This is a genomic window from Limisphaerales bacterium (assembly GCA_014382585.1).
Taxonomy (GTDB): domain Bacteria; phylum Verrucomicrobiota; class Verrucomicrobiia; order Limisphaerales; family UBA1100; genus JACNJL01.
Map to the genome: position 1 here is coordinate 115344 of JACNJL010000028.1, position 57671 is coordinate 173014.

Annotated in this window: 56 protein-coding genes and 1 tRNA gene (2 of these 57 cut by a window edge); 20 read left to right on the forward strand and 37 right to left on the reverse strand. The window is 55.2% G+C overall.

What is annotated here, in order from left to right; all coding sequences use genetic code 11:
- The 4 genes from aspS to H8E27_05120 form a co-directional block, all read right to left on the reverse strand.
- Nucleotides 1-1564, reverse strand: partial view of an aspartate--tRNA ligase gene (gene aspS, locus H8E27_05105; protein ID MBC8324985.1) — the 5' portion only. The gene continues 239 nt to the left of window position 1, outside the view; the window shows 1564 of its 1803 coding nt (coding positions 1-1564); its start codon is at nucleotides 1562-1564; the stop codon falls past the left edge of the window.
- A gap of 115 nt (nucleotides 1565-1679) precedes the next feature.
- Nucleotides 1680-2834: a VCBS repeat-containing protein gene (locus tag H8E27_05110; GenBank protein MBC8324986.1), complete on the reverse strand. Its 1155-nt coding sequence runs from the start codon at nucleotides 2832-2834 to the stop codon at nucleotides 1680-1682.
- 3 nt (nucleotides 2835-2837) lie between these two features.
- Nucleotides 2838-3065 (reverse strand): hypothetical protein, encoded by a 228-nt coding sequence (locus tag H8E27_05115; protein ID MBC8324987.1) that lies wholly within the window; start codon nucleotides 3063-3065, stop codon nucleotides 2838-2840.
- Between the two features lie 87 nt (nucleotides 3066-3152).
- Nucleotides 3153-5861, reverse strand: a complete 2709-nt coding sequence (locus tag H8E27_05120) for a pyruvate, phosphate dikinase (GenBank protein MBC8324988.1) — start codon at nucleotides 5859-5861, stop codon at nucleotides 3153-3155.
- 232 nt (nucleotides 5862-6093) lie between these two features.
- On the opposite strand from H8E27_05120, the gene H8E27_05125 reads away from it, so the two are divergent.
- Complete coding sequence (locus tag H8E27_05125) at nucleotides 6094-7032, forward strand: hypothetical protein (protein ID MBC8324989.1); 939 nt, start codon at nucleotides 6094-6096, stop codon at nucleotides 7030-7032.
- Nucleotides 7033-7443 carry a hypothetical protein gene (locus H8E27_05130; GenBank protein ID MBC8324990.1) on the forward strand — a complete coding sequence of 137 codons (411 nt, stop codon included), beginning with the start codon at nucleotides 7033-7035 and terminating at the stop codon, nucleotides 7441-7443.
- A gap of 1 nt (nucleotide 7444) precedes the next feature.
- Here H8E27_05130 and H8E27_05135 read toward each other — a convergent pair whose 3' ends face one another.
- Both H8E27_05135 and hemW read right to left on the reverse strand, forming a co-directional pair.
- On the reverse strand, nucleotides 7445-8575 hold the full coding sequence (locus H8E27_05135; protein MBC8324991.1) for an Lrp/AsnC family transcriptional regulator: 1131 nt from the start codon (nucleotides 8573-8575) through the stop codon (nucleotides 7445-7447).
- Between the two features lie 109 nt (nucleotides 8576-8684).
- Entirely contained in the window at nucleotides 8685-9830 is a 1146-nt protein-coding gene (gene hemW, locus H8E27_05140) for a radical SAM family heme chaperone HemW (GenBank protein MBC8324992.1), read from the reverse strand.
- A gap of 68 nt (nucleotides 9831-9898) precedes the next feature.
- Between hemW and uvrB the strand changes: the two genes are divergently transcribed.
- Nucleotides 9899-11866 (forward strand): excinuclease ABC subunit UvrB, encoded by a 1968-nt coding sequence (gene uvrB / locus H8E27_05145; protein MBC8324993.1) that lies wholly within the window; start codon nucleotides 9899-9901, stop codon nucleotides 11864-11866.
- 50 nt (nucleotides 11867-11916) lie between these two features.
- On the opposite strand, the gene H8E27_05150 is transcribed toward uvrB, so the two are convergent.
- The 4 genes from H8E27_05150 to H8E27_05165 form a co-directional block, all read right to left on the reverse strand.
- Nucleotides 11917-12477: a YqgE/AlgH family protein gene (locus tag H8E27_05150; protein MBC8324994.1), complete on the reverse strand. Its 561-nt coding sequence runs from the start codon at nucleotides 12475-12477 to the stop codon at nucleotides 11917-11919.
- Nucleotides 12478-12705: 228 nt separating this feature from the next.
- Entirely contained in the window at nucleotides 12706-14775 is a 2070-nt protein-coding gene (locus tag H8E27_05155; protein MBC8324995.1) for a transketolase, read from the reverse strand.
- 41 nt (nucleotides 14776-14816) lie between these two features.
- A tRNA-Arg gene (locus tag H8E27_05160) sits at nucleotides 14817-14893 on the reverse strand.
- Nucleotides 14894-14936: 43 nt separating this feature from the next.
- Nucleotides 14937-15146, reverse strand: coding sequence for a hypothetical protein (locus H8E27_05165; protein ID MBC8324996.1), 210 nt, complete (start codon nucleotides 15144-15146; stop codon nucleotides 14937-14939).
- Between the two features lie 110 nt (nucleotides 15147-15256).
- Here H8E27_05165 and H8E27_05170 point away from each other — a divergent pair, with 110 nt between their 5' ends.
- A complete protein-coding gene (locus tag H8E27_05170; protein MBC8324997.1) occupies nucleotides 15257-16579 on the forward strand; it encodes a Gfo/Idh/MocA family oxidoreductase in 1323 nt (440 codons plus the stop codon).
- Here the strand turns inward: H8E27_05170 and H8E27_05175 are convergent.
- On the reverse strand, nucleotides 16576-17787 hold the full coding sequence (locus tag H8E27_05175) for an SAM-dependent methyltransferase (GenBank protein MBC8324998.1): 1212 nt from the start codon (nucleotides 17785-17787) through the stop codon (nucleotides 16576-16578). The genes H8E27_05170 and H8E27_05175 overlap by 4 nt on opposite strands.
- Between H8E27_05175 and H8E27_05180 the strand changes: the two genes are divergently transcribed.
- From H8E27_05180 to H8E27_05190, 3 genes are read left to right on the forward strand one after another with little or no spacing between them, the layout of a single operon-like run.
- Nucleotides 17675-18436: a TlyA family RNA methyltransferase gene (locus H8E27_05180; GenBank protein ID MBC8324999.1), complete on the forward strand. Its 762-nt coding sequence runs from the start codon at nucleotides 17675-17677 to the stop codon at nucleotides 18434-18436. The two genes, H8E27_05175 and H8E27_05180, sit on opposite strands and share 113 nt — an antisense overlap.
- Nucleotides 18423-19304: an NAD(+)/NADH kinase gene (locus H8E27_05185; GenBank protein ID MBC8325000.1), complete on the forward strand. Its 882-nt coding sequence runs from the start codon at nucleotides 18423-18425 to the stop codon at nucleotides 19302-19304. The genes H8E27_05180 and H8E27_05185 overlap by 14 nt, the downstream gene beginning before the upstream one ends.
- A complete protein-coding gene (locus H8E27_05190) occupies nucleotides 19304-20311 on the forward strand; it encodes a LacI family DNA-binding transcriptional regulator (GenBank protein MBC8325001.1) in 1008 nt (335 codons plus the stop codon). The genes H8E27_05185 and H8E27_05190 overlap by 1 nt, the downstream gene beginning before the upstream one ends.
- A 221-nt stretch (nucleotides 20312-20532) precedes the next feature.
- Here H8E27_05190 and H8E27_05195 read toward each other — a convergent pair whose 3' ends face one another.
- From H8E27_05195 to moeB, 6 genes are read right to left on the reverse strand one after another with little or no spacing between them, the layout of a single operon-like run.
- A complete protein-coding gene (locus tag H8E27_05195) occupies nucleotides 20533-21132 on the reverse strand; it encodes a riboflavin synthase (GenBank protein ID MBC8325002.1) in 600 nt (199 codons plus the stop codon).
- Between the two features lie 10 nt (nucleotides 21133-21142).
- Complete coding sequence (gene ribD, locus H8E27_05200) at nucleotides 21143-22222, reverse strand: bifunctional diaminohydroxyphosphoribosylaminopyrimidine deaminase/5-amino-6-(5-phosphoribosylamino)uracil reductase RibD (GenBank protein ID MBC8325003.1); 1080 nt, start codon at nucleotides 22220-22222, stop codon at nucleotides 21143-21145.
- 33 nt (nucleotides 22223-22255) lie between these two features.
- Nucleotides 22256-23167 (reverse strand): signal recognition particle-docking protein FtsY, encoded by a 912-nt coding sequence (gene ftsY, locus H8E27_05205; protein MBC8325004.1) that lies wholly within the window; start codon nucleotides 23165-23167, stop codon nucleotides 22256-22258.
- The gene (locus H8E27_05210; GenBank protein ID MBC8325005.1) at nucleotides 23168-23983 is read right to left on the reverse strand and encodes a PHP domain-containing protein; all 816 of its coding nucleotides are present in this window, start codon (nucleotides 23981-23983) and stop codon (nucleotides 23168-23170) included.
- Nucleotides 23983-24492, reverse strand: a complete 510-nt coding sequence (gene nusB, locus H8E27_05215; protein ID MBC8325006.1) for a transcription antitermination factor NusB — start codon at nucleotides 24490-24492, stop codon at nucleotides 23983-23985. Before nusB ends, H8E27_05210 begins: the two co-directional genes overlap by 1 nt.
- 50 nt (nucleotides 24493-24542) lie before the next feature.
- Nucleotides 24543-25691, reverse strand: coding sequence for a molybdopterin-synthase adenylyltransferase MoeB (moeB, locus tag H8E27_05220; protein ID MBC8325007.1), 1149 nt, complete (start codon nucleotides 25689-25691; stop codon nucleotides 24543-24545).
- 57 nt (nucleotides 25692-25748) lie between these two features.
- Here moeB and H8E27_05225 point away from each other — a divergent pair, with 57 nt between their 5' ends.
- Entirely contained in the window at nucleotides 25749-26579 is an 831-nt protein-coding gene (locus H8E27_05225) for a purine-nucleoside phosphorylase (GenBank protein ID MBC8325008.1), read from the forward strand.
- Between the two features lie 4 nt (nucleotides 26580-26583).
- On the forward strand, nucleotides 26584-26988 hold the full coding sequence (gene cdd, locus H8E27_05230; protein MBC8325009.1) for a cytidine deaminase: 405 nt from the start codon (nucleotides 26584-26586) through the stop codon (nucleotides 26986-26988).
- Here cdd and H8E27_05235 read toward each other — a convergent pair.
- Genes H8E27_05235 through proB form a run of 3 tightly spaced genes read right to left on the reverse strand, consistent with a single transcriptional unit; the run spans nucleotide 26985 to nucleotide 29865 of the window.
- Nucleotides 26985-28100, reverse strand: a complete 1116-nt coding sequence (locus H8E27_05235; protein MBC8325010.1) for an aminopeptidase — start codon at nucleotides 28098-28100, stop codon at nucleotides 26985-26987. The genes cdd and H8E27_05235 overlap by 4 nt on opposite strands.
- 19 nt (nucleotides 28101-28119) lie before the next feature.
- The gene (locus H8E27_05240) at nucleotides 28120-28788 is read right to left on the reverse strand and encodes a MazG family protein (GenBank protein ID MBC8325011.1); all 669 of its coding nucleotides are present in this window, start codon (nucleotides 28786-28788) and stop codon (nucleotides 28120-28122) included.
- Nucleotides 28789-28791: 3 nt separating this feature from the next.
- A complete protein-coding gene (proB, locus tag H8E27_05245) occupies nucleotides 28792-29865 on the reverse strand; it encodes a glutamate 5-kinase (GenBank protein ID MBC8325012.1) in 1074 nt (357 codons plus the stop codon).
- Between the two features lie 74 nt (nucleotides 29866-29939).
- On the opposite strand from proB, the gene H8E27_05250 reads away from it, so the two are divergent.
- Nucleotides 29940-31010, forward strand: coding sequence for a M42 family metallopeptidase (locus H8E27_05250; GenBank protein ID MBC8325013.1), 1071 nt, complete (start codon nucleotides 29940-29942; stop codon nucleotides 31008-31010).
- On the opposite strand, the gene H8E27_05255 is transcribed toward H8E27_05250, so the two are convergent.
- Both H8E27_05255 and H8E27_05260 read right to left on the reverse strand, forming a co-directional pair.
- Nucleotides 31007-31834 (reverse strand): hypothetical protein, encoded by an 828-nt coding sequence (locus H8E27_05255; GenBank protein MBC8325014.1) that lies wholly within the window; start codon nucleotides 31832-31834, stop codon nucleotides 31007-31009. The two genes, H8E27_05250 and H8E27_05255, sit on opposite strands and share 4 nt — an antisense overlap.
- Entirely contained in the window at nucleotides 31831-32433 is a 603-nt protein-coding gene (locus H8E27_05260) for a hypothetical protein (protein ID MBC8325015.1), read from the reverse strand. Before H8E27_05260 ends, H8E27_05255 begins: the two co-directional genes overlap by 4 nt.
- An 87-nt stretch (nucleotides 32434-32520) precedes the next feature.
- On the opposite strand from H8E27_05260, the gene recG reads away from it, so the two are divergent.
- Genes recG through H8E27_05300 form a run of 8 tightly spaced genes read left to right on the forward strand, consistent with a single transcriptional unit; the run spans nucleotide 32521 to nucleotide 41226 of the window.
- Complete coding sequence (recG, locus tag H8E27_05265) at nucleotides 32521-34500, forward strand: ATP-dependent DNA helicase RecG (protein MBC8325016.1); 1980 nt, start codon at nucleotides 32521-32523, stop codon at nucleotides 34498-34500.
- A gap of 25 nt (nucleotides 34501-34525) precedes the next feature.
- The gene (locus H8E27_05270) at nucleotides 34526-35251 is read left to right on the forward strand and encodes a DUF2270 domain-containing protein (GenBank protein ID MBC8325017.1); all 726 of its coding nucleotides are present in this window, start codon (nucleotides 34526-34528) and stop codon (nucleotides 35249-35251) included.
- 13 nt (nucleotides 35252-35264) lie between these two features.
- Complete coding sequence (locus H8E27_05275; protein ID MBC8325018.1) at nucleotides 35265-36341, forward strand: histidinol-phosphate transaminase; 1077 nt, start codon at nucleotides 35265-35267, stop codon at nucleotides 36339-36341.
- Nucleotides 36342-36386: 45 nt separating this feature from the next.
- Nucleotides 36387-37664 carry an amino-acid N-acetyltransferase gene (gene argA, locus H8E27_05280; protein ID MBC8325019.1) on the forward strand — a complete coding sequence of 426 codons (1278 nt, stop codon included), beginning with the start codon at nucleotides 36387-36389 and terminating at the stop codon, nucleotides 37662-37664.
- Nucleotides 37665-37690: 26 nt separating this feature from the next.
- Nucleotides 37691-38080, forward strand: a complete 390-nt coding sequence (locus H8E27_05285; GenBank protein MBC8325020.1) for a hypothetical protein — start codon at nucleotides 37691-37693, stop codon at nucleotides 38078-38080.
- Nucleotides 38077-38595: a L,D-transpeptidase gene (locus H8E27_05290; GenBank protein MBC8325021.1), complete on the forward strand. Its 519-nt coding sequence runs from the start codon at nucleotides 38077-38079 to the stop codon at nucleotides 38593-38595. Before H8E27_05285 ends, H8E27_05290 begins: the two co-directional genes overlap by 4 nt.
- A 40-nt stretch (nucleotides 38596-38635) precedes the next feature.
- Nucleotides 38636-39901, forward strand: a complete 1266-nt coding sequence (locus tag H8E27_05295) for a glutamate-5-semialdehyde dehydrogenase (GenBank protein MBC8325022.1) — start codon at nucleotides 38636-38638, stop codon at nucleotides 39899-39901.
- Nucleotides 39901-41226 (forward strand): hypothetical protein, encoded by a 1326-nt coding sequence (locus H8E27_05300; protein ID MBC8325023.1) that lies wholly within the window; start codon nucleotides 39901-39903, stop codon nucleotides 41224-41226. Before H8E27_05295 ends, H8E27_05300 begins: the two co-directional genes overlap by 1 nt.
- On the opposite strand, the gene H8E27_05305 is transcribed toward H8E27_05300, so the two are convergent.
- From H8E27_05305 to H8E27_05320, 4 genes are all read right to left on the reverse strand, one after another.
- Nucleotides 41198-42178 carry a hypothetical protein gene (locus H8E27_05305; GenBank protein ID MBC8325024.1) on the reverse strand — a complete coding sequence of 327 codons (981 nt, stop codon included), beginning with the start codon at nucleotides 42176-42178 and terminating at the stop codon, nucleotides 41198-41200. The genes H8E27_05300 and H8E27_05305 overlap by 29 nt on opposite strands.
- On the reverse strand, nucleotides 42171-43199 hold the full coding sequence (ilvC, locus tag H8E27_05310; protein MBC8325025.1) for a ketol-acid reductoisomerase: 1029 nt from the start codon (nucleotides 43197-43199) through the stop codon (nucleotides 42171-42173). The genes H8E27_05305 and ilvC overlap by 8 nt, the downstream gene beginning before the upstream one ends.
- Nucleotides 43200-43229: 30 nt before the next feature.
- A complete protein-coding gene (gene ilvN, locus H8E27_05315) occupies nucleotides 43230-43700 on the reverse strand; it encodes an acetolactate synthase small subunit (protein MBC8325026.1) in 471 nt (156 codons plus the stop codon).
- 74 nt (nucleotides 43701-43774) lie between these two features.
- Nucleotides 43775-44593, reverse strand: a complete 819-nt coding sequence (locus H8E27_05320) for an MBL fold metallo-hydrolase (GenBank protein ID MBC8325027.1) — start codon at nucleotides 44591-44593, stop codon at nucleotides 43775-43777.
- Between the two features lie 65 nt (nucleotides 44594-44658).
- Between H8E27_05320 and H8E27_05325 the strand changes: the two genes are divergently transcribed.
- Nucleotides 44659-45660 carry a hypothetical protein gene (locus H8E27_05325; GenBank protein ID MBC8325028.1) on the forward strand — a complete coding sequence of 334 codons (1002 nt, stop codon included), beginning with the start codon at nucleotides 44659-44661 and terminating at the stop codon, nucleotides 45658-45660.
- Here the strand turns inward: H8E27_05325 and mpl are convergent.
- The 11 genes from mpl to kdsA form a co-directional block, all read right to left on the reverse strand.
- Nucleotides 45650-47026, reverse strand: a complete 1377-nt coding sequence (mpl, locus tag H8E27_05330; GenBank protein MBC8325029.1) for a UDP-N-acetylmuramate:L-alanyl-gamma-D-glutamyl-meso-diaminopimelate ligase — start codon at nucleotides 47024-47026, stop codon at nucleotides 45650-45652. The two genes, H8E27_05325 and mpl, sit on opposite strands and share 11 nt — an antisense overlap.
- A gap of 35 nt (nucleotides 47027-47061) precedes the next feature.
- A complete protein-coding gene (gatB, locus tag H8E27_05335) occupies nucleotides 47062-48486 on the reverse strand; it encodes an Asp-tRNA(Asn)/Glu-tRNA(Gln) amidotransferase subunit GatB (protein MBC8325030.1) in 1425 nt (474 codons plus the stop codon).
- Complete coding sequence (gene gatA, locus H8E27_05340; protein ID MBC8325031.1) at nucleotides 48486-49940, reverse strand: Asp-tRNA(Asn)/Glu-tRNA(Gln) amidotransferase subunit GatA; 1455 nt, start codon at nucleotides 49938-49940, stop codon at nucleotides 48486-48488. The genes gatB and gatA overlap by 1 nt, the downstream gene beginning before the upstream one ends.
- 2 nt (nucleotides 49941-49942) lie before the next feature.
- The gene (gene gatC / locus H8E27_05345; GenBank protein ID MBC8325032.1) at nucleotides 49943-50221 is read right to left on the reverse strand and encodes an Asp-tRNA(Asn)/Glu-tRNA(Gln) amidotransferase subunit GatC; all 279 of its coding nucleotides are present in this window, start codon (nucleotides 50219-50221) and stop codon (nucleotides 49943-49945) included.
- Nucleotides 50222-50225: 4 nt separating this feature from the next.
- Nucleotides 50226-50516 (reverse strand): HPr family phosphocarrier protein, encoded by a 291-nt coding sequence (locus tag H8E27_05350; protein MBC8325033.1) that lies wholly within the window; start codon nucleotides 50514-50516, stop codon nucleotides 50226-50228.
- A gap of 50 nt (nucleotides 50517-50566) precedes the next feature.
- On the reverse strand, nucleotides 50567-51514 hold the full coding sequence (hprK, locus tag H8E27_05355; protein MBC8325034.1) for an HPr(Ser) kinase/phosphatase: 948 nt from the start codon (nucleotides 51512-51514) through the stop codon (nucleotides 50567-50569).
- A gap of 9 nt (nucleotides 51515-51523) precedes the next feature.
- On the reverse strand, nucleotides 51524-52246 hold the full coding sequence (gene lptB, locus H8E27_05360) for an LPS export ABC transporter ATP-binding protein (GenBank protein MBC8325035.1): 723 nt from the start codon (nucleotides 52244-52246) through the stop codon (nucleotides 51524-51526).
- Nucleotides 52243-52791, reverse strand: coding sequence for a hypothetical protein (locus tag H8E27_05365; GenBank protein ID MBC8325036.1), 549 nt, complete (start codon nucleotides 52789-52791; stop codon nucleotides 52243-52245). Before H8E27_05365 ends, lptB begins: the two co-directional genes overlap by 4 nt.
- 115 nt (nucleotides 52792-52906) lie before the next feature.
- Nucleotides 52907-53338, reverse strand: a complete 432-nt coding sequence (locus H8E27_05370; protein MBC8325037.1) for a hypothetical protein — start codon at nucleotides 53336-53338, stop codon at nucleotides 52907-52909.
- A gap of 43 nt (nucleotides 53339-53381) precedes the next feature.
- Complete coding sequence (locus H8E27_05375; protein ID MBC8325038.1) at nucleotides 53382-53936, reverse strand: HAD hydrolase family protein; 555 nt, start codon at nucleotides 53934-53936, stop codon at nucleotides 53382-53384.
- Nucleotides 53933-54751: a 3-deoxy-8-phosphooctulonate synthase gene (kdsA, locus tag H8E27_05380; protein ID MBC8325039.1), complete on the reverse strand. Its 819-nt coding sequence runs from the start codon at nucleotides 54749-54751 to the stop codon at nucleotides 53933-53935. Before kdsA ends, H8E27_05375 begins: the two co-directional genes overlap by 4 nt.
- 86 nt (nucleotides 54752-54837) lie before the next feature.
- On the opposite strand from kdsA, the gene H8E27_05385 reads away from it, so the two are divergent.
- A protein-coding gene (locus H8E27_05385; protein MBC8325040.1) for a PSD1 domain-containing protein crosses the window boundary here: on the forward strand, nucleotides 54838-57671 show its 5' portion. The gene runs 199 nt beyond the window's last position; only the first 2834 of its 3033 coding nucleotides appear in the window; its start codon is at nucleotides 54838-54840; the stop codon falls past the right edge of the window.

Here is a 57671-nt window from a genome sequence, read left to right on the forward strand (position 1 = left end):
CCTGAGTAACTTCCGGCGAAAGTTGCAGCAAATCTTCAAAAATAGTTTTCTGCAATTCCGGCTGATGAATCCGGATCGACCCGCCGCCCAACTCGACGCCATTGACCACTACATCATAATGCTGACCGCGAACGCTCTTGGGGTCACTCTTCAAGTTTTCCGCATCCTCCTCCACTGGCGAGGTGAAGGGATGATGGCTCGAATACCATCGATCCATTTCGCGATCGAAAGCCAGCAACGGAAACTCAATCACCCACAGGAAATTAAATTGATCCGTTGGGATTTCCAGCTTGCCAAGTTCCACCAGCTTGTCCGCGGCATACTGCCGAATGCGCCCAAGAATTTCACAAGCGTTGATCCACTCATCGGCAGCAAATAAAATGAGGTCACCTTCCTCAATCTCCAGTTTTTCAGTTAATGCCGTTTTCTCAGCATCGCTGAAAAATTTCACAATCGGCGATTTCCATTCACCGTTTTCCACTTTGATAAATGCGAGCCCCTTCGCGCCGAGGCCCTTGGCAATGTCAGTCATCGTTTCCAATTGGCCCTGGGTGACGCAGGCAAAGCCCTTGGCGTTGATTGCTTTCACCACCCCGCCCCGTTCCACCGCACCGCTAAACACCTTGAACCCGCTCGCGGCAAATTCTTCGGTGAAATCCGTAATCTCAATCGCATAACGCGTGTCTGGCTTGTCGCTGCCATAGCGATCCATCACTTCGCGATACGGAATGCGCGGGAATGGCGTAGGCACGTCGTAATCGAGCGCGGTCTTCCAGATTTTTTTCAACAAGCCCTCGATGAGCGCATAAATATCCTCGCGATCGATGAAGGACATTTCGATGTCGATTTGTGTAAATTCCGGTTGGCGATCCGCACGCAAATCCTCATCACGATAACAGCGCGCGAGTTGGAAATATTTGTCCACGCCAGCGCACATCAGCACTTGCTTAAATTGCTGGGGCGACTGCGGTAGCGCATAAAATTCACCCGCCGAAATGCGGCTCGGCACGAGAAACTCGCGCGCGCCCTCGGGTGTGGATTTGAATAACGTCGGCGTCTCCACTTCCAAAAACCCCTGTTCATCCATGAATACGCGCGTGGCCGTGGCCACTTTGCTGCGCAACCGAAGATTGGCCGACATTTCGGGACGACGCAAATCCAGGTAACGATATTGCAGACGCAACTCTTCGTTCACTTTCGCCGCCGCTCCGGGGTCATCAATTTGAAAAGGCAAAACCGCCGCTGCGTTATGAACCTCCATCGCCGAGGCCACCATCTCGATTTGGCCGGTGGGGATTTTGTTATTCTCCGTGTCGTCCGGCCGTTGACGCACTTTTCCTGACACGCTGATAACGCTTTCGCTGTGCAGCTTGCCGGCCGATTCCACTAAGGCTGAATTGCATTCCTGCGGGTCGAAGACCAGTTGCGTGCGTCCTTCGCGATCGCGGATATCAATAAAAATCACTCCGCCCAAGTCGCGGCGCGAGTGTACCCAACCCGAAAGTGTGGCCTCTTGACCGGCGTTTTCCAGTCGTAATTCGTTGCAATGATGCGTTCGTTTCATGAATCCCCCCAACGCCCTTGGGCGAAATGGAGGCGGATACTGCCCGAAAATCCCAGAAAATCAAACAAATTTCACAGAAGTAAATTTATAGACCCATTGGACCCCCACTTACTCATCACTTCGATTCATTCCAAAGAATCCGCAGGTTATGTGTCTGACGACAGGCGACGATGATTTCGGGTTTGCCGTCACCATTTAAGTCGCCGGCTTTGATGTCTTCCACGGCGGTTTCTTTGCCGCTTAGTTGATAAGTTTTCCATTTCGAATAACCAGCATTTTGGGGGACGTACAATTTCAAACCCGGCACGCCGCGGGTAGTCATTCCACGCCAACCGGCCACCACTTGGTCGCCGCCCGTGCCCAGAAAATCCGCTGTGGCCAATGCGTGACCGTCCTTTAACGATTCATCCAGAACCCAGCGTTGCCACGATAAACTGGTGGTGGAAAGATACACCACCACCGTACTGCCGTGTTTCGGCTCAATAGTTGTGATGAATCGCTTGCCTGTGACCGTGCGACCGTCCCGGACTTCCCCGGCATAATTTGAAGTGAAACGCATATATTTCCATTTATCATTGCGATCGCGACCGAACCAATAGACCCCCTCCAAACCGGCCTGCAAAAATTCCTCACGGCCATCGCGATTCCAATCGATCGGATGAAAATTGTGACTGTCGTGCATGAAATTGGAAACCAACGTGCGCTTCCATTCGTCGGCAGGATTTTTGGGCATACGATAGGCGTATACTTTGATGCCATCACCTTTGCCACCTTTATTGCCACGACCGTGGAGCGGCTTCACAATCAAATCAAACTTCCCCTTCCCGGCTTTCATCCAGTGCATTCGATGGGTGGTAGGCTCGTGAGGCAACCGGATGGGCGCCCAGTTCCCTAGCCGATTAGCGGTGGGGTTGAGATAAAAAATCGAGCCGGAATTTTTCTCATCGCTGGTTTCGCCAATATTCCATTGGGCGCCTACAGCCAGCTCGGCTTTACCGTCGCCATCAAGGTCGCGGGCAGTAACACACACGTGATCGCGCTGGGTGAGGTGGCCGCTCACTTGATGTTTTTTCCACGTCGGGTTTTCATACCAAACGATCTTATCCTTGTCGCACAGGATGATGTCGGTTTTTTTGTCGCCATTCATGTCGGCCAATTGCAAGCCGTAACCAATGCCAATCTTACCGTCGATTTCTTGTGTGCGGAATTTGGGTTCCGCCGCCGACCCCATCGAAACCAACACAAGCAGAATACAGGTGGATGTTTTCATAAATTAATGCACCGGCCGCAGCCCGTGTCTTTTGCGGACGACATTATAGCCATAGCGATCAAGTGTTCCATCCTGATATCGAAACTTTGCATTATCCAATTCCCAGCGGGCGTGCTTCTCGCTCCAGCTCAACTCGGATTTCGCATCCAACTCATCCCGAAACGCATACTCCACCGCTTGGCATCCACCGAACAGGCACAATGTCGCCCCAAAAAGAATAATGTGTTTCACGCGCAAAGTGTCCTGTCGCAATGGAATTTTCACAATAAAAAAAACCGCCCGGCGAACCGGACGGTTGTTAACCTTGTTTCCGTATACTCACGCCAGCGCAGCTTGGGCGGCGGCAAGTTTTGCAGTTGGAACCCGGAAAGGCGAGCAACTCACGTAATTCAGGCCGAGGGTGGCGCAGAATTTTACGCTGCTGGGCTCGCCGCCGTGTTCGCCGCAGATGCCGAGCTTGATTTTCGGGCGGGTGCTGCGGCCTTTTTTAACGGCGATTTCCATGAGCTGCCCGACGCCGGTTTGATCCACCACAGCGAAGGGGTTGTTGCCGATGATGTCCTGTTCCTGATAATTCGGCAGGAATGAACCAGAATCATCACGGCTCATGCCCATCGTGGTTTGGGTGAGGTCATTGGTGCCGAAGCTGAAGAACTCGGCGACCTCGGCGATCTCATCAGCAGTCAGTGCGCCGCGCGGCACTTCGATCATCGTGCCAACGAGGTAGTTGAGTTTCACCTTCTTTTTGGCACTCACTTCTTTGGCCACGCGATGGATGATATCAGCTTGCAACTCCAGCTCTTTGCGGAAGCCAACCAGCGGCACCATCACCTCGGGCACAACTTTGATGCCCTTCTTTTGCACGTTGGCCGCTGCTTCAAAGATTGCTTGCGCCTGCATCTCGGCCACTTCCGGATAAGAAATCGCCAATCGACAACCGCGATGGCCGAGCATTGGGTTGAATTCGTGGAGGTCATTCACGCGCTGTTGAATTTCGGCTGGCTTCACCTTCAATTTTTTGGCGAGATCCGCGATCTGTTTTTTGTCGTGCGGCAAAAACTCATGCAGTGGCGGATCCAATAAACGAATCGTCGCCGGCAATCCGTTGAGCGCTTTGAAGATGCCCTCGAAATCTTTGCGCTGAAACGGCAGCAACTTCTTCACCGCCTTGCGCCGGTCCGCTTCGTTGTCGGCAAGAATCATTTGGCGCACAGCATCAATGCGATCGCCCTCGAAGAACATATGCTCCGTGCGGCACAAGCCAATGCCGGTAGCACCAAAGGCCACGGCGTTTTTCACCTGTCCCGGGGTGTCCGCGTTGGTGCGCACCGCCATCTTAGCCGCTTTATCGCACCAGCCCATCAATTGAGTATAATTTTTATACGTCCGCCCGCGCTTGGCTTTGGCGTTGTTTTCGAGCAAGCCTTGAATGACTTCGCTGGGCGCAGTCTTCACTTCGCCCGCGTAAATCTCGCCCGACGTGCCGTCGATGGATATGTAATCGCCTTCCTTGAATTTCAGCTTACCCACGGTGAGCGTGCGCTTGCCGTAATCCACGATCAACTCCGCCGCGCCGCAAACGCAAACTTTGCCCATTTGGCGGGCAACCAATGCCGCGTGACTACTCACCCCACCGCGCGCGGTGAGAATGCCGTTGGCGGCGATCATGCCACGCAGATCTTCCGGCGAAGTTTCCACGCGCACGAGCATCACCGCCTGTCCCTTTGCCGCGGCGGCCTCGGCGCGGTCGGCGTTGAAATAGATCCGTCCCGTCGCTGCGCCCGGGCCAGCGGGCAAGCCTTTGGCGATGACTTTGGTTGTCTTCAACGTGGCCGCATCAAAAATCGGCGCGAGCACTTGATCCAACTGCTCAGCCGGCACACGGTTCACGGCAGTTTTCCAGTTGATGAGTTTTTCTTTCACCATCTCACACGCGATGCGCACGGCCGCGAGGCCGGTGCGCTTGCCGTTGCGGGTTTGGAGCATGAACACTTTGCGCTCTTCGATGGTGAACTCGAAATCCTGCATATCGCGAAAATGTTTTTCCAATCGCACGCGAATGGCTTCCAATTCCTTGTGCGCGCTCGGCATCACTTTTTTGAGCTTCGCCACAGGATCGGGCGTGCGCACGCCGGCCACCACGTCTTCGCCCTGCGCGTTCATCAGGAATTCGCCGTAGAAAACTTTTTCCCCGCTGGCGGGATCGCGCGTGAAGGCCACGCCACTGCCGGAAGTCGCGCCGGTGTTGCCGAAGACCATTGCCTGCACATTCACCGCCGTGCCCCAAGCGGCGGGGATGCTGTATTTGCGGCGGTAAACATTGGCACGATCGTTCATCCACGAATTAAACACCGCCCCGATCGAGCCATCGAGTTGCTCCCACGGATCATTCGGGAACGCTTTGCCGGTGCGTTGCTTCACCAGTTTTTTGAAAGACGCCACCAATTCCTGCAAATGTTCCGCGGTCAGCTCCGTGTCTTCCGCGTGTGCGTTGCCGAGGTGTTTCTTTTTGATTTTCTCGATGACCAGTTCGAAGGGCTCTTCGTCTTCGCTCGGCAGTTTCTGCACGCCCATCACCACGTCGCCATACATTTGGATGAAGCGACGATAACTGTCCCACGCGAATCGCGGGTTGTTGCTAAACTTGGCGAGCGCTTCCACTGTGTCATCGTTGAGGCCGAGGTTGAGGATGGTGTCCATCATGCCGGGCATCGACTCGCGCGCGCCGGAACGGACCGAAAGCAACAGCGGATTTTTCTTGTCGCCCAGTTTTTTGCCCATCTCTTTTTCCATGCGACGCACGCCATCTTTGATTTGGGCCTGCATCTCACCCGGATAAGATTTTTTGTGCGCGTAATAGTAAGAGCACACCTCCGTGGTGAGGGTGAATCCGGGAGGCACCGGCAGGCCGATGCGCTTCATCTCAGCGAGATTCGCGCCCTTGCCGCCGAGTAGCGCCTTCATGGTTCCGTTGCCGTCGGTTTTGCTTTTACCAAAGTGGTAAACGTACTTGTTTGCTTTAGCCATAAAATCGTTGTGTGAAATCCAGTTAGAAAACCGGAGCGCGGAAGGTAGGGGCGGGCGCGGGCCGTGTCAACGCAATTGGCGAAAAACCAGTAGAAAACAGGCATTAAGCCTTCATCGATTCCAATTTGATGCTAATTTGCTGCAGGCAATCTCAATGGAAGATTTTGCGCGAGATAGTGAATATAAAAAACAAACTTGCCTCTTGAGCTAATAAGCCCAAACTGGACTCCTTTTGAAAAAGCACATTCAAATAACATTTGTTCTGTTTTTGTTGCAGACACTTGCTGTGAGTGCCACTCAAATTACAGAATCAACAGTAACAACAACGATCAACAAAATTGATGGTTCCATTGAATTCCACGAAGTTGGCTTTAGCTCAGAATCTGGGCCGTACGAAATACACAAACAAATCGGACTTGATGAGCATACTCTCGAATGCGGTTTCTCCGAAAAATTGGGTGTTTTTTTCAAGGACTCACCAACTGAACTTCTTTTCTCAGATGAAAATGTAGAAGACGAGCTTTCAGGCTTTGATGAGATCAACCCATTTGTAGCCAACATAAACGCTGACAACGGATTTGAATTTTATGACGATTTATTTAGGAACGGGGAAGATGTCATTCTTGAATGGCTTTCAATCAACAAAACACCATCCATGGTCATCAATTTCAAGCCAACACCTGACAACATTGCCCAACCTAAAACAGAGCAATTGGAATTATCACTATCAAATGAACAAGGTGTTTTGGATTATAAAATAAATGTTGTCACTGGCCCGGGTGCCGATGAAGGCGACTTTCCTGAACCAATAAAACCAACTATGGTTTTATTGGTTTACAAGGAAGTCTTTAGACTATCACTTGCTTCAATCGTACACGAAAATGGACTAGCAGTTTTTGACGATGGAATCTTCACGTTAGAGAATGATTTTGGAATGCGCAAATTACGTATTGGAAACTCTAAACAACTTGGTGCTGATCCTTTACGAGAGGGTTGGAATTACAAAATGAAAGACAACCAAAACGGCCGCGATGCAACCAATATGGTCACTATTGGGCCACGCATACAACAGTCTGAGCCGGATGATGAATGCAACTCATTTGTCATTTCCATTTGGCACGAATTATACTTCACACATCTCGGTTGGATTTCCGGAAAGGACAACAATTAAATGAAACATTCGATTCGTCTCATATGCGCTCTGTTTGTTTTGGCTTCGACAAATGCCTGCATTCACAACCACTATTACATCGATTCTAAATCAGCTTACGCCCAAATATATGAAAATCAAATTTCCAAATGTGACAAGTCTGTCGATGCAGTTGCCAGATTCTTTACGACTAACGAAAGCACTATCCTAAATTTTGACTTGGGAGAATTTAACCGTGAAACAGCAACCTTGGAAGAGTGTTTTTCTAAATTGAATAAAACCTCAAGGCAAACACTTGCCACTCACATTGTCAAAAACACGTTCAGCGCCATCAACACACCGCCAATGGTTTTACGTCACATCAGAATCAGGTTAATTGATGCGGAAATAACGGCTTTGAAAGCTGAAGGCAGATTCGTCGACCACAATTAATCTAAACCTTCATCGAATCAATCGTTATCCCGTGCCCCTCGCACCATTTCCCGTAAGCCAGAGGCGAAATCTCGGAAGGTTTGATTTCGCTGCGGCCGCCCCAGAAGACGTTGGTGTAGCCTACTTCGATGCCGGCCTCGGCGAGGTGTTGGTCGATCCCGGCTTTGTGGGCGAGCACTTTTTCTTTGTCCGTGCCGTGGGCGACGCCCATAATATTTACGTTCTTAAACTCCGGCCCGCCTTCGCGCCAATAACCGTGGGTCATAATATAATGCCGCCCCACTTCGCGACCGGCCTCAATCTCTTTGCCCGGCGGCACGGCCCAGTGAAAGAGCGCGTTGTAGCGCGTGACTTGTTCGCCGGTGGAAAGTTTTTTGACGTGCTCCAAAAATGTTGAGAAACGGCCAACCACACGGCGTTCATTTAAGTCTTCCGCGACTTTGAAAAATTCCTCCAACGACACACCCGCTTCCGCGGCACGCGCAACCCACAAATCCTCCACCAATTCTTCCGACGCAAACTCACGTTTCACAGCCTCCATAATGCGCCACTCGTGGTCGGTCAAATCCACCACCGCCACATCGTTCACCCTACCCGGCTCCTCCGAACGCGCGCCCGGCTCCATATCCTTGCGCCGCACGTGACCCACTCCGAGGGCGAAAATTTTCTTGGCCGGCATAATGCGAAACGACTTCGCGCCCACCTTCGCCTTGAGCACTTCGCAATGTTTTCGCAATGAAAACCCCTGCGGCACTTTCAGCGTCGTCCAAAGTTTGTAATTGGATCCCGCCGTAGTCGCGTCCGTGGAGCGCGTCACCACATGGCCGGAAAACGGATCCTTCTGAAACATATAATCAAACGCCGCATCGAGGTCGCCCTGCTCCACCTCCCATGCCACCAGCGCGCCTTTGGCCAGATTCGTGGCCAGTAAGGTCTGCCGAATACGCCGGATGACTCCCGCCTCCAGCATCGCCCGCACGCGCTCCAGCACCACCGACTGGGCCAAACCCGTCCGCTCCGCCACCACGCCAAATGGATCGCGCTGAAATCCCTGCAACTGATCCTCGCTCACCGCAAGAATCTTCGCATTCACTTCATCAGCAATTTCAACAGGAACAACAACAGAACTCATCCGCGGATTCTTGGCAGCAAACACGGACGCTGGCCAACAGATTTTTTCAAGCGCCACATTTTATCAATTACCGCACGCGACTAAATGTAGCCCGGGCCGGTGGTCCGGGTTACAAAAACTCCGCAGCCGCGGCATCGGCGAATCGCAATCCTTTCGGCGTAAGTCGAAAGCGTTCTTCCTCCAGCACACCGTTCCCCTGCTTCACCAAAGTTTGCATCGGTTCGGCCCATTCGTTGCGCAGATCGTAGCCGGTGGTTTTTTGAAATTCGGCGAATGACCAGCCGGCGTTCATTCGCAGGCCGAAGGCGGCGGTTTCGCCGGCACGTTGGAGGGGGGCCAATTGCTCAGTGTGATCGATGGCGCGTTCGTTGCGTTCGAGAATCTCGCAGTAGCGTTGGGTGTTGGCGATGTTGGTGGTGCGGATGCCGCCGACGTATCCGGTGGCGCTCGGGCCAAGGCCGTGATAATCGCCACCGCGCCAGTAGTTGATATTATGCCGACAAGCTTCGCTTGGGGTTTCGAATTCATTTGCGCCGGAATGCTTTGCGAAATTGGCGACTTCGTATTGATGAAAACCGCGTTCGCCCGCGAAGTCCACGAGCGCCTCAAACATATCGCACGCCAAATCTTCGTGCACCTCAAACTCGCCCGCTTGCAGTTGCTCGTACAGCGGCGTGTCCTGTTCGTAAATGACCTCGTAGCAGGAAAGATGTTCCGGCTCCAAGTCGGCGGTTTCGCGCAGGGATGCCTTCCAAACCTCCATTGTCTGCGACGGGATGGCGAACATCAGATCCAGATTGATGCGCTCAAAACCCGCCGCGCGCAGAGCATCATAGGACTTAAAAACCATCTCGCGCGAATGCACGCGGCCAAGGCGCTCAAGTAAGCCGGCATCAAGCGATTGCACGCCCATCGAGATGCGGTTCACGCCCGCGGCGCGCAGCAGCTTGGCTTTCTCCAGCGAGAGCGTGGCGGGATTGCATTCTACCGTCCACTCCTCCGCACCCGTAAGGCCAAGGCGATCCATCGCGGTGAGCACGGTTTCCCATTGGCGCAAATTCAAAATAGAGGGCGTGCCGCCACCGAAGAAAATTGTGCGCGGCGGCAAATCGTCCGCCACCAATTCCAGCTCCCGCACCAGCGCGGCCACGTAGCGATTCACCGTTGCTCCATCCGGCGCGTGCGAGAAGAACGCGCAATAGCTGCACTTGCTCGCGCAAAACGGGACGTGGCAATAAAGCGATTCAACAGGCACGCGAGATATTAACGCGCCAGCAACGTCCAGTCAATTGACACACGTCCGCCGCACCCGTACCGTGCGGCGTGTTTGAACTGCATCAGCCTTACCCGCCAGCGGGAGACCAACCGGAGGCGATTGCGCAGTTGTCGGCCGGGCTGAAGGAGGGCTTGGCACATCAGGTTTTGCTGGGAGTGACGGGGAGCGGCAAGACGTTTACGATGGCGAATGTCATCGATCAAACCAACCGTCCCACGTTGGTAATTTCCCACAACAAAACACTGGCGGCGCAATTGTACGCGGAGTTCAAAACTTTTTTCCCGAAGAACGCCGTGGAATATTTCGTGAGCTATTTCGATTATTTCCAGCCCGAGGCGTACATTCCGCGCACTGATACGTTCATCGAAAAAGATTCATCGGTGAACGAGGAAATCGAGCGGATGCGGCTCTCGACGATGGGCTCGCTGATGAGTCGGCGCGATGTGGTGGTGGTGGCCAGCGTGTCGTGCATCTACGGCATCAGCAGCCGCGAGGATTACGAGGCGCTGATGGTGCCTCTGGCGGGCGGACAAAATATCACGCGCGAACAATTGCTATCGCGTTTGGTGGATATTCAATACGCGCGAAACGATGTGGCCTTCGAGCGCGGGCAATTCCGCGTGCGCGGCGATACGGTGGACATCCGCACCTCCAACACGGAGGACGCCATTCGCGTGGAATTTTTCGGCGACGAAATTGAACGCATCCAGCGCTTTGATCCGCTCACGGGGAATACGATTGAGACGCTGCCGGCCACCACGATTTTTCCTGGCAAACAATTCGTCACTCAGGGCGACAAAATGAAGGCAGCGATGAAAACCATCCGCGTGGAACTGCGCGAACGGATTCAGCAACTGGAAAAAGAAAACAAATTACTCGAGGCCCAACGCATCAAAATGCGCACGGAATACGATTTAGAAATGATGGAGGAGTTGGGTTACTGCAGCGGCATCGAAAATTATAGCCGCCACATCAGCGCGCGCCCGCCGGGCTCGAAGCCGAACACGTTGATGGATTTTTTCCCAAAAAACTTCCTGTTGGTCGTCGACGAAAGCCACGCAACACTGCCGCAGATCCGCGGGATGTACGCCGGCGATCGCTCCCGCAAAACGGTGCTGGTGGAGCACGGTTTTCGCCTGCCCAGCGCGTTGGACAATCGCCCGCTCAATTTCGAGGAGTTCCAAACCCACCAACACCAAACCGTGTACGTCAGCGCCACCCCTGCCCCGCTGGAAATGGATTGGGCCAAACCAAACGTGGCCGAACAAATCGTTCGCCCGACCGGCCTCGTCGATCCGGAAATCACCGTGCGCCCGCTCAAAGGCCAAATCGATGATCTCATCGAGGAATGCCGCCAATGCGCCGATGCCGGCGAGCGCGTGCTCGTCACCACCCTCACCAAGCGCACGGCCGAGGAGTTGACTGATTACCTCCGCGATATCGGCGTGAGTGTGCGTTATCTGCACAGCGACATTGATGCGCTTGAGCGTGTTGAGATTCTGCGCGCGCTGCGCAAAGGCGATTTCGATGTACTTGTTGGCATCAACCTCCTGCGCGAAGGCCTGGATTTGCCCGAAGTCGCCCTCGTCGCCATTCTCGATGCTGACAAAGAAGGGTTCCTCCGCAGCGCAACCGCGCTCATCCAAACCGCCGGTCGCGCCGCACGCCACTTACAGGGCCGCGTGCTTTTGTACGCTGATGAAATGACCAAGAGCATTCAAAACTTTATGGCCACTTCCGGCTATCGCCGCGAAAAACAAATCGAGCACAACAAGCAAAACAACATCACCCCGCGCAGCGTCACCCGCGCCGTGGAGGAAAGCCTCGGCAACCGCCAAGATGCCACCGACAAAGCCACGATGCTATTGCGCGAAAGCAGCGAAAATTTTGACATCACCGAAATGATTCGCCAACTGGAAAAAGAAATGCTCGAAGCCGCCGAGAAATTAGAATTCGAAAAAGCTGCCTTGCTGCGCGATCAAGTAAATCAATTGAAAAGAGAGATTGGTGAATGATTGTTGATGGCTGAGCCACAACTCCCTCAACATTCATCCGCCAAAGGCCGCTAGTTCCAGGACAAATCATCCGGCGCATCGGACATCAGCCGGTTCACGCCGCCCATTTCGCGCATGATGGTGCGCCAGAGTTTTTCAGGAGATTGCTCGAACACGTGTTCGATGGTGGCCGTGTGCGTCACCCACGCTTTGCGTTCCATTTCATCCTCCAATTGGCCGGGCCCCCAACCGGAGTAACCCGTGAAGACTCGCACTTTTTGCGTGCTGGAAAATGAATCACCCAGTTCCACCAAATCCTCCAGCGAATGATCAAGGTTGAGATTGGGAAACACATTGGCATCGGGCAAATAATCATCACTGTGCAAATAGCTCAACGCCGCCGGCTGCACGGGCCCGCCCACCCACAAATCCTGTTCGCCAATGCGCTCGGGCAAGTCATCCGTGACCGCCTCGCCCACCGTGCGTTCGGCACCGCGATTGAGCACCAGCCCAAATGCGCCATCGCTGCTGTGTTGGCAAATGAGCACCACCGTGCGATTAAAAAAAGATCCACTCAAACCACCGCCATCGAGCAGTAGCTTACCCTGCAATGATTGAAACTCTTCGTGCACGCTGGAGAAAGTTTGCAACAAGCTTGCGAAATTCGCAATCCCGTTCATAATTCGCCGATGAAAACTGCCCTGATTATTGCCGCCGCTCTATTTTACGCCGTTGGCTGCTCCACCACCGACACCGGCCATCGGGAGTATTTACCCGGCAAGGGGTGGGTGGATGTGAAATAAATGATTAGGCCCAATGACCAATTCCCCTGACCAATTCCCCAAAGGGAAAGCATTAGGCTATTGGGATTTCACCAATTCCCTCGCCGCTTCCATCACCCCTTCGGCGCTCAACCCATTCTTTTCATAAAGCTGATCCGCCTTATATGCGGATTGGCCGAACTCGCCGTCGATGCCGAGCGTTTTGACGCGATGCGCGATGCCGGCCCGGCTTAATGCGTGGCTGAGTTGCGCACCCATTCCGCCGATGGATTGATGATCGTCGATGGTCACCAGATTCCCGCCTGCCGCGTTCACAGCGGCGCCGATGGTTTCGACGTCCACTTGATTGATAAACGGATTGTTGATGACCGTCGCCTTCACGCCTTCGGCGGCAAGTTGCTTGCCCGCTTCGATAACGCGATTGAGCAGCACGCCGCTGCCGACTAAAACCACGTCGCCGCCTTCCTGTAACACCTGCGCTTTGCCCCATTCATAAACAGGATTCTCCACCCAACGGAGCGGATAATTTTCGCGGCCCACAAAGAAAATATAACTCTCGCCATCCCTGCCCGCCGCGCGGTCGGTCTCGAAGCGTTTGATGGCTTGATACATAAAAGCCTCCGCTTCATCGGAACACGAAGGCGCAATCACCGTTGTGTGCGGGATGGCGCTCATCGCCGCAAGATACGTCGTCGCCTGATGGCTCGCGCCATCGGCCGCATCCTGAAATCCCACGTGGCTAAACATCGCAATCACCGGCCCCTGGCTCAGCGCAGCCATCGTGAGGGGGAGATTCCCTTTGGTGACACCGAATTGGCCGAAGGTATCCACGATGGGAATGAAACCGACTTTGCTCATGCCCGCGCCGGTGCTGATCATATTGGCCTCGGCAATGCCCACCTCGATGAAGCGGCCCGGGAAAGATTTTTGGTACGCGCTAATGCCCGTGGACCCCTGCACGTCAGAGGAAATTGAAAACACCGGCGCACCTTCCTGGGCCGCGCGAATGGCACCCGCCGCGAGCCCGGCCTGCACTTTGCTTTTCTTCACCGCGGGCGAATCGCTGGCGGGCGCGGCGGCTTTGGCTTCTTCGGCGGCTTGCCAATCGGCGCGAAGTTCGTTGGCCCATTCTGAAAATTCCGTGGGCACTTCCGCTTCGCCAAAAATTTCGGACATCCAATCGACGATATGCTCACCATTCTTGAGCGGGAAACCGTGCCCGCCGGCGGCATTTTCCTCGGTGCTGGCGATGCCTTTGCCCTTGATGGTTTTCACCCAAAGACAAACCGGCTGGGCTGGATTAGCATTGGCCTCGGCGATTCCGGACTCAAGCGCGCTGTAAACCGCCTGCAAGTCGTGCCCATCGGCAACCTCAATGACCTTCCAGCCGAGATGCGCCAGCGCGGCGAAACTCGGTTGCATCGAAAAACTATCATCCGTGATGCGACCGGAAAGCTTCGTGTCGTTATCGGAAAGAATGAGCACGAACGGATTCACGCGCCCTTTCGCCGCGAGGCCGGGAATGGCGGCGACGGATTCCTTGGCCTCGCCTTCCATCATCGCGCCATCGGAAATCGTGCATATAGTCACGCGCTCGTTGCCCGCCATTTTGTCGCCAATGGCCAGGCCTTGCGCTTGCGGCAAGCCGGAGCCGAGCGGGCCGTTGCTAATTAAAATTCCTTCGGGATTGATATGGCTTTCGCCGTGCCCCGTGAGTTTGCTTTCGATCCCACGAAAGCCACGCAGCGTTTCGTAGCTCATTCCGTCAAACGCATAATTCGCGCGCAACGCGTACACGCCATTTTCCGTGTGACCGGCGTCATTCACAAAATGAAACGCCTCGTGCCATTGCCGTCCCTTCGCGGCAAACATCAGCGCGTGCGTGGCCGCCATAATTTCCGCGAACGCCGCCGGACCACCCCAGTGACACGCCGCGCCGCCGACCACCGCGTGCACATTCATTAGCGCCACCGCCGCGCGAGTCGCTTTGGGATCGGCCACTGTCACCTCGGCACCCGCGCGATCTTGCACCGTCACGGAATACTTCGGCGGCTCCGATGGCGTGCTCGCCAAGCGGGACGGAATGGAAATTGGAGTCAACGCCGGCGCTTCGATCGGCTTCACGTTTGCGGATTCATCTGCTCCCATAAATAAAAAAAGTCTGTGTGGTTTGTGTGTAAAATGAAAACTGGTACGCACGGCAGGACTTGAACCTGCAACCTTTAGTTCCGGAAACTACTGCTCTATCCAATTGAGCTACGCACGCGAAGGGGTTGAGGCTAGCGCACGCGCGGGCATCCCGCAACTCTCTAATAGCCTGCCTCCTCGGCACCATCCTCTTCTTCCTCGTATTGGGGAGTAAAAACGGCGATGCCTCGAAAATACGCACTGGAGCCCGCGCCTTCCTGGCAAATGGATACGCTGACCGGCTCCATTCCGTTTTGGCCCGCGTATCGGTTGATGGCGGCAGACACGGACTCGACTGAGTCCCCCGTAAATCCAGCGGCTTCATTGCGCATCCGGAAAATTCAACTGAAAGTCAGCGCGAACTCAACTGAATATTATGAACAGGGTTTTTGACATTTCAATTTGGTTTGCAATATCAGAACCCGACGCCAAACTGGCGGCGATGAAAACCACTTCGCTTTCACGCCGCCAATTCCTCACCACCACCGCGCTGGCCTTTCCGTATGTCGCCACGCGGTCGTGGGCTAAATCACCAAATTCTACCGTACGACACGTGAGTTTCGGCGCCAACGGCATGGCCTTCGCCGATCTAAATGCAATTTCGGGTGTTTCTAATGTAGAAATGATTGCTTGTGCGGAAATCGATCCGGCAAGGCAGGATCGGTTTGCCAAAAAGTTTCCGAAAGCGAAACGCTACACCGACTGGCGGAAACTCCTGGACAAAGAAGCGAAAAATTTTGACACCGCTAATGTGTCTACCCCGGATCATATGCATGCACCCATTGCCATGGGTGCCATGCAACTGGGCAAACATGTGTATGTGCAGAAACCACTATCCCATGATGTGTTTGAAAGCCGCAAGCTGCGTGAGTATGCCGCGGCCAACAAGCTGGTGACTCAGATGGGGATTCAGGTCCATTCGAGTCAAGTTTACCGCGAGGCTGTGGAGCTCGTTCATCAAGGCGCCATTGGTAAAGTCACAGAAGTGCACACTTGGAGCAGCAAGAAATGGGGCGACACTAGTCCACGCCCCAGCCGGAAAGATAAAATACCTGCCGGGATGGATTGGGACGCATGGTGCGGAGTAGCTACCAAGAATGATTTTATCAATGGTTACTACCATCCTGGCAATTGGCGTAGGCGCCTTGATTACGGCACCGGAACCTTTGGTGATATGGGCTGCCACATCTATGATCCTATGTACGGTGCCGTCGGACTAACAGCGCCCATCAGCGTCCGCAGCGAAGGCCCGGCTCCGGTAGCCAATTCACACAGCTGGAATATTAACGCTAAAATTCACTATGTGTTCCCAGGCACCAAATATACTGAAGGTAAAACGATAAACGTTACCTGGTACGACGGTGATCAACGACCGGATGCTAATGTACAAAAGAGGATCGGCCGTGGGTTACCCGGGCAAGGATCCGTTCTCTTTGGCACAAAGGGACACATGATTATCCCCCATGTCGGCAAAGCCATTCTTTTACCCGAAGACAAATATAAGGATTACAAACGTCCTGAAATAGGCGCAGTCAATCACTGGGAATCGTTCATCTACGCATCACGCGGAGAAGGTAAGACCTCGGCGAATTTTGACTACTCTGGACCGATGACTGAAGCAATTCTGCTCGGAGGCATCGCTACGCGCTATCCGAAAGAAGAGCTACGCTGGGACGCTGATAAACTAACTTTCAGCAATAACAGCATTGCCACGGCTCTTGTTAAACGAGAATACCGCAAGGGATGGGAAGTGGAAGGGCTTTAACCCCGCCAATTTTCCAACACTTTAAACGCACGCCCCAAGTGCTCCGGATGCACGAGGGTTTGGAATTGGCGTATGCGTTCGGGTGTCCACTCGGGAAAACAATCCTGATTTTGCAGCGTTTTCTCGAAGATGCTAACAAGCCATTGGGCTTGAGTTGAAACAATCCGCTCATGAACACCAGCGGCCTCGGCGGCAAACCCCAGTGCGGCCAGGTTCACCGAGGCGGTGAGATCTTGTTCACCCACATTGGCCAGCAGATTGTCGGTTTGGCGCTGACCGTGATAGGCACGCAAAGTTCCGTGAGGACGCGGGGGCGCAAAAAACTCTTCCTCCTCTAAAAAATAATCAATCGCCACCGCACGGCCTTTGCGCAGGGAAGTACACACTTCATTCCAAAAAGGCGTGAGCGTGGGGACTTGAACCATGCCGGTGCCATCAGGCAACCCGCCCCCAACATTCCAACTGTCTTTGACGGCATCCATCCGGTGCCATTCGAATTGGCCCCCGCTTTCCCCTACACCGCATTCAAACCAACTTTTTGTTTCAGAATCCCACTCAAGTTTTTGCGCCGGAAATGCATCGAGCAATTCGTTGCAAAAAAACACGCCATGAATGGCTGGTGGCATTTCTTTTCTCCACTGGATTTTCCCTTCGTGAGAGGCAAGCATTTCACTTTGCCACTCCTGGCGAACACGCGAGGGCTCCAGTAAAACGAACGTCATACGTTCGTAAATTCCTGGATGCCAAACGCGAAAGGTTTCAAGAATATCATTAGCCAACCGTCCATCATGCGCGCCGGCTTCGACCAATTGTATGGGGCCTTCCAACTCCGCAAGCCATTCGGAGAATTGAAATGCCAGCAATTCACCAAACACGGACCCCACGCTGACGCTGGTAAAAAAATCACCGCGCCGGCCGACCTTGTGTTGTTTTTCGTAGTAACCCAAGCCCGGCTCATACAGTGCCAGCTCCATAAAACGTCTAAACGGAATTCCGCCTTTTTGGGCAATTTCGTTGTGAATCCGTTGTTCAAGTTCGTTCATTGCTTGCGATGCGTCGCGCGTTGTTTTACAAACGCCGCCACATCCTGACCCTATGTCACCTGCTGCATCAACTCGTAAACGCCTCGACCAAGCTTTGTTCGACAACGGACAAACTGAAAGCCGTGAAAAAGCCAAACGCCTTATTATGGCCGGCAAGGTTCGCATCAACGATCAGTTAGCGCGCAAGCCCAGCGATTCGGTGTTACCGGAGGACACGCTAAAAATCGAGGAGCCGGAAAAATACGTGAGCCGCGGCGGGTTTAAATTGGAAAAGGCACTGAAGGATTTCTCCATCAAAGTGAAGGACGCCATTGCAGTCGATCTCGGCGCGTCCACCGGCGGCTTCACGGACTGTCTATTGCAAGCGGGCGCCAGGCGCGTGTACGCGGTGGACGTGGGCAAGGGCCAACTCGCGTGGCATTTGCGGCGCGATCACCGCGTGATCGTGATGGAAAAAACCAACGCCCGCCATCTCGATCGCAACGCATTGCCTAAAAATTTTGAGCGCGCGGATGTGATCACCATCGATTGCTCATTTATCTCACTGCGCAAAATCATCCCCGCCGCCGTTGCTTTATTACGTGGAGGAGGTACACTGATTGCGCTGATCAAGCCGCAGTTCGAAGCCGCCAAAATCGAAGTAGACAAAGGTGCCGGCGTCATCAAAGACCCCGCCATCCACGCGCGCGTGATACATGAATTGAAAGCATTTGTGGAAGAACACGGCGGATTAGTGTGGCGTGGCGACACGGAATCGCCCCTCACCGGCCCCAAAGGCAACAAAGAATTTCTGGCTTGGATTGAAAAAAAATAAATCCATCAAGACCGTTGGCCTCATCGCCAACCCGAAACACGCCACCGAAACAGGCTTGGCGCGCGAAGCCGCCAATCTCATCACCGGTGCCGGTCGCAAGCTGATGGTGGATCAAACCACCGTGACCGCCACCGGCGTGGACGGCATCACGCTGCCAAACCTTATCGAGCTGGCTCGCCTGTGCGACCTCATGGTGGTAGTGGGCGGCGACGGCACCGTGCTGCATGTGGCGCGCAAAACCGCTGGATGCAACACCCCCATCCTCGGCGTCAACTCCGGACGACTCGGATTCCTCACATCCGCTTCCGAAGAAACTCTGGAAGAAGGGCTCGGGAGCTTATGGAGCGGCAAATACATCGTTGATCCACTGCCCCTCATCGAAGCCGCTGGCGAACACAACGGCAATAAATATAAAGCACTCGCGTTAAACGACATCCTCATCAGCCGCGGCGCCAATCCGCGCCTTGTGGAGCTCGAAGTGGCCATGGACGGCGAGGCGCTCACACACTACCGCTGCGATGGTTTGATCGTCGCCACCCCGGCCGGTTCCACGGCCTATTCGCTGGCGGCCGGCGGAGCAGTAGTCACGCCGCGCGCGGAGGTGCTCACGCTCAACCCCATTTGTCCGCAGGCACTTTCCAATCGTCCGCTCATCATCAGTTTTGCCTCCACGATTGAAGTTAAAATTTTGAAGCATCGCGCCGAAACTTATCTTTCCGCCGATGGCCAAATGCAAACCGAACTGGCTACGGGCGATTGCATTCGCATCCGGCGCAGTCGACAAAAGGCGCGCCTCGTGCGGCTGGAAGGCCATTCATTTTTCGAGACACTGCGCCACAAACTCAACTGGACCGGTTCCCACGCCTAATGGTGCGCCTCAAAGACATCGCGGCCAGCGCGGGCGTTTCGGTGATGACTGTCTCCAAAGCCCTGCGCGACGAGCCGGATATTTCTGCCAAAACCAAGTCGCGCATTAAAACGCTCGCCGCCGAAGTTGGCTATGTGCCCAATCATTCCGCACGCGGATTACGCACGCGCAAGACGCATCAGTTTGGCCTCGTCATTTCCTCGCTCACCAATCCCGTTTACACACGCACCTTTATGGCCATCGAGGAACAAGCGCACGAGCTGGGCTACGAAATTATCCTCGCCCAAACGCTGAATAATCCTGAACGCGAAGCCGCGTGCATCCGGCGATTGCTCGCTCGTCAGGTCGATGGACTTTTCATCCGGCCCGTGTATCGCGCTGATCCTGCCGCTGCGATTTATGATGAACTCAAGCAACGCGGCACCCCCACCGTCATCCTCGGCCATCGCGCTTTGTTTTGCAGTGATTTTCCGAATGTGGAAACCGATGACCTCGCCGCTACCGAAGCCGCCACCCAACATTTGCTCGAACTGGGCCATCGCCGCATCGCGTGCTTTGCTGGGCCCACGTTTGCTCCGTGGGCGCAGGAACGTTTTGAGGGCTATCGACGCGCGTTGATGGGGCAACAAATCGAGGCGGACGAAAAACTTATCTTCCATTCCGGCTCCACTATCGAAGAAGGCAAAGCCGCCGCGTTGCAGTTAATTAATGAACGCCCCGGCGCCACCGCCATCCTCGCCGCCAACGACCTCGTCGCCATCGGCGCGGCCACCACGCTGCTCGATCAAGGCGTGAAAATCCCCGAAGACATTTCCGTGGTCGGCTTCGGCAACACCCTCACTGCCGAATATTTCCGCGTACCGTTGACCACCGTCAGTCAACCCAAATATCGCCGGGGCATTTCCGCAATGGAATCAATGACCACCCTCCTCGCCGGCGAAACCGTGGGCACCAAACGATTAGCCGCCGAATTAGTCATCCGCAAAAGCACCGCCGCCCCCCTGTAGCCTGGACCACCGATCCGGGCTACATAAGCCATCGCATTGCTTTGTTTTTCTAGCTTCCATCTTCACCCCACCCCTCTCCCAGGAAGGCTAAGATGATAAAAAATTGACCTCAAAAAATCATGCGAGTCCGAAGCCACCCCGTTTCAATCGAGTCGCGCATTTCAAAACAATCACAACCTCAGCGGAAGAGGCTTGGGGTGAAAGAGAAAAGCACCAAAGACTTACCGCGCCGCAAACCGCTCGACGTATTTGCCGAGCATATCGGCTTCGAGGTTTACTGCGTCGCCCACGGCGCGTTCGCTTAATGCGGTGGACTCAAACGTGTGCGGGATAATCCAAATTGTGAAACTTTCTTTCTCAACCGCGGCCACGGTGAGACTGATGCCGTCCACGGCGATGGAGCCTTTGTGAATGACGTAGCGCATCACGTCATCGGGCGCGGCGATTTGGAGTTGATGGTCGTCGCCGGTTTTTTCCCACGTAATTATTTTCCCCATCCCATCAATGTGGCCGGTGACAAAATGGCCACCCAAACGCCCACCCGCTTCGAGGCTGCGCTCGAGATTCACCAACGAACCCGCGCGGCAATGTTGGAGGTTGGTGAGGTTCCAAGTTTCGTTGAGCAAATCAAACTGCGCGGTCTTGGCGCGGCCTTTGGGGATGAGCTCGGCTACGGTGAGGCAACAGCCATTGACCGCGAGGCTGTCGCCCACCTTAAGCCCGCCGCCGGTTTTGCGGAGGGTCAGCGTGAGCCGAATGGATTTGTCGGTCGGCTGGATGGATTCCACCGTGCCGGTTTCTTCGATAATGCCCGTAAACATTGCGCCGCACTCAATCGCTCACCACGCGCGCCGTCAACAACAAATCCGGCCCGAGCCGCCGCCATTGCACGTTTGTAAGCTTGGGAGCTTGTTTCAAATTCGCCGCGCCTTTGCCGCCCACGGCGGGTCGCGCGTGTTTTCCGCCCAACACTTTGGGTGCATAAAAAAACGCCACGCGCTGCGCCAGTTTGTTTTCAATGAAAGAGGCGTTCACTTCGCCGCCACCTTCGACGAGTAATTGCGTGACCTCCTCACGCCCCAGCCGCTTGAGCAACCAACGCAAATCCACGCGCCCTTTGCGCGCGGGCGCCTCAATGACATCCACCCGTTTCCGCAATGCCTCCACCCGCCGCGCAGGTGCGCCTTTCGCAACCACCACCGTGGTGAGCGCGGCGTGTTCGTCGGCCACCACATTAGCCGTCACTGGCGTCCGTGCTTTGGAATCCAAAATAATTCGACGCAGTGAATTCTTCGCACCGCGCACAGTAAGGCTGGGGTCATCGGCAAGCACAGTCTCGATGCCGACAAGAATCGCATCCGCGCCTTTGCGCAAATGCATTGCCTCACGTCGCGCGGCTTCACTGGTGATCCATTTGGACTCGCCGTGCTCCGTGGCGATTTTTCCATCGAGCGTCATCGCAGCTTTCACGGTGACCAGCGGAGTGCCTTTTACAATCCAATGATTGAACGCGGCATTCAATTCCGTTGCTTCATCGGCTAAAATATTTTTAACGACCTCAATCCCCGCGCGCCGCAACACGCGAAAGGCACGTCCGGAATGAGCGGGGTTCGGATCCTTGGCCGCCACCACCACACGCGCGATGCCCGCCTCGATGATGGCCTCCGTGCAAGGCGGCGTTTTACCGGTGGTACTGCAGGGCTCAAGCGTGACGTACAGCGTCGAGCCTTTCACATTGTAATCGTGCTTGCGCGCGTTATTGAGCGCGGCAATTTCCGCGTGTGGGCCTCCCGCGCGGCGATGCCAACCTTTGCCAATCACCACGCTGCCTTTCACCAATATCGCGCCGACCATCGGATTGGGCGAAGTGAGGGCATAACCCTTGCGCGCTAAGGCGAGCGCCTCGCGCATACGAATCTCATCGGGGTTTTGCACGGCGAAAGCCTACTCCGCAAAGAGCGCTTCGGCAAACTGTGAGGCGACGAAGGGCTGCAAATCATCCGCCTGTTCACCGAGCCCAATGAATTTGATGGGCAAATCCAGCTCCTGATGAATCGCCACCACCATGCCCCCTTTACTGGTGCCATCAAGTTTGGTGATCACGAGGCCGGTGAGCGGAACTGTCTTATTGAATTCACGCGCTTGCGTAAGCGCGTTCATCCCGGTGGAGGCATCAAGAACAAGCAGCACCTCGTGGGGCGCGCCCTCGGCTTGACGACCGATCACGCGGTGCAATTTCTCCAGCTCCTGCATTAGATTGCTTTTGGTGTGCAGCCGACCGGCGGTGTCGATGAAAAGGTAATCCGCCTTGCGTGATTGTGCGGCACTGAGGGCATCGTGCCCCACCGCAGCGGGATCCGCACCGTAGCTGCCGGCAATGACCGGCACATCCAATCGTCCGCCCCATTCCTTGAGTTGCTCCACTGCGGCGGCGCGAAAGGTATCACACGCAGCAAGCACAGCCGTGCCGCCGTGGGTTTGCACGCGATGCGCGAGCTTGGCGGCGGTGGTCGTTTTGCCTGCACCATTAACGCCAACCATCGATACGACGGTGAGCCCACCGGGATGGTAATTTAGCCCCGGGGGTTCACCATTGAATGTAGAGATCACTTCGCGCCGTGCGACCGTCAGAACGTCGAGTCCATCTTTGCCCTGAGATTCGTAATTGGCTTTGACTGCCGTGAGAATGCGTTGAGTCATTGGCAGGCCGAGGTCGGCGCTGATGAGCGTGTGCTCAATTTCCTCAAGGGTATCCTCATCGAGCTTGGGCGAGCGCGAAACGATGCGGTGAATCTCGTGCGACAGCTTTGCCTGCGTGCGTTGAAGGCCCGCCTTAAATTTATCGAACAACCCCATTTACGCGGCCACGGCTGATTTCATTTTTGCGATAAAACTTACCGGCACTTTCACCGCGCCAATGAGCGGTTTGCCTTTATTTTCGCCGTGGCAATCGGAGCCGCCGGTGACGAGCAAACTATACTGCTCGGCGAGCATCAAATAATGCTCCGTCATCGGCGTGCTGTGGCGTGTGTAGAGGCATTCGAGTCCGTCCATTCCCAATTCCACCAAGGGCGGAATGACCTCGTCGCGATGATACAACCCCGGATGCGCGAGCACCGCCAGGCCATCAGCATCGTGAATCAGTTGAATGGCCTCCGCCGCGCTTAGCTTCGCCTTGGTGACCCAAGCGGGCTTGCCTTTTTTGAGCCATTTATTAAACGCTTCATCGAGGTTTCGGCAATGCCCCGCCTCAACCAACGCGCGGCCAATGTGCGGACGCCCCGGCGCATCGCAATCAGCTATGCGCATTACGTCTTCGGCAGTGATTGCGATGCCGAGCCCGTTGAGTTTGGCGACCATTTCGTGAATGCGATGGCGGCGTACTTCCTGATATTTGGCCAGCTCACTGAGCAGACGCGGGTTTTCGAGGTCCAGAAAATAACCGAGCAGATGCAGCTCAAAGCCATCCAGCTCCACGGTAAATTCGCAGCCGGAAACAAACTCGATGTCGAGCTCCGCGCACGCGGCACCCATCCGGGCGCAGCCATCGATGGTATCGTGATCGGTGAGTGACATCACCGAAAGCCCAACGCGTTTGCCGTGGCCGGCGAGTTCCTCGGGCGTGTACGTGCCGTCAGAAAAATTTGTGTGGAGGTGGAGGTCGGCGTACATCAACGCGCCTCCGTGGCCTCGCGCGCGGGGCGATTCAAACGCGATTTGATGTTGTCAAGAATGCCATTCACGAATTTTCCGCTTTCCTCGGTAGAAAATTTCTTTGCGAGATCGACCGCTTCGTTGATGCTCACCACTGGCGGAATGTCATCGCGATGGAGCATTTCGTAAATGGCGAGCCGCAGGATGTTGCGATCCACGCCGGCCATGCGATCGAGATCCCAATTGGCGGCGTTTTGAGTGAGCTCGGCATCAAGCGCATCGCGGTGCTCGAGCACGCCCCGCACGAGTGGCTCGGCAAATTGCTGGATGGCGACGTCGTCCGTGGTCGGCGGCGGCAATTCCTTTTCCTTGCCCCAATTGGTTTTGCCCTCCTGCACCTCGGCCACCGCCGGACGATGATGCATCCAAAAATGCTCCAACGCCGAAACCAAATCCTCTGGAGGATTCAGTTCGTGCTGAAACAAAAATTGAACCGCGCGCTCACGCGCGTGACGTCGGGTGCCCATAGCGATAGCTTACGGGAGAAGCATTTCGAGCAAAAGCAAATTCGGAATGGCTAATACCGGGGCACGTTCGGATCAATCTCATCCGCCCACGCGTTGATGCCGCCGGCGACGCTTTTGCAGTATTTGAAGCCTTGTTGCTTGAGGAAATCCACCGCTTTCAATGAACGCGCGCCCATTTTGCAGTGGAGATAAATCGTTTGGTTCGGATCCAGCTCGGTGAACCGTTGCGGTAATTCGCTGAGCGGAATCATCGGCACGCCGTCGACCTTGGCAATCTCCGCCTCGTCGTGTTCACGCACGTCTACCACCGCAATGTCATTGCCCGCGAGTGCTTCTTTCATTTGCTGCACGGTGACTTCGTCGGGGTGCTGTTGCGGATCTTCCGGCTCGAGGCCGATGCCGCAGAACTCTTCGTAATCAACCAACTCCGTGATGGTCGGGTTGTCGCCACAGATGGGACACTTAGGATCACGCCGCAATTTCAGCTCACGGAATTTCATATCCAGCGCATTGAAGAGCATCAATCGATTCACCAATGGCGAGCCTTTACCGAGGGCAAGTTTCAGAATTTCCGTCGCCTGAATGCAGCCGACGATGCCGGGTAACACGCCCAACACGCCGCCTTCCGCACAGCTCGGCACCATTCCCGGCGGTGGCGGTTCGGGGTACAGGCAGCGATAGCATGGGCCACCCAGTTCTGGCGCGAACACGCTGGCTTGGCCTTCGAAACGAAAAATGGAGCCATACACGTTTGGCTTTTTCAAAAGCACACACGCGTCGTTGGTCAGATAGCGAGTGGGAAAATTATCCGTACCGTCCACCACAATGTCGTAAGGCGCCATGATTTCCATCACGTTATCCGCGCTCAATCGCGTTTCGTGCACCACCACTTCCACCTCGGGATTGATGGAGTTGATGGTCTCTTTACCCGACTCCACTTTGGGTCGACCCACATCGGCCGTGCCGTGGGCGATCTGTCGTTGCAGATTTGAAAAATCCACCACATCAAAATCCACGATGCCAATTTTGCCGATGCCCGCCGCCGCGAGATACATCGAGATGGGCGACCCCAACCCGCCCGTGCCAATGCACAGCACGCTGGTGGCCTTCAGTTTCTTTTGCCCCGCCATGCCCACCTCAGGCAAAATCAGGTGCCGCGAATAGCGGCTAATCTCTTCGTTGCTCAGTTCCACGCTCATTACAAAAATAAATATGGACAGCCACACAGCTGTCCGGAAACAATAAATGCGCCTCAAGTGAGACGCCAAGTCAATCCGAAAACCGCCGCTGACACATTACGCCGTGCCAGCAAACTCCGCGCGCGTCTGGCTATTGTGCTCGGCAGCGGCTTCCAATCCGTCGCCCAAGCGATGACCGTCGCTCGCGCCGTGCCCTACGCCAAACTCGCCGGATTTCCCAAACCCACCGTCGCCGGTCACACTGGCAAAGCCATCATCGGCACGCTCGGTGGCACGGAAATCGTGGTGCTCAGCGGACGCGCACATTATTACGAAGGTCACTCGCTAGAAACCGTCACGTTCCCAATTCGCGTCTTGGCCGAGTACGGCATCGAAAACATTTTACTTACCAACGCCGCCGGGGGTATCAACAAAAAATTCAACCCCGGTGAATTGATGCTGCTCACCGACCACCTCAATTTCATTGGCGACAACCCCCTGCGCGGAGCCCTCACCAAAGGTCGCGAGCGTTTTATTGACCTCACCCAAACCTACGATCCCGCCCTCAACACATCCATCCAAGCCGCCGCGCGCAAAACCAAAACCAAACTCCATCGCGGTGTCTACTGCGCCCTCAGCGGCCCCAGTTACGAAACCCCCGCCGAGATTCGCGCCCTTGCAAAGCTCGGTGCCGACGCCGTGGGAATGAGCACCGTGCCCGAAGCCATCGTCGCCCGCCAATGCGGCCTGAGCGTCGCCGCCCTTTCCTGCATCACCAACCCCGCCGCCGGCATCAGCAAAACTCCACTGTCGCACGCGGAAGTTTTGGGGATTGGCGAACAAGCCAGCACGCAAGCGGTGAAATTGATCACTGAATTTTCTGCCGGCAAGATGCCCGCAACACATTGACGCCATGCCCCACACCAAACTCATCCAAGCCGCACTCGCTGCCCGCAAACAATCCGTCGCGCCCTATTCCAAATTCAACGTTGGCGCGGCATTGCTTACCGCGAGCGGGGAAATCGTCAGCGGCGCAAACGTCGAAAGCGCCAGCTACGGCCTCAGCTGCTGCGCCGAACGCGTTGCCCTTTTCAAAGCACTCACCGATGGCGACGACCACCGCGATTTCACCACCATCGCCATCGCCTCCCCCGGCGGGGCAGCTCCTTGCGGTGCGTGCCGCCAACTCCTTGCGGAATATGCGGGACAAGCCGAAGTGATTCTCATCAACAGCGAATCGCCGAACACACCCTCAGTCACTCCAATGGCAGACTTACTCCCCAACGCCTTTACCGGCGATGACTTTCCTAAAACCTAAACTTTTTTCAAATTCTTCGGGTTCAGGGGCAATAAATCTTTTGGCAAAAACAAGCCGTCTTTGCGGATGAGTTCGCCATCGAACCAGACTTCGCCACCGCCCCATTCTTTGCGTTGGATGAGAACCATATCCCAATGGACGGCGGAGCGATTTCCGTTATCGCAATCCTCGTAGGCTTGGCCGGGGGTGAAGTGCAGCGAGCCGGCGATTTTTTCGTCGAACAAAATATCGCACATCGGGTTCATCACGAAGGGATTGAGCCCGAGCGAAAACTCACCAATGTAGCGCGCGCCGGGGTCGGTATCAAGTATTTCGTTGAGGCGTTTGGTGTTGTTGCTGGTGGCGTTGATAATTTTGCCGTCTTTGAATTCCAGCTTTACGTTTTCAAACTTGGTGCCGGCGTAGAGCGTGGGGGTGTTGTATTGCAGCGTGCCGTTGACGGAATTTTTTATGGGGCACGAAAACACTTCGCCATCGGGGATGTTGCGATCGCCTGCGCACGGGATGGCGGGCATCCCCTTGATGCTGAAACGCAGATCGGTGCCGGGCGCTTTGAGGTGTACGTCCTTGGCTCGGGTCATTCGCTTGACGAGCGGTTGCATCGCCTTGGCCATTTTGCCGTAGTTGAAAGTGCACACGTCGAAATAAAAATCTTCAAACGCCTCGGTGCTCATATTGGCCGCTTGGGCCATACTCGGCGTGGGCCAGCGCAGCACGACCCAACGGGTTTGGTTCACGCGATAGTTTAACAGCGGCCGCATTGTTTTGGAATAGGACTGCATTACTTTGGGCGGCACGTCGCTGAGTTCGCTGGTGTTTTCCGCACCGCGAATGGCGATGTACGCCTGCACTTTTTTCATTCGATACAGCTCAACGTCCTTCACCATTTTGGCGTGGGCATCGTTGGAGCCGCGCAGGGCTTCGCGCACGACGCGGGATTGACGCGTTTCCACCAGTGGAACGCCGCCGACTTTGCGGGTGGCGCGAATGAGCGCGATGGTCATCCGATCCGGGATATCCGCCACGTCGATGAACACCGCCTCGCCTTTTTTCAGTTCGCAGGAATATTCCACCAGCGATTTGGCCAGCTTATCGTATCTCGGGTCACTCATAATTTTTTCCAAATTAAACTCAGGCGCGCTTTTGTCGAGCCTTCTCCTTTATTCGCAAAACCTTTTCGCGCTTAGCCGTTTCCGCCCGCAGTAGTGCCTCCGCCTGCCAACCATTTGCCTGCGCGCGTTGGGCCAGTGCAAACAACTCCTTTGCCAACTTTGTCTTTGCCCCACCCTTTCGGCCCTGAGGTAAGAGTCCGTGCTTGCGGGCTTTTTTGGTGAGTTCGTGCGCCCGCATTAGTGCCGGTAAATGGCGGGGGATGCCATCGAAAGCGGAGGTGCGTTCACGATCGGTTCCGGCTTTTTCAGAAATTTTAATTTTCTCCCACTGCCGCCACACGCCGTCCACATCGTTCACATCGTTCACATCCAATTCGCCAAACACGTGCGGATGTCGGCGCACCAGTTTATCGGCGATGCCGCGCGCCACTTGTTCAAAATCAAACGCCCCGCGCTCCTTGGCCATTTGCGCATGGAACACAACCTGCAACAGCACGTCGCCCAATTCCTCGACCATCTCCACGTCATCATCCGCCTCGATGGCATCGACCAATTCGTAAACTTCCTCGATGGCGTTGAGGCGAATGCTCTGATGATCTTGCTCCTGATCCCACGGGCAGCCATCCGGCGCGCGCAAGCGGGCCATCACGGCGAGTAATTCATCGATGGCTTTTTTCTTCTTTGCCATAAACTACAAAATCACGAGGTCATCGCGATGCACCACCACTTTGCCCGCGTTGCCATTTTCGATTTCTGTTTTTGAAAAACGCGTGATGCCCTGCGCAAAACCAGTTCCATTGCCATCGCAAACCCGCACCACATCGCCCGCCGCAAACTCGCCCTCGCAGTCCGCGATGCCCATCGAAAGCAAACTCTTGCCACGTTCGCGCAGCGCAGCCTTCGCACCATCATCGACCACGAGCGCGCCCGCCGGATGATGGAAAAAAGCAATCCACCGCTTGCGGCCTTTGAGCTTGTCCCCGCCCGGCACAAAGAGGGTTCCAACATTTTCCCCCGCCAATACTTGGGTGAGTTGCCCGCGCTTCACGCCGTTGGCGATAACCATTGGGATGCCTGCGCGACCGGCGATTTGTGCGGCGTCCACTTTGCTCGCCATGCCGCCGATGCTTGTGGCGCTTTGGGTGCCGCGCGCGAGACGGCGAATGGAGTCGTCAATGTTGCGTACGGTTGAAATAAGGCGCGCATTCGATTTCCCAAAATTGCGCACCAAGCCATCGGCGGTGGTGAGCTGCACCAATAAATTTGCGGGCAACAGCGCGGCCACTAATGCCGAGAGCTTGTCGTTATCCCCCACGGTTAATTCAGTAAACGTGACCGCATCGTTTTCATTGATGACCGGCACTACGCCGCGATCAAGCAAGGCCATCAATGTATTGCGCGCATTGAGATGACGATCGTAATCCTGCAAGTCCGCGTGCGTAAGCAGCACCTGCGCAGCTTGGAGTTTGTGAGTGGCAAAGAATTCCTCGTATCGCGCCATCAATCGAGATTGGCCGACCGCGGCGCATGCCTGTAATTCCGCCAAACGCGATGGGCGTTTTTTGCAACCGAGCGCCTCCATCCCGGCGGCCACTGCACCGGAACTGACGAGCACCACCTCGCGGCCTCCCTTTCGCGCCCGGGCGATTTGGGCGACGAGTTGTTTGATGCGTGACGCCGCTAGCCGGTTTCGGGCATCGGTGAGAATGCCGGAACCAAGCTTCACCACCACCAACGGGGTATCCATAAGGAGCTTAGCGCGCATGCGGCGTTTGGTAGCAGAAGCACCGCAGAGCGTCGAGCATTGACGCGCTGCCACTGCACTGGCAACCATTGCGCATGCGCAAAGAATCACTCAATTTTTTGGAAGAACTCGTCAACACGCCCAGCCCCACCAGCTACGAAACGCGTGGCCAACGTGTATGGCTGGATTATGTCGGGGAATACGCCGACGAAGTGGCCCACGACGAATACGGCAACTGCGTCGCCACGCTTAACCCCGGTGGCGGACCGCGCATTATGCTAGCGGGGCACGCGGATGAGATTGCACTTTCGGTGAACTACATTGACGACAACGGTTTCATTTGGGTGAAACGCATGGGCGGCGTGGACGCCATTGTAAGCAAAGCCCAACGCGTAACAGTGCATAATGCCAAAGGATCGGTGCTCGGCGTGGTGGGCAATCCGCCGCCGCATATGCAAAGGGTGGATGGCGAACCGAAGGTGCCCAAGATTCACGATCTTTATATCGACATCGGCTGCAGCACCCGCAAGGCCGCCGAGAAACGCGTGCGTGTTGGCGATCCGATTACGGTGAACCAAAATTTCGAAATGCTGCACGGCGACCTCGCGGTGGGACGCGCCTTCGACAATCGCATTGGCACATGGGCCGTGGCGGAAGCATTACGATTACTGAAAGCTTCAAAGAAAAAACTCAACGCCGAAATTTGCGCGGTATCGAACACGATGGAAGAAGTCGGCTTATTCGGCGCACGGCAGATTGCGTATTCGCTGGACCCTGATGTGGCGTTGGTGGTCGACGTCACGCACGCGACGGATTATCCCGGAATCAACAAACAAGTCCATGGCGACGTGAAGATGGGCAAAGGCCCAACACTCACGCACGGCACGTGCAATCATCCCGAAGTGGTAAAGCGGCTCGAGGCGGTGGCGAAGAAGGCGCGCATCCCCGTGCAACACGAAACTGTGAGTGCCACTAGCGGCACGGACACGGACGCGATATTTTGGACACGCGGCGGCATCCCCAGCGCACTCATCAGCCTGCCCAATCGCTATATGCATTCTCCGGTGGAATTAGTGAACCTGAAGGACCTCGACCAAGTCGCCAAGTTGATGGCCGGTTTTTCCGAGAGCGTGAAGAAGGACGATTTGTTTACGGTGAACATCTAAGGCTGCTTTTCAGCCGCTAGTTTCACTTCGCCAATCAAGGCGAGCAATTTGGGCAAGACTTTTGAATTGAAGTCATTGGCACTGTTCACGTCGCGCACATGAATTGTCTTATTCACCGGAAAAGTTCGCGTGCCGCTGTGCCCTAAATCCAGCACTTTTACAGAATTGATCTGAAGATAAAATTGACCGATACGATCAACCGATTTACCCATCAACTTCAATTCCTTGATCGGCTTCAGCAGCAGATTCCATTTGCCGTCCATTCTTTTCACCGCAGTCAATTCCTCCACATTCATCTTCAGCAAATCCAAGCCTTTCGATCCGTATTCCATTCGCAGCTCGGTCAGTTTCAGAAAATCTCCGCCACCAAATTCCTTCGGATTTTTCACGGTCACTCCCTTTGCGGAAAGCAATTCCTCTGGCCGCACCTCCAATTCGACCACTGAAAATTGATCAGATTTAAGCCCGTCAATTCCTACTCGGACAATCTTTTTCGGTTCATCTTTGTCGAATTGCAATACCCCTTCATTTATCGTCACGTTCCCTAAATCTGCCAGCTTGCTGCCAACCGGCACCGCCGACAAATCACGGATAAATAATTTACGATCTTGGATATTGTAGTCAAATTCTCCGATTTGCCCATCCAACCCCGCATCAGCCATTTTACGCTCAAGATGGTCTACCACCGCACGTTTGAAATAATAATTAGCCAGCAGTACACCCACAACCAGCAGCAACAAAAAGCCACCGCAGCCCATTGCAACAAATTTTGGCCATTTCGGTTTCCGGCTTCCGGGTGGTGGATTGTCAATCGGGAGCGTCATGTCATGATATCTTCCGGTCGTACTTGAAGGCATTCGTCTTGATCCTCCCACACCACAGCGGGAAAAAACTCCACCAAAGGCGGTGCCAGTTCGACGCCGAGCTGGGCGAGTTGTTTTTCGCTTTCGGTGGCGGCGTCTTCGTAGGCTTGATCATAATTCGAGTGGGCCGCGCGGCGGGCATCATCCCAATGCGCCACACCGTGAATGGGTGCATACGCCTCAGCCCACGTGGCCAGCGACTCTGCCAGTTCTCCGACTTTTTCAATCTCCACCGCTGTGCCGTTGCAGTGAAGGCAGATTAAGCCATTTTCCAAAACGTCCCGCGTGACCATCGGCAACAGTGGCGCGCGGCAGCATTCGGTAACCGGGAAATCCGGCGGCACGGTTACGAGGCGTTGATGCCAAACTTGGCGGTCGTGCGCGATCATTGCGGCGAGCCGATACGAGGCCACCAACGGATGCGACATTCGCCACAGTTGGCCCTGTAATTGACTGAGCGTTTGCGACATCCAACGCGCAAGGGTCAAGTCGTCAAACTTCCGAAAGACCCCGGCATAATCCTGCCACAAACGCTCTACTGAATCCGTCTCGTGCGCCACACGCGGAGTATGGGGAGGAACGGCGTAAGGAGCAACGTGCAAAACTTCGGCTTGGGCGCGCGGCGCTCCTCGGGTAAATAACGCGGTGTGAGCGAGGAGGCTTCAACAAACTCAGCGTTGGCGCGGCCATTGGCCGATTTGCCGGGCGTGGGCAGCGAGCGGGCGGCGCAGCTGGCGCGGCTCAAGTGCCTCACCGCGGGCGATCTGTTGCTGCATCCACCACGGCGTTATGAAGATCGCCGCGACATTCGGCCCATCCGAGATTTATCAACCGAAGAGATGTGCCTTGCTCGCGGGAAAATTATGGTACTCGGCACCAACCATTTGCGCGGCGGACGACGAATGTTTGAGTTTGTGCTTGAGGATGAATCAGGCAGCGTGCGGTGCCGTTGGTGGAACTGCAATTATATGGACCGCCTCTTTCATCGCGGCGACGAGGTGCTGGTGTACGGCAAACTCACCGGCGGCAAACGCCCCGGATTGGATCATCCGGAAACAGAAATCATTGAAAGCGATGACGATCCCACCATACACGTGAACCGCATCGTGCCCGTGTACCCGCTCACCGAAGGCATGCCGCAACGCTGGCTGCGGCGTGTGATCTTCGGCTTGCTCGAAAAACACATCGACGAAATTCCAGAGCCAAACTACACCGCCGCCGGTTTGCCATCGCATCGCGAATCAATTCGCCAAATGCATTTCCCTGATGACCTCGACCAAGCCAAAGCCGCGCGCCGGCGCTTGGCGCTCGATGAATTTGTGGAACTTCAATCCATTATCCGCCGCCGCCGCGTGACGATGCAGACCAAGGCCACAGCACTCCCCTGTGCGGGCAATGGCAGTTTTGTAAACCCATTTTTGCAACAACTCGAATTCCAACTCACGGATGCACAACGGACCGTACAAATGGAAATCGAAAGCGACCTCAACGGCAAACATCCGATGCGGCGGTTATTGCAGGGCGATGTCGGTTCAGGCAAAACCGTCGTGGCCGCATTGGCATTGTTGCGTGCGTTAGAGAGCAACTATAATGGACTGCTCATGGCGCCGACGGAAATTCTCGCCGAACAACATCATCGCAATTTCACGCAATGGCTGGAGCCGCTGGGCATTCGCGTCCGGCTGCACACCGGCGCACGCAAAGATACCGCCGAGACTTTATTTGAAAGAAACACGCCGACCATTGTCGTTGGCACACACGCGCTGTTTCAAACGGGGTTCGCCCTCGAACGCGTGGGGCTCATCGTCATCGATGAGCAGCACAAATTCGGCGTCACTCAACGCGATCGTCTCGTCAGAAAAGGCCACTACCCGCACCTGCTGGTGATGACTGCCACGCCCATCCCGCGCACGCTCGGCCTCACGCTTTACGGCGATCTCGACAGCTCTGTGATTGATGAATTACCCGCCGGCCGAGGCGAAGTGCGTACCCACATTCGCACGCCGGAACGTTGGCCGAAGATTTTAGTATTTTTAAAAACCGAACTCGCCGCCGGCCGACAGGCGTTTGTGATTTTCCCACGGGTGGATAATGAGGACGCCGCCGCCGGCATCAAAGCAGTCAACGCCGAAGCCCAAAAACTCGCCAAAGCATTTGTCCCGCACACCGTCGCCGTGTTGCACGGCCGCCTCAAGCCGGAGGAAAAGGAAACGGTGATGACCAGCTTTCGCAAAAACCAAACCCAAGTGCTGCTCGCCACCACAGTGGTGGAAGTAGGCGTAGACGTGCCCAACGCCACGCTGATGCTTATCGAAAACGCCGAACAATTCGGCCTCGCCCAGCTTCATCAATTGCGCGGACGCATCGGACGCGGCACGCACGACAGCCATTGCATCTTACTCACAAGCGGCAAATCTGCCGAAGCCAACGAACGCCTTACTGTGTTGGCGGAAACCAACGACGGCTTCAAAGTTGCCGAGGCCGATCTCCAGCTCCGCGGCCCCGGCGAATTGGTTGGGAATGACCAAAGCGGACTGCCCGCGTTCAAATTTGGCGACCTGCGGCGCGACCTCGACCTCATCGAATTAGCGCGCCACATCGCGCTCCAGATCGAGGCTGGGCGGTAATGCTTTATTGTGTTAGGCTTCGCCCATGCCCGAGTTGGACGAGGACAATCAGTCTGTGAGTGACGCGTTCATTGATAAACCCACTTTCAGCCAGGATTACATTACCGCGATGTCTCATTTTTATCGCGGCGAAGTCGGACGCATTATGGTTTGGCGACAACGGCTCGACACCACCACCACCTGGGCTATCACCTCCACCTGCACCATTTTTACTGTGGCGTTTTCCTTCAAAGAAGTGCCGCACCTGATTTTCTTTTTCAACCTCGCCATTGTGATGATGATGCTGTGGATCGAAGCGCGGCGCTATCGTTTTTACGACGCCTTCCGCGCACGCGTGCGAATGCTCGAGGCGCATTTCATCGTGCCCGTGCTGATGCGGCAGGAACCCAAGCTCGAAGGCAACTGGCGCAAACTCGTGGCCGAAGATTTATTGGTGCCCGCATTCAAGGTCAGCATGTTTGAATCCATCGGGCGACGCCTCAAGCGCAATTACGCGTTTATCACAATCATCATTCTCACGGCTTGGATCACAAAAATATTCATTCACCCGCCCCAGAGCATCGAAAAAATCACCAACCTCGACTCGCTCTACAACGCACTGGCCATTGGCGGGCTGGCAAGTTGGTTTGTCGCATTGGTGATGATGGGCACGTTTCTGTCCGTCATCGGCATCACGCTGTACATCGCCAAACATTCATCGGGCGAAATCACTGAGGTCGGCAAGAGCAGCCGCACCAATTGGATGAGCTAAGAATCTGAATAGGATGAAACTCAATCCGCAGCTTCAACACTTGCCGGTATATCACGGCGGACGCCCTTTGGAAGAAGTCGCACGCGAACTGGGTTTGCCCGCGGCGGAACTCATCAAGCTCGCCTCCAACGAAAACCCACTCGGCCCTTCGGCCAAAGCTGTTGCCGCAATGCGCGAAGCCGCGGCACGGGTGAATTTGTATCCGGACGGCAATGCGTATTATCTGCGCGAAGCTGTGGCCGAAAAGCTGGGCATCACTCCGGCCAACCTGATTTTTGGCAATGGCTCCAATGAAATCATTGAATTTGTATCGCGCGCTTTGCTGGGGCCGAACACCAACATTGTGGTTTCGCAATATTGTTTCGCCATTTATCCGATCGCCGCACACCTCGCCGGCGCAGATTGCATCAGCGTTCCCGCGAGAGATTTCGGCCACGATCTCCCTGCAATGCGAGAGGCGATCACGCCGGAGACGCGCATCGTGTTCGTCGCAAACCCCAACAACCCCACCGGCACGCGTGCGCCAAACGAGGCGGTAATGGATTTGGTGAATGACACTCCTGATGACGTGTTGCTGGTGATGGACGAAGCGTATTTTGAATTCATCGATGACGCGCCTGATTTGTTGCCGTTGATTTCCGAAAAGCAAAACCTGATTCTGATGCGGACCTTTTCAAAAATCCACGGCCTTGCCGGTCTCCGAGTGGGCTACGGGATTGGTCATCCGGACTTTATCGCCGCACTGGAAAAAATTCGGCAACCGTTCAATCTCAACGCCATCGCCCAGGCCGCCGCGCTGGCAGCGCTGGAGGATGCCGCACACGTCCACGCCACGCGCGAGAACAACACGGAAGGCTTAAAGTTTTTTGAAAATGCGTTTGCGGAAATGGACATCGAAACGGTGCCCTCGCACGCTAACTTTATTTTGGTAAAAGTCGGTGATGGGAAGGCGATGTTTGAACAACTCCAGCAACGCGGCATCATCACGCGCGCGATGGGCGGTTATGGGTTATCGGAATGGATTCGCATTTCCATTGGCACGCCGCTGGAAAACGGCCGTTGCCTTGCCGCGCTGGCAGATTTGCGTTGAACACGCCGCGCTTTCTCCGGATAGTCCGCAGCGAATATTGGCAAAGTGAAACCCACCGATCTCAGAGGAATCCTGCAGTACATCCCCCGCTTCCGCGACAAGACGTTTGTCATCGCGGCCGATGGCGCGGTAGTGACGCACGTGAATTTCGCAAACCTTTTGCTGGATATCGCCGTGCTGCGCTCACTCAATATTCGTGTGGTGTTGGTGCACGGCGCGGCACAGCAAATTGCCACACTTGCTGAGGAACGATCCGCCACGCCCAGCAATCTCGACGGCACAGGCATCACTGATGACGCCACGCTCAAGCTTGCCCTCACGGCAGCCAACGGCCTCACCCACGAAATTCTCGAAGGCTTTGCCACCAACGCCCTTCGCGCCGCCAATGCCAATGCGATCGTGGCCCATCCGCTCGGCATTCTTGAGGGCATCGATCATCGCCACACCGGCAAAGTCGAGCGCGTGGACTCTGAGCTGTTGCAATCCCTCCTCGCTCAAGGCATCACGCCGGTCATCCCGCCTTTGGGATTTGATGGCGAAGGCAACACGTTTCGATTGAACAGCGATGCCGTGGCGCTCGCGGTGGCAAAGGAATTAAAGGCCACCAAGTTGATTTTCATTTCCACCGAAGACGGTCTCAGCACCGATGGCCAAATCATTCGCCAGATGATCAGCCCCAAACTCGAAGCGTTGCTGGCCAATAACGCGGAAAGTATCCCTACGCCTCAACGCTCCAAAGCCGAACACGCCGCCGAGGCCTGCGCGGCGGGAGTTCCGCGCGTACATTTGATTAACGGATTGGTGACCGAAGGATTGCTGGCGGAGGTATTTTCCAATGAGGGCATTGGCACGTTGATTTATGCGAATGAATACCGCCAGATTCGCCCTGCGCAAAAAAGCGATGCCGGCAGCATCCTGCGGCTCACGCGTGAAGCGATGGAAGATCAACATTTGCTGGAACGCACGGAGGCAGCCATCGAGGAGGAACTGGGCACTTATTTCATTTATGAGATAGACGGCAATCCAGTGGCGTGCGTTTCCCTCCGTGAGTTTGCCGACGTAGGCGAGTTGGCGCATTTGTACGTAAGCCCGTCGCACGGCAACGTGGGCATCGGCCAAAAACTGGTGCAATTTGTGGAGGACACCGCGCGCGAACGCGGCCTGGGCTCACTGATTGCATTATCCACGCGGGCGTATAGTTATTTCCAATCCAAGGCCGGCTACCGCGAAGGGCTTTCGAGCGACTTACCCCAAGCGCGGGCAGCGGAATACAAAGCGCAGGGTCGCAATTCCAAAGTGCTCATCAAGACGCTCACCGACTGATGGCCAAACCGAAAAAATTGTCAGACGTGATTCTCACTGGCTTTGTGTGCCTGATGATTGGCTACGGCACGGGTACCGTACTCACCGAACGAAAAAAAATGGTGACCCTCGAGCACAGCCTCATGCTCAAATGGAGCGATGGGGTCTTCGATGACCCACCGCTGGGCGCGCACGTGTTTCTTGAGCCTCACATGAATGGCAAATCCGTGCGCCTTCGCGTGTATATCGGCCGGGATCAACCACAGTTTTATATGCCCGGACGCATCGGAGAATTGGACGTGACCGACACCGCCGAAGAAGCCGCCGCCAAATGGAGCAAAATTCGCTGGGACACCGATGGCCTGCACATCGGCATAAACGGCAACCGCACGCGCCGCTTCATCCCGCGCGCACAGATTCTGCCCATCACCCAATGAACCTCCCCGCGGCCTTCACTGACGCCTGCGCGCGGCTGAACATTCCCGTCACCGACCATTGTCTGCACGTCAACGTGGCTGAGCAAACGCTCACGCATTTCCACGGCGACACCTCAAAAATATCCACCGTCTCCACTTCCAAACGCGGCACGGGACAGGAAATGGATTCTTTCCAAACGCCTCTCGGCCTGCATTGTGTGTGCAAAAAAATTGGCGCGGACGAACCGGTCGGGACGATTTTTAAAGGCCGCCGCTCAATCGGCATCGACGGCAAGGGCAATCCCGAAGCACTTATCACTGATCGCATTTTATGGCTCAGCGGGTTGGAACCAGATTACAACCAAGGCGGCACTGTGGACAGCCACGACCGATATATTTATATCCACGGCATCGGGGATGAATCTCGCCTTGGCAAACCCAATTCACAAGGCTGCATCCACTTGAGCGCAGCAGATTTACTGCCGCTCTTTGATATCGCTCCAGAAGGCACGCTGGTTTTTATCAGCAAAAACTAACTTTTGCGCAGGGGCTTTCTACATTACACTCCCCTTCCCGATGAACTTAACCGAACAAATGACCGCGCTTGCGGAAAATGCCAAAGCCGCCGCGCACCTAATGACGCGACTAAGCACGGCGGAAAAAAATACCTGTCTCCTTGCGATGGCCGACGCCATCGAAGCCAACAGCGACGCGATCAAAGAATCTAACGCGAAGGACATGGACACCGGTCGGTCGATGAATTTATCGCAACCAATGTTAGACCGGCTACAGCTTGATGACACACGGATTAACGCGATGGCAAACGGGCTGCGTGAAGTGACAGCATTACCGGATCCGGTAGGACGCGTCCTCGACGAACGCAACCAACCCAGCGGGTTGCGCCTTAAAAAAGTCGCCGTGCCTATTGGGGTGGTGGTGATGATTTATGAATCGCGACCGAATGTGACGGCCGATGCGGCTGGGCTTTGTTTCAAATCCAGCAACGTGACGATTTTACGCGGCGGCAAAGAGGCGCTTCATTCCAATCAAATCATCGCTCGCCTCATGACCGAGGCTGGCCAAAGTGCTTGCGATGCGTTCCCCGAAAACGCCATCCAAGTAGTGCCTACCACCGAGCGTGCGGCAATTCCGGAACTGTTGTCACTCACGGAGCTGGTCGACCTTTGCATCCCGCGCGGCGGCGAGGGGCTCATTCGCGCGGTGGCTGAATGTTCAAAAGTGCCCGTCATCAAACATTACAAAGGCATTTGCAGCGTGTATTTGGATGCTGAAGCCGATACGGCAAAAGCCATCGCCATCACTCTTAATTCTAAAACCCATCGCACCGGCGTTTGCAACGCGATGGAGACGCTCCTCATCGATCGATCAATCGCAACCACTTTGCTGCCACAGGTGGCGGATGCACTGCGGCAAAAGGGCGTAGAATTACGTGTTGATGAACTCAGCGCGGACATTTTACGTGATCACATCACGGCCGCCACCGCTGCGGATTGGGACACAGAATTTCTCGATCTAATTTGCGCCGTGCGCGTGGTGAATGGAGTTGAGGGAGCCATCACGCACATTAATTCACACGGCTCTGGGCACACCGATTCGATCGTGACGGAAAACCAATCCACCGCGCGCCGTTTTCAACAGGAAGTTGATTCATCCACTGTTTTCTGGAATGCCTCAACTCGCTTTTCTGACGGTGGCGAATTTGGGATGGGCGCGGAAATCGGCATTAGCACCGACAAGATCGGCGCCCGCGGGCCAATGGGCTTGGAGGAGTTGACCACCTACAAATGGATCGGTGAGGGCGACGGGCTTACACGTAATTAATGGACGCCGCCACGAGAGCCAACCGCATTCGAGACGCCCTGCCCGCTGGTGGTTTGTTCGACGGGCATGAATGGCGAATTGCGACGAAACCCTTTCCGCTGGGAGCCAGGTTTGTTCGCGAACTGGAATCACTCGGGCGAGTGCTGCTTAAATTTTATCGCGCGGCAGATTTACTTTACCGCCAAAGTTTGACGGGCAAGCAACCGGCGTGGGTGGCGGAGTGGCTAGACCAAGGCAAGCCACATTCACTGCTGGATTGGCAACGGCATGTCAGTTTTAAAACCGCTTTGCCCCGAGTCTTGCGCCCAGACATTTTGCTGACCGAAGAGGGTTGGCACATCACCGAACTAGACAGCGTCCCAGGCGGCATCGGCCTCACAGGATGGCTGAATGAATCGTACGGAAAAGACTCCGAAGTCATCGGTGAAACCCACGGGATGATCAACGGCTTTGCGGGGATGTTTGACGGTGATGGATCCGTAAAATTAATCGTGTCCGACGAATCCGCCACTTATCGGCCGGAGATGGAATGGTTGTGTCAACGGGCAGGCGAGCGCTTCACAGTGCATAACGCTGGGTTTGATCAATTTGCCAAGGGCGATTCAGTATATCGTTTTTTTGAATTGTTCGATCTGGATAATGTGCCAAATCACCAGGCGCTCTTTGAATTGGCCACAACCAATCAGGTTCAACTCACTCCGCCCCCCAAGGCGTACTTGGAGGAAAAAATGGTTTTGGGATTACTTTGGAACCACAACCTGCGTGAATTTTGGCAACGCGAATTGGGCGGCAAATTTTTTATCCAGTTACGGAACGCCGTTCCCCAGACGTGGATAATGGACCCCGCGCCCCTGCCCCCTCACGCTGCAATGCCGGGACTGGACTTGACGAACTGGCAACAACTTTCTGCCTTATCCAAAAAGGATCGCCAGTTAGTTTTGAAACTTTCCGGCTATCACGAACGCGCGTGGGGGGCACGCAGCGTTCGACTGGGGCACGATCTTTCGCAACCCGAATGGGCCACTGCCGTGACAGAGGCTATCACCGACTTCGAACAATCGCCCTGGGTTTTACAACGATTCAAAAAACCCCGGAGCGTCCAGCATGAGTGGTTTGATTTTGAATCAGGTGAAGTGAAAACGATGCACGGCCGTGTTCGATTGTGCCCGTATTATTTTGTGCACGGCGAGGAAACCGTAACCTTGAGTGGGGTGCTGGCAACGGTTTGTCCGGCGGATAAAAAAATTATCCATGGGATGCGCGATGCAATTCTTGCGCCATGCGGAGTTGGCGAGGTCAACGAAGATTCGCCGGGAAATCTGTAGGCACGGTGTAATTCAGCTGGCCATGAATGATTTCTCGTTGAGTGGAAATCTGCGACGGCTCCACCACCAATTTTTGAACCACTTCATTGAAGGCCGGCAATGCGTATGAGGGGGGCGCAGCCCGAAAACTGGCGTCCGGCCGTGAGGGTATGGGCTTTAGTCCTCCAGGTTTCTTGGTCGGTAGACTGGGGCGAGAACTGTCGCCCGGGCGCTGCTTGGAACCAAATGAACCTTTTGGTGGAAAACGGCTGCCCCGATCAGGGCTAGGGTTGGAAGCAAACTTGGGTTTTTCAATTTTCAGATCATAAGTATTTTCACCCACCTTGACGACCACTTTGCTGTCGGCTACATCAACGCTGACCACTTCCACGCCATCTTTACTTTCTTCCGGACCGAGGAAGACACTCACCGTTTTACTGCCACCAGCCTTACTCATACGGAGAACGGCTTTGGGGGGATTATACAGAGTTGAAATCCCCATAAGTTTTGGAGCCCCAACGGGAACGAAATCCTCAATTTCAGCAGGCTTGTCAACTTTGGGTGGCGGATTGAGTCGAAATGGATCTTTGCTGACAATCACACCAAATTCTTTCAGTGCTTTGATCTTTGCCTCTAGGCGAGCTTTCGCAAGTGCTTCATCATCCTTGGGTTGTTCAGGCACAACCTCCACCGGTTTCAATTCCGGCCCGACTACTTCGGGCACGGTATTTGTCACAGTCGCTGTTACATTGGTGCCCGCAGCCGGTGCGTTGATTACCGAGTCCCCGCGCACTGGTGGAGTTTCTTGCGCGCGCGCGGCGACCGCCGCCCAAACGGACACCGAAAGAATTAACAGAAATTGCCGCCCACTCATGTGAGTCAACCTATCGGACAATCGTTGAAATTGCGAGCGTTTTTTATCCCCATACATCTGCGCCATCATAGACGCCGTGCGAGGGAAAGCGTTACTCATATGAGGCTTGAGCACCGCCCACCACGCGTTTTTTCATCCACGGCATCAAGCCCCGCAGGCGGGCGCCTACTTTCTCGATGTTGTGTTTCTCGCCGTCTTTCATCAATTTGTTATAACGCTTGTAACCGTTCTCGTATTCCCTAACCCAGCCTTTGGCAAACTTGCCGTTTTGGATTTCCTTAAGCGCCGTCTTCATCCGACGTTTTACGCTGGCGTCAATAATTTTGGGGCCCACACTCACGTCACCCCATTTGGCTGTTTCTGAAATAGAAAAACGCATCCCACTAATGCCGGCCTCATTCATCAGGTCCACGATGAGTTTCAGTTCGTGCAAACACTCGAAGTAAGCCATCTCCGGCTGATACCCTGCTTCCACCAGCACTTCGTAACCCGCTTGGATCAACGCGCTGGCGCCACCGCATAGCACAGTTTGCTCGCCAAACAAATCGGTTTCCGTTTCCTCTTTGAAAGTCGTTTGCAATACACCGGCACGGGTGCCGCCAATGCCCTTGGCCCAGGCGAGCGCATTCTTCTTCGCTTTACGGGAAGGGTTTTGAAAAACCGCGATCAATGAAGGCACGCCCTTCCCTTCCAAAAATTGCCGACGCACGATGTGCCCCGGCCCTTTGGGTGCCACCATAATGATGTCCACATTCTTTGGCGGCACGATGGTTTTAAAGTGAATGGAAAACCCGTGGGAAAACACAAGCGTCTTGCCTTTGACGAGATTCGGCTCGATGTCTTTTTTATAACACGCCGCTTGTTTGGTATCCGGCAGAGCCACCATGATGATGTCGGCGCGACGCACGGCTTCGTCAGTGTCGAACACTTCGAATCCTTTTTGCTTGGCCACGCGGCGCGACTTGCTGCCTTTGTAAAGGCCGATGACGACCTTGCATCCGCTCTCTTTGAGATTGAGCGCGTGCGCGTGGCCTTGGCTGCCGAACCCGAGCACCGCAAGGGTTTTGCCCTTGAGATCTTTCAGGTTCGCATCTTTGTCAGTGTATACTTTTGCTGGCATTATATTTTAAAAATTAGGGCAATTGGTTTGCTAGCGCGGTAGCGCTACTTTTCCGGTGCGAGTAAGTTCAATTACTCCAAAGTTTTCCATTAATTCAATAAACTTCGTCACTTTCGTTTCGTTGCCAGTGACCTCGATCGTCATGCTCTTGGGCTGAACATCCACAATTTTGGTGCGGAAAATATCAGTGATTTGCATCACCTCTGAACGCCGCTTGCCATCCACTTTCACTTTCACCAAAACTAATTCGCGATCGATGTATTCGTAATCGCGAAAGTCAGTCACATCGAGCACGTTAACCAACTTGTTGAGCTGACGCACGATTTGCTCCACCGTGGAATCATCGCCGCGAGTGACAATTGTCATCCGCGAAACTTCAGGATCGTGAGTGGGCGCCACATTGAGCGTGTCGATGTTGTACCCCCGCCCACTGAACATCCCCGCCACGCGCGTGAGCACGCCAAAGGTGTTTTCCATAAGAACGGAGATGGTATGTCGCATAGGCTGCATCGATTTCGGGCCGCGAAAACTAGCAACGGGGCATTGTTCGGTCAATCCAATTCACGAAAAAGGGGCTAAAAGAAAGGGTTGTTCGCCTGCTCCTCAGCCACCGTGGAGAGCGGTCCGTGACCGGGACAAATCAACGTGTCGCCCGGCAGAGTCAATATTTCCTCGCGCACTTTGGATTGTGCCAATTCCGGCGTATTAAAATCTTTCCCCATCGAACCGGCAAAAATTGCATCCCCAACCACCGCCACCGCCGGCGCATTGCCCGGCCAGCCTTTGATGACATACGTTACCCCATCTTCCGAATGCCCCGGTGTGAGTCGCGCGGTCACCGACAAGCCGCCCACCGAAACCGCCTCACCGGGCACCACCCGATTACGCTCGGGCGCGCCGCTATTATTCGAGTGCAATACAATTTCCGCCCACCGCTTGCGCACATCCCCAATCGCCGCCACGTGATCGCCGTGCATATGCGTGATAAATAAATGCTGCACATCCAACTCATGCTCATCCGCAATGCGAAATAAATCTTTTGCAAACCAACCCGTGTCAAAAATCGCCCCCACACGCGAAGCCGCGTCCCATGCCACGTAGCTATTCACCTCAAATCCCTCCGCCGTGGTCACCACACGCAACTCGCCCCAACGCGCCAGATCGACCGGCGCCGGTTCCCAACCATTTGCCACCCCCTGCGCTTTCGCCGCATTGAGCCCCAGCCGATCCGCCAGTGCGGCAATGTTCACTGGCGCTTCAATCACACCTTCGGTTTCCCATTCTTTCAACTGCGCTTCAGTCAAACCCGCCAATGCTGCCGCCGCGCTTATGGGCGTTCCCGTTTGCAAACGCGCCTTGCGGCACACATCCCCAATGTGATCTTCCAAACTCATCCGCACGAGTTTGGCAAACCACCCCCACCATTGCCAGCACGCACCGCGCATGTTAAAAACCCCGTGTGCCAACGATCCGCGTAATCTTGCCAATTCTGTTCATCACCCTCCTCGGCGGAAACGGATGCGCTTGGATTAAAAGCATCACTCGCTCCAACACTCCCAAACCCGAATTACCCCCCGTACACTTACCCAACGCCAATAGGCCCGCCACGCCGCTTACCAAGGAATCAGAACTACAATACATCTTCACTGCCGATAATACTGCCATCACCGAGGTGGCCAAATGGATTGACGAAAACACCACCCTCATCCGCACCGACCCCACCCGACGCAAACTCCTTGCCCAGCGCATCCGAACGCGCCTCGACCGGGTCCGCAAATTGTATCTCGCTTTTTTAGAAAAACACCCCGACAACGCCCGCGCGCGTGCTGCTTACGGGAGTTTCCTCGCCCATCTCGATGATCAACAAGGTGCGCTCCGCGAACTTAAAGCCTCTGCTGAACTTGCGCCTTTCAATGCCGCCGTGCACAACAACATCGCCACTCACCTCGGCACGCTTGCCGTGGAATCCGGCCACCACACGCGTGTGGGTGAAGTGTTGGAGGCCTATCAAAAATCCATTCGCCTTGCTCCGCGCTCGCCGCTCTATCGGCACAACTACGCCATTGCACTTTCGCTCTTCCAAAAGGAAACCGCTGCACATTTGAAACTCACACCGCGCGAAGTCACCGAGGAAGCGCTGAAACAAATCACCGAAGCGTTGCGTTTGGATCCCAACAATTTTGAAATCGCCGCTGACCTCGCCGAGACTTTTCACGATTTCAAACCCATCCCACGCCAGAAAACGCTCGCCGCGTGGAATCACGCCGCCACCCTCGCCACCACTGAAGACGAACGCAACTGGGCCGAATTACAAATGGCCATCGTGAACATCGAAACCAATCATTTCGACGAAGCCAAACGGCATCTCGAAAAAGTGAATGTCCAAATTTACGCTAAATTGAAACAGCGATTGCTCAGTGCCATCAAGCACACTCCTAAACAGAATCCCGCTAAGCCCTGAGCGCCGCCAGTAGCTTCTCGTGGATTCCCCCAAAGCCACCGTTGCTAAGCACGCAGAGAATATCGCCTTCCACTGCTTCGCTGGCGACGTGATTCACGATTACATCCACATCCGACAAGTACGTGCCCCCTGCGCCGTGGCTTCGGATGTCAGCCATTAATCGCTCCGCGTCCAGCCGCTCAGCTTCAGGGATTTGCTCCAAACGCGCTACTTGCGCGACGACCACTTGGTCCGCATCCATAAATGACGCGGCTAATTCATCCTGAAAAACACTGCGCCGCGTGCTATTGCTGCGCGGTTCGAAAATCGCCCAAATGCGGCGACTGGGATAACGTGCCTTCAGGGCCTTGAGCGTCTCGCGAATGGCGGTGGGATGATGGGCGAAATCGTCAATCACCGTCACGCCGCACGCCTCGCCGCGCACTTCCATTCGGCGTTTAATCCCCTCAAAGGAATCAAAGGCCGATTGGATTTGCAAATCACTCAACCCGCAATGCCGCGCGACGGCGATCACCGCCAGCGCATTGCGTACATTCAATTCGCCAAATAGCGGCAGTGAAAACTCCGTGCCTCCAATTGAGAACCGCGAACCCTCCACCGCAAACCTCAAGCCGGCCGCATCGCCCAAGCCGAATCGCTGAATCGGGCAATGATCAATTTTCAGCAAGGGCGCGATGTTCGCGTCGTCACCATTGGCAATGAGCAGTCCGTTACGCGGGATGAGATTGATAAAATGGCGAAAACTTTTTTGAATTTGGGCGAGGTTTTCAAAGATGTCCGCGTGATCGAATTCAAGATTATTGAGCACCGCCACTTCCGGTTGGTAATGAATGAATTTGCTGCGCTTATCAAAAAACGCCGTGTCATATTCGTCGCCCTCGATGATAAACCATTCGCTGTTCGTGAAACACGCGCCCTGCGAAAAATTATTCGGAATGCCGCCAATGAGATAACTCGGGTTCAGTCCATTGTGCTCAAACACCCAAGTGAGCAGCGCGGTGGTAGTGGTTTTGCCGTGCGTGCCGGCAATCACGATGGAACGCTTGCCGCGAATAAAAGTTTCCTTCAATAATTCCGGCAATGAACAATAGCGCAATTTGCGTTCCAGCACTGCCTCGGCTTCGGGATTGCCACGGCTGATTGCATTGCCGATAACCACCAACTCCGGCGCATCATTGAGATTCTCTTTGCGATAACCCACCTGCACTTCAATGCCGCGCTCGGCCAGAAACGTGGACATCGGCGGATAAACATTCACATCCGAGCCAGTGACACGCACGCCGCGCTCCTGCAACGCAGCCGCCACCGAGGCCATCGCGGTGCCGCAGATCCCGATGAAATGGATGGATTGGATGTTTGAAAGCATTCCAAATTAACCACAGAGACCCTGTGATGAAAAATTCACGATCCCAAAATTTTCTTGAGCAATTCCCCAACCATTTGAGGGTTTGCCTTGCCGCAACTGGCTTTCATCACCTGCCCCTTCAAAAAATTCAGCGCAGTCTCTTTGCCATTCTTAAAATCTTCGACGGGTCCGGGGTTGGCCTTGATCGCTTCATTGCAAAACGCCTCCAGTTCACCGGAGTCGCTTACTTGCGAAAGTCCTTTTTCCTCAACGATGGCCAACGGTGATTGGCCGCTTTGAAACATTTCGACAAAAACATCCTGCGCAATCTTGCTGTTGATTTGACCGCCCTCAACCAGCCCAACCAATTCGCCAATCGCGCCTGCCTCAAATTTCACATCGGCCACCGAGCCGCCGGTTTCTGTGAGCTTGGCCTGTAAATTGTTCATCACCCAGTTGGACACCGCCTTTGGATTTTTTGCACCCTTCGCCGCCGCCTCAAAATAATCACCCAACGCTGCGTCGCCCACGAACACTTCCGCATCGCTGGCAGGCAATTGATAATCCGCCATCAAACGCCGCTTCCGGGCGAGTGGGAGTTCCATCACTGAAGCCCGGATTTCGGCCAACCATTCTTCCGAAGGCGCGTGCGGCATCAAATCAGGATCGGGAAAATAACGGTAGTCGTGTGCGTCCTCCTTGGTGCGCATACTATCGGTGATGCCGACGACATCATCCCACCGGCGGGTTTCCTGCACCAACGTGCCGCCTTCGCGCAGCACGTTGATCTGGCGCTCAATTTCATAAGCAGCCGCGCGACGCACGCCGCTGAAGGAATTCATATTTTTAATCTCAATCTTTTCGCCTAATTCAGTTTGGCCGATCGGCCGCACGCTGATGTTCACATCGCACCGCACCTGCCCTTTTTCCATATCGCAATCGCTTACGCCGCCGTATTCGAGAATAGCCTTGAGCGCGTTGAGATATTCATAAGCCATATCGGCCCCGGTGATATCCGGCTCGGTGACAATTTCCAATAGCGGCACGCCGGCACGATTAAAATCCACACCGCTATAATCAGCAAAATGAGTGCTCTTGCCCACATCCTCCTCGAGATGCGCGCGGTTAATGCGCACGCGCTCGGTGTCCTCGCCAAATTCAAACTCCACAAACCCTTCAATCGTGGATGGATAATCCAATTGCGTGAGTTGATAATTCTTCGGGTTATCCGGATAGAAATAATTTTTACGATCCCACTTTGAGAATCCGGGCACATCGCAATTCAATAACATTCCCGTTAAAGCCGTCTTTCGCAATGCCTCCGCATTGGGCACCGGCAGCACCCCCGGCAACCCAAGGCACACCGGACACACATTCGTGTTCGCGTCCGCGCCATATTCATTGGCACACCCGCACCACATCTTCGTACGCGTGCGAAGCTGCACATGTGTTTCCAATCCGATGACTGCCTCGTATTCCATCAGGTTAAAATGGGTCGTTTGAGGTGCCAATCAGTAGCTTGTTCATAGGCGTGGGCGGCCCGAAGCAACTCGGATTCGCCAAAGGGTTTGCCGGTCAACTGCAATCCCAAGGGTAAGCCATCTTGTGAAAATCCACAGGGAACACTGATCCCGCAGAGGCCGGCAAGATTGCAGGAGATGGTGAAAATGTCGGAGAGGTACATTTGCAAAGGGTCGTTTGCCTTTTCTCCTATTCTGAATGCGGGTGTTGGCGTGGTGGGGCTGGCGATGAGGTCAACTTCTTCAAATGCGTTTAGGAAATCCTGCCGAATGAGGGTGCGGACTTTTTGAGCGCGCAAATAATAAGCATCGTAATAGCCACTGCTCAAAACGTACGTACCGAGAATGATGCGGCGCTTAACCTCTTCGCCGAAGCCGGCACCGCGGGTGACGCGGTTCATTGCTTCGGGGCTCGCGCCATTCACGCGCGCGCCGTAGCGGACGCCCTCGAAGCGGGCTAAATTGGCCGAGGCCTCGGCGGTGGCGATGATGTAATACGTGGCGATTGCGTACTCGGTATGGGGGAGGGAAATTTCGACGACTTCCGCGCCTTGCCTTTCGAACTCGGCCACGGCAGCTTCGATGGCAGTTTTGACTTCGGGGTTGAGACCTTCGATTTGGTATTCTTTGGGTAAACCAATTTTCAGGCCCTTGATGTCGCCGGTAAGCGCGGCGGGGTAATCAGGCACAGGCTCGGGGACATTGGTGGAATCGCGTTTGTCTTCGCCTGCAATCACACCGAGCAACGTCGCGGCATCACGAACATCTTTGGTGAGCGGGCCGATTTGGTCCAAAGACGAAGCGAACGCCACCAGGCCGTAGCGGCTCACGCGGCCGTAAGTGGGTTTGAGGCCGACGCAACCGCAAAGCGCGGCGGGTTGGCGAATGGAACCGCCGGTGTCGCTGCCGAGCGAGGCGATGCATTCATCCGCGGCGACCGCCACGGCGCTGCCACCGCTAGAGCCGCCGGGGATGCAATCCGTGTCCCACGGATTGCGCGAGGGGCCGAAGGCGGAATTTTCCGTAGAGCTGCCCATCGCAAACTCATCCATATTCACGCGGCCAAAAATGACTGCACCGGCGTCGCGTAGTTTTTGGGTAACGGTGGCGTCATACGGGCTATTGAATTCGCCGAGGATTTTGCTGGCGCAATTGAGCGGGTGACCGTTCACGGCGATGACATCTTTCATCGCGATGGGCACGCCGAGGAGCGGCTTGGATTCACCGGCAGCGCGCGCGGCATCGGCGGCATCGGCTTGGGCAAGTGCGGCGGCGGGGTCGTGGCTGAGGAAAGCGTTGAGCTGGCCGTCCACGGCAGAGATGCGGTCGAGGCAAGCTTGGGTGACCTCGCGCGAGGATAATTCCTTTTGGGCCAGCTTGTCAGTGAGCTGCGAAATCGTGAGCGTGTGCGGCATGGTCACTCGACGATTTTGGGCACGATAAAAAGTCCGTTGACGGTTTTAGGTGCATTGCCCATTGCGGCTTCGTGGGAGAGGGATTCGCGTGGTTCATCTTCGCGCAACACGTTAGTGAGCGGCACGGCGTGGGCGGTGGGTTCGACACCTTCGATGTCCAATTCGTTGAGCTTGTCAACGTACTTGAGAATGTCGCCGAGCTGCAATCCGAGGCGCGCCTCCTCTTCGGCAGTGAGCTCGATTCGGGCCAGCTTCACAGCGTGCTGGAGATCCTCGCGCATCAGTCTAGGCCTCGCCGAATTTTCCTTCGATTAAGGACTGGATGGCATCCGCGGCACTTTCGGCATCATCTCCGCTAGTTTCGATAACCAAACGCGTCCCATTGGCTGCAGCGAGTGTCATCAGGCCCATAATGCTTTTACCGTTCACGCTGTCGCCGTCCTTGGTGACAGTAATCTCAGCCTTAAACGTGTTCGCCATCCTGACGAATGCGGCTGCGGGACGCGCGTGCAGTCCGGATTGATTAGAAATAATCAACTCCCGGATGACAGCTTCATGATGGCCATTCGTTTCCATAGGTGCCAGGCGCAGGGATTTTCGGGGATAGCCGCCGGTTTGGCGAGGAATTATTCCGGTTGACCCGGATTCATCTGCGCGATCAGACGTTTATTCAACTCCTCGGCAGCATTATAGCCCGTGCTCTTGAGCTTGCCTTGGAAGGCCGCAACCTCTACGAGCCGCGCAATATCGCGCCCCGGTCGCACGGGGATAATAATATGCGGGATGCGTACGCCGAGCACTTCGGTGGTTTTTTCCTCCATTCCGAGGCGATCCACTTCCTCAACTTCATCCCAATCCTGCAAGGACACCACAAGATCGAGCTGCTTTTCGCGGCGGATGCTTTTCACGCCAAACATCATGCCCACATCAATGATACCGATGCCCCGCACTTCCATATGATTACGTGTGATGCTCGCGCTAGTGCCGATGACCTCGCGACCGTCGAGGAGTTTCACTTTGGTGACATCATCAGCCACGAGGCTGTAGCCGCGCTCAACAAGCGCGAGCACACACTCGCTTTTGCCGATGCCGCTATCGCCCTTGACGATAACGCCGACGCCGAGAATATCCACCATACTGCCCTGCACTTGGCCGCGCGGCGCGAACAAATCCTCCAACGCCATCGTGGCGCGGTTGATAAATTTCATCGTGATGAGCGGGCAACGAAACACCGGGATGCCTTCCTTCTCAGCGATTTTTAACAACGCGGCATCCGGTTTGAGATTGCGCGAGTAAACAATGCACGGGATACGATGGCTGCAAATCTCCGCGTAGCGTTCGGCGCGCACTTCAGGCGCAAGCGATTTGAGATAAGTTACCTCTGCCGAACCCATCACTTGCAGGCGGTTGATGGCAAAATATTTTGTGAATCCCGCCAGCGCGAGGCCGGGGCGATTCACGGTGGGCTCCTTAATGGCGCGCTTGAGACCATCGGCACCCGCAAGCAAACGCAAACCCAACGCGGAGGCGTTATCCACGTAAAATTCCTCGACGGTTATTTTGGGCTGGGGCATTTCAGATGGTCAAATATTGAATTCAGGGCCAAGATAAAGATCGCGCGCTTGGGAGTCATTGACAAGGAATTCCGCATCCCCTTCCAGCAGCACGCGGCCTTGGTGAATGAGGTAAGCGCGGTCCACCAGCTTCAACGTCTCGCGCACATTATGATCGGTGATGAGAATGCCGAGGCCGCGCTCTCGCAGGCGGCGCACGATTTTTTGCACCTCGTAAACCGCAATTGGGTCTATACCCGCGAACGGTTCATCCAGCAATAGCAACTGTGGACTGGTGACCAGTGCCCGGGTGATTTCCAGACGGCGCTTTTCGCCGCCGCTCAATTGATAAGCTTTACTGTTTGCAAGGCTGGCAAGGTCGAGTTCTTCGAGCAAACTCTGCAAGCGCACGCGGCGCTCCACAAGGCCGATCTCGCAGGTCTCGAGAATGGCGAGAATATTTTCCTCCACCGTGAGCTTGCGAAATACTGAAGGTTCCTGCGTGAGATATCCAATGCCCGCACGCGCACGGCGGTGCATGGGCAAATGCGTGATGGGCTCTTCCTTAAATAACACGCCGCCTTCATCTGGCTGCACGAGCCCCACGACCATGTTGAAGGTCGTGGTTTTCCCTGCACCATTGGGGCCAAGGAGGCCAACAATTTCGCCGGGTTGCACGTTGATGGAAACACCATCCACTACTCTCCGCTGGCCGTATTCCTTGGCCAGATTTTCCGTCGCCAGCAAACTCATTTTTGGGGCGGACCCAACCGACGCACCGGCGTTTCCGGAGCAATTTCTTTGGGGGCAGGCTTAACCGGAGCAGGGCGTCCTAAATTCGCTTCTTCGTTTTGCTTTGCCCCCAGGTTTCCTGTCAACCGATCATAAATAATTACCGGCGCTGAAAGCTCCCCTCCCTTTTGATCAATAATCTTGGGAAGCAGATTACCCGGTTTCGAGGTCAACACCACTTGCTCGGTGAGCTGGGTGTAAACTGCTTTATCACCCATGGCGCGGCTTTTATTTTCCCGATTGATGATCACCACGTTGCCCTCTGCAATCAGCATTTTTACATTCCCGCCCATTCCCACCATTGGGCCGGGCAGCACTTTTTCGCCCGCGTTCAGCGGTGGTTTTTTAACCGGCTTGGGCGCGGGTTTGTCCGCTTTGTCCATAAAAATCACCGTCAATTTATCGCAACTTAAATCCAATGTGCTATCCACGACCCGGACGTTGCCCTCGTAAATCGCCAATCGTTTTTTGAGATTGTAGTTAAAGGAATCAGATGTGCTTTTCATCCCCTCCTCCTCCACCTTCACTATGGGTGGGGGGGGGGCATTTGCTTTTGCCGGTGCATCAACCGCAACCGCCAGCATTGCGAACGCAAAACTGATACCGGTTATCGTTTTATTCTTATTCATCAATCGAAAAGCCTTTCCTCGTCACTGTCTTCACATTATTGGAAATCGTCAAGGTTGATTCCCGTTGCCGCCATTCAAACCCGCGCCCGCTAAGGGACGCATCGCCATCCGCCCGCCGGAGAGTCATCGGCCCATCCGAGGAGGCAACGTGAGTGCGGAAACTAAATAAACACTCGGGCGCTTCGATAATCAAGCTCACTTTTCGAGCCACCCCGTCATATTCGTAGGTTTCCAGACGCATTTCGGTGATGAGCATCATCCCGCCTTCCACTTCCTTCGCGGTGTCGCCGGTGAGCAAAGACTTCATTCGCCCCGTCGCGCGTTCGTATTCAGGGTATTTGATTCGCTTTTGCCCTGCTTCACTCGGGCCGACTGATTCCCCATCCGCCTCCGGCTGCCCCGGCGCATCCTTACAACTGACCATTGCACAAATTCCCAACAACGCCAGCCCCACGGCAATGAAACATTTATTGTTCACGATAACCCTCCGGATGCCTGAGTCGCTGGAGAATCGCTGGCATCAGTCCCTGCGACCGCAAAATTTTATCGCACACCTCGCGTACCGCGCCCCGGCCGCCGGTGGCGGTGGTCACATATTTTGCTGCGCGCTTCACATCCGGCATCGCGTTACCCACCGCGATGGGCAAACCCACACGATCGAGCACCGCAAGGTCGTTGATATCGTCGCTCATAAAACAAGCGTCGGCCCACGCAAGCTTCGCTTTTTTCAAAATCGACTCCACTGCAGCCACTTTCGGTTGCGGTTGTTGCCACAAATAATCCACCTTCAATTCTTTCGCCCGCACCGTCGTCGCCGCCGACTTGCGATTGGAAACCCACCCCACCGGAATTCCCACATGCTGCAGCAAACGCATCCCCATTCCATCCTGGATGTTGAATTGCTTGAACTCCGTTTTACCGTTGAGGATCACCGTGGCATTCGTCAGCACCCCGTCCACGTCCGTGAGAAAAATCTTCACGCGCTTAAACATCGCCGTTGTTGCCTTTTTCGAAACGCTCATCGCACTGCTTTGTATACTTTTAAAATTTGTTTCAAAACCTTCGGCATATCGCGCAGCGGAATCATATTCGGCCCATCACTCCAGGATTTTTTTGGATCGGGATGCGTTTCGATGAACAACCCATCGGCCCCCGCCGCAATTGCCGCCCGCGCAAGCACCGGCGCAAACTCACCATTGCCGCCAGATTTGTCGCCACCGCCTCCGGGCATTTGCACCGAATGCGTGGCATCGAACACCACCGGGAAACCAAACGATTTCATAATTGGCATCGACCGCATATCAGCCACAAGATTGTTATAACCAAACGTCGTGCCGCGATCGGTGACCAATAATTTTTTACCGCCCACCGCCGTCGCCTTTTTCACCACTTCCCCCATTTCCTGCGGCGAAAGAAATTGGCCTTTCTTCAAATTCACAATCACCCCCGTCCGCGCTGCCGCCTCAATCAAATCCGTTTGCCGGCACAGAAACGCCGGGATCTGAATTGCGTCCACCACCTCCGCCGCCGCCATCGCTTGGGCCTCGGTGTGCACATCCGTCAGCACCGGCACGCCGACTTTTTTGCGCACTTTTGCTAACACCGCCAGTCCCGCCTCAATCCCCGGGCCGCGCTTGGTTTTGCCGGAAGTGCGATTCGCCTTATCAAAGCTCGCTTTGAAAATATAAGTGATTCCCATCCGCTTGCACGTGTCGCGCATCGTCCGCGCCACTTTGAGACAGAGCACCTCATTCTCTATGACACACGGCCCCGCGATGAGAAATAAATGTTTCCCACCGGTCAAGCATCTCCAAAACTGATGATTCGAACCCTCCACGACCGGATGTTTAGCAGCCCACGTACTGAATGTAAAGAGAGCGCGCACGATTGACAATTCCACCCCAAATGGCTACGCTAAATCCAATGCGTTTCACGCCCCTCATTTTCATATTACTTGCCGCCTCGGCCACCGCCGCGCCGCTCAGTTTCAACCGCGACATTCGCCCCATTCTTTCCAACACTTGCTACCAATGCCACGGGCCGGACAGCGCCGCGCGCAAGGCAAAGTTGCGGCTCGACCGCGAAGCGGATTCGCGCGCGGAATTGAAAGGCGGCGCGCGCGCTATCGTACCGGGCAATCTTTCGGAGAGCGAACTCATCTATCGCGTCACCACCGATGACGCGAATGAAAAAATGCCACCCGCCGAATCGCATCGACAACTCACTGCCAAACAAATCGAATTACTCAAACAATGGGTCAAAGAAGGCGGCAAGTACGAAAAGCATTGGGCCTTCACCCCCCCCAAAGCCGCACCATTGCCCAGTTTGAAATTGAAAAACTGGGCGCGCAATGGGATCGATCATTTTGTTCTCGCGCGATTGGAAGCGGAGGAATTGAAACCTTCACCCGAGGCGGACAAGGCCACTTTGCTTCGGCGCGTTTCGTTTGACCTCATCGGCTTGCCGCCAACCCTCGCCGAACTCAACGCCTTCTTCGCCGACAAATCGCCAAAGGCATTCGAGAAAGCCGTCGATCGCCTCCTTGCCTCGCCGCGTTATGGCGAGCACATGGCGCGTTACTGGCTCGATGCCGCACGCTACGCCGACACCAACGGCTACCAATACGACACCCACCGCGATATGTGGCCGTGGCGAGATTGGGTCATCAACGCTTACAACCGCAACCTGCCCTTCGACCAATTCACCATCGAACAACTCGCCGGCGATCTCCTCCCCAACGCCACGCTGCAACAACGCGTCGCCACCGGTTTCAATCGTAACCACCCCATCACCATCGAGGGCGGCATCATCGACGAAGAATACCGCACCGAATACGTCATCGACCGCGTAACCACTTCCGCCCAAGTGTGGCTTGGGATGAGCTTCCTCTGCGCTCGCTGCCACGACCACAAGTTTGATCCCATTTCGCAAAAGGAATTTTATCAATTCACCGCCTTCTTCAATCAAGTCCCCGAGCGCGGAATGCGCGGCTTCACGCCCAATGTAAAAGTGCCCGCTGCATCAAACAAACAACTTATCGCCGAGTTAACCGCTGCGGAACAAAAATTAATGACACTGGAAAAACCCATCGCCACGGCGCAGCACCAATGGGAAAAAACCATCGCCACCCAACGTCAGAAACCAATGTGGGCCACTCATAAACCCTCCAAAACAACCGGCGGTAAAGGAACCTCCTTCACCCCAATGCCCGACGGCTCCACGCTCGTCGGCGGTAAATCGCCCGCCAGCGAAACGTACACGCTCCGGTTACACACCAAGCAAACCGGCCTCACCGCCATCCGCCTCGAATGCCTTACCCATCCCAGCCTCCCACACAACGGCGCGGGCCGCGCATTCAACTCCAATTTTGTGCTCGGCGAATTCGAGGCGGAACTCGTTCCCCCCGCCAAAGACGGCAAGCCGGAGCAAATCAAATTTAAACGTGCCATCGCGGACTATTCACAAAACGGCTACAACATCGCCAATACCATCGACGGCAAAACTAACACCGGCTGGGCCGTCGATGGCCCTTCTAAAAAGGAAAATCGCACCGCCATTTTCATCGCTGAAAAACCGTTTGGATTCGAAGGCGGCACGGATTTGGAAATCCGTTTGCGCTTTAACTTCGACTCAACCCACAGCATCGGACGCTTTCGTATCAGCTTCACTGATTCCTCCAAACCGGAATTCCTCGACCGCAATACCCTCCCCACTCTCGCCGCCATCCCATCCGCCAAACGCACTCCCGATCAAGCCCAACAATTGCGCGACTTTTACCTCGCCACCGCCGCGCCGGCAGATACCAAGGCGTTGCACCAAAAAATCCAATCCCTCCGCGCCCGGCGCGATGCCCTGCCCAAGAACAGCCCCAGCCCAATGGTAATGCAGGATATGGCCACTCCCCGAAAAACTTACGTCCTCGAGCGCGGCCAATACGACCAACGTCGCGAAGAAGTTTCCGCCAACACACCCGCCGCCCTCGGCGCAATGGCGAAGGATGCCCCACGCAACCGACTCGGCCTTGCTCAGTGGCTTGTGAACGGCAGTCATCCGCTCACCGCGCGGGTGGCAGTGAACCGCGATTGGCAACGCCTCTTCGGCGAGGGGCTGGTAAAAAGCACCGAGGAATTTGGGACGCAAGGCGATTGGCCGAGCCATCCGGATTTGCTCGACTGGTTGGCGGTTCAATTTGTGGAAAAGGGATGGGATCAAAAAAATTTAATCAAACTCATCGTCACCAGCGCCACCTATCGGCAGGATTCACGCGCCTCCGCCGCCCTGCTTGCACGCGACCGCGACAACCGCCTGCTTGCGCGCGGGCCGCGCCATCGGCTCGATGCCGAAGTCATCCGCGACAACGCGCTCGCCGCGAGCGGTTTGTTGCTCGACAAAATTGGCGGTCCCAGCGTTTACCCTTACCACCCCAAAGGCCTCTGGTTGGAGCTGAACAATCGCCCCGGATTATCAAAGCCTTACCCCCACGCCAAAGGCGACGCACTCTTTCGCCGCAGCGTTTACACCTATTGGAAACGCACCGTGCCGCCGCCGTCCATGGCCACCTTCGACGCACCCGAGCGCGAGTTTTGCCTCGTACGCCGCAGCCGCACCAACACGCCGTTGCAAGCGTTCGTGCTGCTTCACGATCCTCAATTCGTCGAAGCCGCCCGCCAACTCGCCGCCCAAATGATGGCCGCCGCCAAAGACCCGAAGGCCCGCATCACCCACGGCTTCCGCATCATCACCGCCCGCCCGCCCAA

Bases quoted from the DNA above. Each gene is read 5' to 3' on its own strand.
- H8E27_05110 (MBC8324986.1), bottom strand. From the start codon at position 2,834: ATGAAAACATCCACCTGTATTCTGCTTGTGTTGGTTTCGATGGGGTCG.
- H8E27_05120 (MBC8324988.1), bottom strand. From the start codon at position 5,861: ATGGCTAAAGCAAACAAGTACGTTTACCACTTTGGTAAAAGCAAAACC.
- H8E27_05130 (MBC8324990.1), top strand. From the start codon at position 7,033: ATGAAACATTCGATTCGTCTCATATGCGCTCTGTTTGTTTTGGCTTCG.
- H8E27_05135 (MBC8324991.1), bottom strand. From the start codon at position 8,575: ATGAGTTCTGTTGTTGTTCCTGTTGAAATTGCTGATGAAGTGAATGCG.
- H8E27_05155 (MBC8324995.1), bottom strand. From the start codon at position 14,775: ATGGGAGCAGATGAATCCGCAAACGTGAAGCCGATCGAAGCGCCGGCG.
- H8E27_05165 (MBC8324996.1), bottom strand. From the start codon at position 15,146: ATGCGCAATGAAGCCGCTGGATTTACGGGGGACTCAGTCGAGTCCGTG.
- H8E27_05170 (MBC8324997.1), top strand. From the start codon at position 15,257: ATGAAAACCACTTCGCTTTCACGCCGCCAATTCCTCACCACCACCGCG.
- H8E27_05180 (MBC8324999.1), top strand. From the start codon at position 17,675: ATGTCACCTGCTGCATCAACTCGTAAACGCCTCGACCAAGCTTTGTTC.
- H8E27_05175 (MBC8324998.1), bottom strand. From the start codon at position 17,787: ATGCGAACCTTGCCGGCCATAATAAGGCGTTTGGCTTTTTCACGGCTT.
- H8E27_05190 (MBC8325001.1), top strand. From the start codon at position 19,304: ATGGTGCGCCTCAAAGACATCGCGGCCAGCGCGGGCGTTTCGGTGATG.
- H8E27_05195 (MBC8325002.1), bottom strand. From the start codon at position 21,132: ATGTTTACGGGCATTATCGAAGAAACCGGCACGGTGGAATCCATCCAG.
- ribD (MBC8325003.1), bottom strand. From the start codon at position 22,222: ATGCGCGAGGCGCTCGCCTTAGCGCGCAAGGGTTATGCCCTCACTTCG.
- ftsY (MBC8325004.1), bottom strand. From the start codon at position 23,167: ATGGGGTTGTTCGATAAATTTAAGGCGGGCCTTCAACGCACGCAGGCA.
- H8E27_05210 (MBC8325005.1), bottom strand. From the start codon at position 23,983: ATGTACGCCGACCTCCACCTCCACACAAATTTTTCTGACGGCACGTAC.
- nusB (MBC8325006.1), bottom strand. From the start codon at position 24,492: ATGGGCACCCGACGTCACGCGCGTGAGCGCGCGGTTCAATTTTTGTTT.
- moeB (MBC8325007.1), bottom strand. From the start codon at position 25,691: ATGAGCGTGGAACTGAGCAACGAAGAGATTAGCCGCTATTCGCGGCAC.
- cdd (MBC8325009.1), top strand. From the start codon at position 26,584: ATGCCCCACACCAAACTCATCCAAGCCGCACTCGCTGCCCGCAAACAA.
- H8E27_05235 (MBC8325010.1), bottom strand. From the start codon at position 28,100: ATGAGTGACCCGAGATACGATAAGCTGGCCAAATCGCTGGTGGAATAT.
- H8E27_05240 (MBC8325011.1), bottom strand. From the start codon at position 28,788: ATGGCAAAGAAGAAAAAAGCCATCGATGAATTACTCGCCGTGATGGCC.
- proB (MBC8325012.1), bottom strand. From the start codon at position 29,865: ATGCGCGCTAAGCTCCTTATGGATACCCCGTTGGTGGTGGTGAAGCTT.
- H8E27_05250 (MBC8325013.1), top strand. From the start codon at position 29,940: ATGCGCAAAGAATCACTCAATTTTTTGGAAGAACTCGTCAACACGCCC.
- H8E27_05255 (MBC8325014.1), bottom strand. From the start codon at position 31,834: ATGACGCTCCCGATTGACAATCCACCACCCGGAAGCCGGAAACCGAAA.
- H8E27_05270 (MBC8325017.1), top strand. From the start codon at position 34,526: ATGCCCGAGTTGGACGAGGACAATCAGTCTGTGAGTGACGCGTTCATT.
- H8E27_05275 (MBC8325018.1), top strand. From the start codon at position 35,265: ATGAAACTCAATCCGCAGCTTCAACACTTGCCGGTATATCACGGCGGA.
- H8E27_05290 (MBC8325021.1), top strand. From the start codon at position 38,077: ATGAACCTCCCCGCGGCCTTCACTGACGCCTGCGCGCGGCTGAACATT.
- H8E27_05295 (MBC8325022.1), top strand. From the start codon at position 38,636: ATGAACTTAACCGAACAAATGACCGCGCTTGCGGAAAATGCCAAAGCC.
- H8E27_05300 (MBC8325023.1), top strand. From the start codon at position 39,901: ATGGACGCCGCCACGAGAGCCAACCGCATTCGAGACGCCCTGCCCGCT.
- H8E27_05305 (MBC8325024.1), bottom strand. From the start codon at position 42,178: ATGAGTAACGCTTTCCCTCGCACGGCGTCTATGATGGCGCAGATGTAT.
- ilvC (MBC8325025.1), bottom strand. From the start codon at position 43,199: ATGCCAGCAAAAGTATACACTGACAAAGATGCGAACCTGAAAGATCTC.
- ilvN (MBC8325026.1), bottom strand. From the start codon at position 43,700: ATGCGACATACCATCTCCGTTCTTATGGAAAACACCTTTGGCGTGCTC.
- H8E27_05320 (MBC8325027.1), bottom strand. From the start codon at position 44,593: ATGAGTTTGGAAGATCACATTGGGGATGTGTGCCGCAAGGCGCGTTTG.
- mpl (MBC8325029.1), bottom strand. From the start codon at position 47,026: ATGCTTTCAAACATCCAATCCATCCATTTCATCGGGATCTGCGGCACC.
- gatB (MBC8325030.1), bottom strand. From the start codon at position 48,486: ATGGAATACGAGGCAGTCATCGGATTGGAAACACATGTGCAGCTTCGC.
- gatA (MBC8325031.1), bottom strand. From the start codon at position 49,940: ATGCCGCACACGCTCACGATTTCGCAGCTCACTGACAAGCTGGCCCAA.
- gatC (MBC8325032.1), bottom strand. From the start codon at position 50,221: ATGCGCGAGGATCTCCAGCACGCTGTGAAGCTGGCCCGAATCGAGCTC.
- H8E27_05350 (MBC8325033.1), bottom strand. From the start codon at position 50,516: ATGGAAACGAATGGCCATCATGAAGCTGTCATCCGGGAGTTGATTATT.
- hprK (MBC8325034.1), bottom strand. From the start codon at position 51,514: ATGCCCCAGCCCAAAATAACCGTCGAGGAATTTTACGTGGATAACGCC.
- lptB (MBC8325035.1), bottom strand. From the start codon at position 52,246: ATGAGTTTGCTGGCGACGGAAAATCTGGCCAAGGAATACGGCCAGCGG.
- H8E27_05365 (MBC8325036.1), bottom strand. From the start codon at position 52,791: ATGAAAAGCACATCTGATTCCTTTAACTACAATCTCAAAAAACGATTG.
- H8E27_05370 (MBC8325037.1), bottom strand. From the start codon at position 53,338: ATGGTCAGTTGTAAGGATGCGCCGGGGCAGCCGGAGGCGGATGGGGAA.
- H8E27_05375 (MBC8325038.1), bottom strand. From the start codon at position 53,936: ATGAGCGTTTCGAAAAAGGCAACAACGGCGATGTTTAAGCGCGTGAAG.